This is a genomic window from Bartonella rhinolophi, assembly GCF_036576165.1.
Taxonomy (GTDB): Bacteria; Pseudomonadota; Alphaproteobacteria; order Rhizobiales; family Rhizobiaceae; genus Bartonella.
On the sequence record NZ_JBAFWY010000009.1, the window covers coordinates 1 to 44,276 of the forward strand.

At 38.8% G+C, this 44,276-nt stretch carries 47 protein-coding genes; 41 read left to right on the forward strand and 6 right to left on the reverse strand.

Features of this window, described 5'->3' with window-relative positions; genetic code table 11:
• The 32 genes from V5N67_RS05755 to alaS form a co-directional block, all read left to right on the forward strand.
• Positions 1 to 137 (forward strand): EF-Tu C-terminal domain-related protein (locus tag V5N67_RS05755; protein WP_455708587.1); only part of this gene is annotated, 137 nt, incomplete at its 5' end.
• A gap of 65 nt (positions 138 to 202) precedes the next feature.
• On the forward strand, positions 203 to 511 hold the full coding sequence (gene rpsJ, locus V5N67_RS05760; RefSeq protein WP_004855744.1) for a 30S ribosomal protein S10: 309 nt from the start codon (positions 203 to 205) through the stop codon (positions 509 to 511).
• A 27-nt stretch (positions 512 to 538) separates the two neighbouring features.
• A complete protein-coding gene (gene rplC / locus V5N67_RS05765) occupies positions 539 to 1,279 on the forward strand; it encodes a 50S ribosomal protein L3 (protein WP_332060945.1) in 741 nt (246 codons plus the stop codon).
• Positions 1,279 to 1,899, forward strand: coding sequence for a 50S ribosomal protein L4 (rplD, locus tag V5N67_RS05770; RefSeq protein WP_332060986.1), 621 nt, complete (start codon positions 1,279 to 1,281; stop codon positions 1,897 to 1,899). The genes rplC and rplD overlap by 1 nt, the downstream gene beginning before the upstream one ends.
• Positions 1,896 to 2,189 (forward strand): 50S ribosomal protein L23, encoded by a 294-nt coding sequence (locus V5N67_RS05775; protein ID WP_332060946.1) that lies wholly within the window; start codon positions 1,896 to 1,898, stop codon positions 2,187 to 2,189. Before rplD ends, V5N67_RS05775 begins: the two co-directional genes overlap by 4 nt.
• Positions 2,190 to 2,209: 20 nt before the next feature.
• Positions 2,210 to 3,043: a 50S ribosomal protein L2 gene (gene rplB / locus V5N67_RS05780; protein ID WP_332060947.1), complete on the forward strand. Its 834-nt coding sequence runs from the start codon at positions 2,210 to 2,212 to the stop codon at positions 3,041 to 3,043.
• Positions 3,044 to 3,058: 15 nt separating this feature from the next.
• Positions 3,059 to 3,337: a 30S ribosomal protein S19 gene (gene rpsS, locus V5N67_RS05785; protein ID WP_004855734.1), complete on the forward strand. Its 279-nt coding sequence runs from the start codon at positions 3,059 to 3,061 to the stop codon at positions 3,335 to 3,337.
• Positions 3,338 to 3,339: 2 nt separating this feature from the next.
• Positions 3,340 to 3,729: a 50S ribosomal protein L22 gene (gene rplV / locus V5N67_RS05790; RefSeq protein WP_332060948.1), complete on the forward strand. Its 390-nt coding sequence runs from the start codon at positions 3,340 to 3,342 to the stop codon at positions 3,727 to 3,729.
• Positions 3,729 to 4,439 carry a 30S ribosomal protein S3 gene (gene rpsC / locus V5N67_RS05795; RefSeq protein WP_332060949.1) on the forward strand — a complete coding sequence of 237 codons (711 nt, stop codon included), beginning with the start codon at positions 3,729 to 3,731 and terminating at the stop codon, positions 4,437 to 4,439. Before rplV ends, rpsC begins: the two co-directional genes overlap by 1 nt.
• Positions 4,440 to 4,475: 36 nt before the next feature.
• On the forward strand, positions 4,476 to 4,889 hold the full coding sequence (gene rplP, locus V5N67_RS05800) for a 50S ribosomal protein L16 (protein WP_332060950.1): 414 nt from the start codon (positions 4,476 to 4,478) through the stop codon (positions 4,887 to 4,889).
• A 12-nt stretch (positions 4,890 to 4,901) separates the two neighbouring features.
• The gene (gene rpmC / locus V5N67_RS05805) at positions 4,902 to 5,102 is read left to right on the forward strand and encodes a 50S ribosomal protein L29 (RefSeq protein WP_332060951.1); all 201 of its coding nucleotides are present in this window, start codon (positions 4,902 to 4,904) and stop codon (positions 5,100 to 5,102) included.
• A gap of 11 nt (positions 5,103 to 5,113) precedes the next feature.
• On the forward strand, positions 5,114 to 5,338 hold the full coding sequence (gene rpsQ / locus V5N67_RS05810) for a 30S ribosomal protein S17 (RefSeq protein WP_332060952.1): 225 nt from the start codon (positions 5,114 to 5,116) through the stop codon (positions 5,336 to 5,338).
• Between the two features lie 160 nt (positions 5,339 to 5,498).
• Positions 5,499 to 5,867 (forward strand): 50S ribosomal protein L14, encoded by a 369-nt coding sequence (gene rplN, locus V5N67_RS05815; protein WP_332060953.1) that lies wholly within the window; start codon positions 5,499 to 5,501, stop codon positions 5,865 to 5,867.
• 11 nt (positions 5,868 to 5,878) lie between these two features.
• Complete coding sequence (gene rplX, locus V5N67_RS05820) at positions 5,879 to 6,193, forward strand: 50S ribosomal protein L24 (protein WP_332060954.1); 315 nt, start codon at positions 5,879 to 5,881, stop codon at positions 6,191 to 6,193.
• Positions 6,186 to 6,743, forward strand: coding sequence for a 50S ribosomal protein L5 (gene rplE / locus V5N67_RS05825; protein WP_332060955.1), 558 nt, complete (start codon positions 6,186 to 6,188; stop codon positions 6,741 to 6,743). The genes rplX and rplE overlap by 8 nt, the downstream gene beginning before the upstream one ends.
• A 24-nt stretch (positions 6,744 to 6,767) precedes the next feature.
• Positions 6,768 to 7,073, forward strand: coding sequence for a 30S ribosomal protein S14 (gene rpsN, locus V5N67_RS05830; RefSeq protein WP_332060956.1), 306 nt, complete (start codon positions 6,768 to 6,770; stop codon positions 7,071 to 7,073).
• 14 nt (positions 7,074 to 7,087) lie between these two features.
• Positions 7,088 to 7,486 (forward strand): 30S ribosomal protein S8, encoded by a 399-nt coding sequence (gene rpsH, locus V5N67_RS05835; protein WP_332060957.1) that lies wholly within the window; start codon positions 7,088 to 7,090, stop codon positions 7,484 to 7,486.
• A 38-nt stretch (positions 7,487 to 7,524) separates the two neighbouring features.
• A complete protein-coding gene (gene rplF / locus V5N67_RS05840) occupies positions 7,525 to 8,058 on the forward strand; it encodes a 50S ribosomal protein L6 (RefSeq protein WP_332060958.1) in 534 nt (177 codons plus the stop codon).
• A gap of 12 nt (positions 8,059 to 8,070) precedes the next feature.
• Positions 8,071 to 8,433: a 50S ribosomal protein L18 gene (rplR, locus tag V5N67_RS05845; RefSeq protein ID WP_332060959.1), complete on the forward strand. Its 363-nt coding sequence runs from the start codon at positions 8,071 to 8,073 to the stop codon at positions 8,431 to 8,433.
• Positions 8,434 to 8,547: 114 nt separating this feature from the next.
• Complete coding sequence (gene rpsE / locus V5N67_RS05850; RefSeq protein ID WP_332060960.1) at positions 8,548 to 9,096, forward strand: 30S ribosomal protein S5; 549 nt, start codon at positions 8,548 to 8,550, stop codon at positions 9,094 to 9,096.
• 31 nt (positions 9,097 to 9,127) lie between these two features.
• The gene (gene rpmD / locus V5N67_RS05855) at positions 9,128 to 9,334 is read left to right on the forward strand and encodes a 50S ribosomal protein L30 (RefSeq protein WP_332060961.1); all 207 of its coding nucleotides are present in this window, start codon (positions 9,128 to 9,130) and stop codon (positions 9,332 to 9,334) included.
• 20 nt (positions 9,335 to 9,354) lie between these two features.
• Positions 9,355 to 9,822: a 50S ribosomal protein L15 gene (gene rplO / locus V5N67_RS05860; protein WP_332060962.1), complete on the forward strand. Its 468-nt coding sequence runs from the start codon at positions 9,355 to 9,357 to the stop codon at positions 9,820 to 9,822.
• Positions 9,823 to 9,989: 167 nt separating this feature from the next.
• Complete coding sequence (secY, locus tag V5N67_RS05865) at positions 9,990 to 11,336, forward strand: preprotein translocase subunit SecY (protein ID WP_332060963.1); 1,347 nt, start codon at positions 9,990 to 9,992, stop codon at positions 11,334 to 11,336.
• Complete coding sequence (locus V5N67_RS05870; protein ID WP_332060964.1) at positions 11,333 to 11,911, forward strand: adenylate kinase; 579 nt, start codon at positions 11,333 to 11,335, stop codon at positions 11,909 to 11,911. The genes secY and V5N67_RS05870 overlap by 4 nt, the downstream gene beginning before the upstream one ends.
• A 182-nt stretch (positions 11,912 to 12,093) precedes the next feature.
• Positions 12,094 to 12,462 carry a 30S ribosomal protein S13 gene (gene rpsM, locus V5N67_RS05875; RefSeq protein WP_332060965.1) on the forward strand — a complete coding sequence of 123 codons (369 nt, stop codon included), beginning with the start codon at positions 12,094 to 12,096 and terminating at the stop codon, positions 12,460 to 12,462.
• 120 nt (positions 12,463 to 12,582) lie between these two features.
• Entirely contained in the window at positions 12,583 to 12,972 is a 390-nt protein-coding gene (rpsK, locus tag V5N67_RS05880; protein ID WP_332060966.1) for a 30S ribosomal protein S11, read from the forward strand.
• A gap of 95 nt (positions 12,973 to 13,067) precedes the next feature.
• Positions 13,068 to 14,081, forward strand: a complete 1,014-nt coding sequence (locus tag V5N67_RS05885; RefSeq protein WP_332060967.1) for a DNA-directed RNA polymerase subunit alpha — start codon at positions 13,068 to 13,070, stop codon at positions 14,079 to 14,081.
• A 25-nt stretch (positions 14,082 to 14,106) separates the two neighbouring features.
• Positions 14,107 to 14,535: a 50S ribosomal protein L17 gene (rplQ, locus tag V5N67_RS05890; RefSeq protein WP_332060968.1), complete on the forward strand. Its 429-nt coding sequence runs from the start codon at positions 14,107 to 14,109 to the stop codon at positions 14,533 to 14,535.
• 258 nt (positions 14,536 to 14,793) lie between these two features.
• Positions 14,794 to 16,188: a DegQ family serine endoprotease gene (locus V5N67_RS05895; protein WP_332060969.1), complete on the forward strand. Its 1,395-nt coding sequence runs from the start codon at positions 14,794 to 14,796 to the stop codon at positions 16,186 to 16,188.
• A 9-nt stretch (positions 16,189 to 16,197) separates the two neighbouring features.
• On the forward strand, positions 16,198 to 17,511 hold the full coding sequence (locus tag V5N67_RS05900) for a replication-associated recombination protein A (RefSeq protein ID WP_332060970.1): 1,314 nt from the start codon (positions 16,198 to 16,200) through the stop codon (positions 17,509 to 17,511).
• Between the two features lie 569 nt (positions 17,512 to 18,080).
• A complete protein-coding gene (gene recA, locus V5N67_RS05905; RefSeq protein ID WP_332060971.1) occupies positions 18,081 to 19,124 on the forward strand; it encodes a recombinase RecA in 1,044 nt (347 codons plus the stop codon).
• A 215-nt stretch (positions 19,125 to 19,339) separates the two neighbouring features.
• Positions 19,340 to 22,003: an alanine--tRNA ligase gene (gene alaS / locus V5N67_RS05910; protein ID WP_332060972.1), complete on the forward strand. Its 2,664-nt coding sequence runs from the start codon at positions 19,340 to 19,342 to the stop codon at positions 22,001 to 22,003.
• Positions 22,004 to 22,100: 97 nt separating this feature from the next.
• Here alaS and V5N67_RS05915 read toward each other — a convergent pair whose 3' ends face one another.
• Positions 22,101 to 23,876 carry a glucan ABC transporter ATP-binding protein/ permease gene (locus tag V5N67_RS05915; protein WP_332060973.1) on the reverse strand — a complete coding sequence of 592 codons (1,776 nt, stop codon included), beginning with the start codon at positions 23,874 to 23,876 and terminating at the stop codon, positions 22,101 to 22,103.
• Positions 23,877 to 24,086: 210 nt separating this feature from the next.
• Between V5N67_RS05915 and V5N67_RS05920 the strand changes: the two genes are divergently transcribed.
• Together V5N67_RS05920 and V5N67_RS05925 are read left to right on the forward strand one after the other, a co-directional pair.
• A complete protein-coding gene (locus V5N67_RS05920; protein WP_332060974.1) occupies positions 24,087 to 25,070 on the forward strand; it encodes an RluA family pseudouridine synthase in 984 nt (327 codons plus the stop codon).
• Positions 25,071 to 25,274: 204 nt separating this feature from the next.
• Positions 25,275 to 26,057 (forward strand): ATP12 family chaperone protein, encoded by a 783-nt coding sequence (locus V5N67_RS05925; protein WP_332060975.1) that lies wholly within the window; start codon positions 25,275 to 25,277, stop codon positions 26,055 to 26,057.
• Between the two features lie 649 nt (positions 26,058 to 26,706).
• Here V5N67_RS05925 and glnA read toward each other — a convergent pair.
• From glnA to uvrA, 3 genes are all read right to left on the reverse strand, one after another.
• Positions 26,707 to 28,116, reverse strand: coding sequence for a type I glutamate--ammonia ligase (glnA, locus tag V5N67_RS05930; RefSeq protein WP_332060976.1), 1,410 nt, complete (start codon positions 28,114 to 28,116; stop codon positions 26,707 to 26,709).
• A 54-nt stretch (positions 28,117 to 28,170) separates the two neighbouring features.
• Positions 28,171 to 28,509: a P-II family nitrogen regulator gene (locus V5N67_RS05935; RefSeq protein ID WP_332060977.1), complete on the reverse strand. Its 339-nt coding sequence runs from the start codon at positions 28,507 to 28,509 to the stop codon at positions 28,171 to 28,173.
• Between the two features lie 281 nt (positions 28,510 to 28,790).
• Entirely contained in the window at positions 28,791 to 31,706 is a 2,916-nt protein-coding gene (gene uvrA / locus V5N67_RS05940) for an excinuclease ABC subunit UvrA (protein WP_332060978.1), read from the reverse strand.
• 224 nt (positions 31,707 to 31,930) lie between these two features.
• On the opposite strand from uvrA, the gene V5N67_RS05945 reads away from it, so the two are divergent.
• The 7 genes from V5N67_RS05945 to V5N67_RS05975 all read left to right on the forward strand — a co-directional run bounded on the left by V5N67_RS05945 (position 31,931) and on the right by V5N67_RS05975 (position 41,144).
• Entirely contained in the window at positions 31,931 to 32,449 is a 519-nt protein-coding gene (locus V5N67_RS05945) for a single-stranded DNA-binding protein (RefSeq protein WP_332060979.1), read from the forward strand.
• Positions 32,450 to 32,683: 234 nt separating this feature from the next.
• Positions 32,684 to 35,464, forward strand: a complete 2,781-nt coding sequence (gyrA, locus tag V5N67_RS05950) for a DNA gyrase subunit A (protein ID WP_332060980.1) — start codon at positions 32,684 to 32,686, stop codon at positions 35,462 to 35,464.
• A 24-nt stretch (positions 35,465 to 35,488) separates the two neighbouring features.
• Complete coding sequence (gene coaD, locus V5N67_RS05955; RefSeq protein ID WP_332060981.1) at positions 35,489 to 36,007, forward strand: pantetheine-phosphate adenylyltransferase; 519 nt, start codon at positions 35,489 to 35,491, stop codon at positions 36,005 to 36,007.
• On the forward strand, positions 35,997 to 36,572 hold the full coding sequence (locus tag V5N67_RS05960) for a peptidylprolyl isomerase (protein WP_332060982.1): 576 nt from the start codon (positions 35,997 to 35,999) through the stop codon (positions 36,570 to 36,572). The genes coaD and V5N67_RS05960 overlap by 11 nt, the downstream gene beginning before the upstream one ends.
• An 18-nt stretch (positions 36,573 to 36,590) precedes the next feature.
• Complete coding sequence (locus tag V5N67_RS05965; RefSeq protein ID WP_332060983.1) at positions 36,591 to 37,103, forward strand: peptidylprolyl isomerase; 513 nt, start codon at positions 36,591 to 36,593, stop codon at positions 37,101 to 37,103.
• Positions 37,104 to 38,007: 904 nt separating this feature from the next.
• Positions 38,008 to 39,126, forward strand: a complete 1,119-nt coding sequence (tgt, locus tag V5N67_RS05970) for a tRNA guanosine(34) transglycosylase Tgt (RefSeq protein ID WP_332060987.1) — start codon at positions 38,008 to 38,010, stop codon at positions 39,124 to 39,126.
• 803 nt (positions 39,127 to 39,929) lie between these two features.
• Positions 39,930 to 41,144, forward strand: coding sequence for an MFS transporter (locus tag V5N67_RS05975; RefSeq protein WP_442879249.1), 1,215 nt, complete (start codon positions 39,930 to 39,932; stop codon positions 41,142 to 41,144).
• 30 nt (positions 41,145 to 41,174) lie between these two features.
• Here the strand turns inward: V5N67_RS05975 and V5N67_RS05980 are convergent, their stop codons facing one another.
• Complete coding sequence (locus V5N67_RS05980; RefSeq protein ID WP_332060984.1) at positions 41,175 to 42,602, reverse strand: MFS transporter; 1,428 nt, start codon at positions 42,600 to 42,602, stop codon at positions 41,175 to 41,177.
• Between the two features lie 126 nt (positions 42,603 to 42,728).
• Positions 42,729 to 43,943, reverse strand: coding sequence for an NADP-dependent isocitrate dehydrogenase (locus V5N67_RS05985; RefSeq protein WP_332060985.1), 1,215 nt, complete (start codon positions 43,941 to 43,943; stop codon positions 42,729 to 42,731).
• Positions 43,944 to 44,276: the final 333 nt, after the last annotated feature.

Sequence of the window (44,276 nt, forward strand, 5' to 3'; positions counted from 1 at the left end):
TGGTTATGCCTGGTGATAACGTTGCTATGGATGTTTCTTTGATTGTTCCAATTGCAATGGAAGAAAAACTTCGTTTCGCTATTCGTGAGGGTGGTCGTACTGTTGGTGCAGGTATCGTTTCTAAGATCATTGAGTAAATAATGGTTACTAAAAAGCCGTCTTTTTTATTAAAGGCGTTTTGCGTAACAGGGAAATAAAGAGCATGAACAGTCAAAATATCCGCATTCGCTTGAAAGCATTTGATCATCGTATTCTTGATGCATCGACTCGTGAGATTGTGTCGACCGCTAAGCGTACTGGTGCTAATGTCCGTGGTCCCATTCCGCTTCCAACGCGGATTGAAAAATTTACGGTTAATCGTGGTCCGCACATCGATAAGAAGAGTCGTGAGCAATTTGAAATGCGTACACATAAGCGTCTTCTTGATATTGTTGATCCAACACCGCAAACAGTTGATGCGCTAATGAAGCTCGATCTTTCTGCTGGTGTAGATGTTGAGATTAAGCTCTGAGGTTTGAGGATAGAAGGAACAGATCCTATGCGTTCAGGTGTAATAGCACAGAAACTGGGCATGACCCGTATTTATAATGATGCTGGTGAGCATGTACCAGTCACAGTACTTCGTTTGGAAAATTGTCAAGTTATTGCTCAACGGACAATTGAAAAAAATGGTTATACTGCTGTTCAATTAGGCGTGGGCTTTGTTAAGGTTAAAAATACTTCGAAAGCTCTTCGTGGACATTTTGCTAAAGCTTCAGTTGAGCCGAAAGCTAAGATAGTAGAATTTCGTGTTAGTCCCGATAATCTTCTTGATGTTGGTACTGAAATTACTGCAGAGCATTTTATTCCAGGACAAAAGGTTGATGTGACAGGTACGAGTATTGGTAAAGGTTTTGCTGGTGTTATGAAGCGGCACAACTTTGGTGGGCATCGTGCTTCACATGGTAATTCAATTACACATCGTGCTCATGGTTCGACAGGTCAATGTCAAGATCCAGGCAAAGTGTTTAAAGGTAAAAAGATGGCTGGTCATATGGGGCAGGTACGTGTAACGACGCAAAATATTGAGGTTGTTTCTACGGATGTTGAACGTGGCTTAATTTTAGTGCGTGGTTCTGTTTCTGGCTCTAAAGGATCTTGGATTTTGGTGCGAGATGCTATAAAAAAGCGTCTCCCTGATAATGTGCCAAAACCTGCTGGTATTCGTCATCTTATAAAGGAGAAAGTGGAGATGGTTTCTCCAGTGAAGGGAAATTCTGAAACTGAGGGAGCCGAATGATGGATCTTATAGTTAAAGATTTTGATGGTAATGAATTTGGCAAAATAGAAATTTCTGAAGCTATTTTTGGTCTTATTCCGCGTGAAGATATTTTGCAGCGTGTTGTTCGTTGGCAGCTTTCTCGTCGCCAACAAGGAACGCATCAATCTCAAGGTCGATCTGATGTGTCTCGGACAGGAGCAAAGATGTTTAAGCAAAAAGGGACTGGGCGTGCTCGGCACTCATCTGCTCGTGCACCACAGTTTCGAGGTGGTGGTAAGGCGCATGGTCCGGTGGTCCGTAGCCATGCGCATGATCTTCCTAAAAAAGTTCGTGCGCTTGGATTGCGTTTTGCTTTATCAGCAAAATTAAAGGCAAATAATTTGATTGTGGTTGATGAGCTAAGTATTAAGGATTCTAAAACTAAAGCGCTTGCTTCTAATTTTTCTAAGCTTGGATTTAATAATGCTTTGATGATTGGTGGTAAAGAGATTGATGTTAATTTTTCTCGTGCGGCATCTAATATTCCTAATATTGATGTTTTACCGATTCAAGGAATTAATGTTTATGATATTTTGCGTCGCAAAAAACTTGTTTTGTCAAAAGCGGCTGTCGAAGTTCTTGAGGAGCGATTTAAATGACAGATCTTCGCTATTATGATGTAATTGTTAGTCCAGTTATTACTGAAAAGTCGACTATGATTTCTGAATATAATCAGGTTGCTTTTAATGTCGCATTAAAAGCGACAAAGCCTGAAATTAAGGCTGCTGTTGAAGCGCTTTTTAGCGTTAAGGTTAAGGCAGTCAACACTATTGTCCGTAAAGGTAAAGTGAAACGTTTCAAAGGTGTTATTGGTCAACAGAGTAATGTTAAGAAAGCGATCGTGACATTGGCTCATGGTCAGTCTATTGATGTGTCGACAGGTCTTTAAGAAGCTCGGAGATAAAAATAATGGCACTTAAGCACTTTAATCCGACTAGCTCAGGACGACGTCAGCTTGTTATTGTAGATCGTTCTTGTCTTTACAAGGGAAAGTCTGTAAAAACACTGACTGAGGGTTTGTCATCGAAGGGTGGGCGGAACAATCGTGGTCGAGTTACTGCTCGTTTCCAAGGTGGTGGTCATAAACGTAGTTATCGGTTTGTTGATTTTAAACGTCTTAAACGTGATATTCCTGCAAAAGTGGAGCGTTTAGAATATGATCCGAATCGTACTGCCTTTATTGCGTTAATTCGTTATGAGGATGGGCAATTAAATTATATTCTTGCACCGCAGCGTCTTGATGTTGGTGATTCTGTTATTGCTGGTTTGAATGTTGATGTTAAATCAGGTAATGCGATGCCGCTTGCTAATATGCCGGTGGGTACGATTATTCATAATGTTGAAATGAAACCAGGAAAGGGTGGTCAAATTGCGCGTTCGGCGGGAACTTATGCGCAGTTAGTTGGACGAGATCAGGGAATGGCCATTCTTCGTCTTAACTCTGGTGAGCAGCGTTTAGTACCTAGTAATTGTTTTGCAACTATTGGTGCAGTTTCAAATCCCGATCATGGGAATATTAATGATGGCAAAGCGGGTCGATCGCGTTGGCGTGGTAAGCGTCCACATGTTCGTGGTGTTGCTATGAATCCCGTTGATCATCCACATGGTGGTGGTGAGGGTCGTACATCAGGGGGGCGTCATCCAGTGTCTCCTTGGGGTAAGCCTACAAAAGGTAAGCGTACGCGCTCTAATAAAGCCACTGATAAGTTTATTATGCGTACGCGTCATCAGCGCAAGAAGTGAGAGAGGTAGTCTGAAGTGGTTCGTTCAGTTTGGAAAGGTCCGTTTGTTGACGGCTATCTTCTTGGAAAGGCAGAGAAGGTACGTGCAAGTGGGCGCAATGAAGTTATTAAAATATGGAGTCGTCGCTCTACTATTTTACCACAATTTGTTGGTTTAACTTTCGGTGTTTACAACGGAAATAAGCATATTCCTGTTTCTGTTTCTGAAGAGATGGTTGGGCATAAATTTGGTGAGTTTGCTCCCACCAGAACATATTATGGGCATGGTGCAGATAAAAAAGCGAAGAGGAAATAGGAATGGGAAAAGCTAAGGTTCTGCGCCGGCTTAAGGATAATGAGGCGAAGGCTGTTGCTCGGACAATTCGTGTTAGTCCGCAAAAACTTAATTTGCTTGCTGCAATGATTCGTGGTAAAAAAGTCAATACGGCGTTGGCTGATTTAACATTTTCACGTAAGCGTGTTGCTGAAACGGTTAAGAAAACTCTTGAATCAGCGATCGCAAATGCAGAAAATAATCATGATCTTGATATTGATTCGCTAATTGTTGCAGAAGCTTATGTTGGTAAGTCGATAGTGATGAAGCGTTTTCATGTTCGTGGTCGGGGTCGTACGAGTCGGATTGAACGTCCGTTTTCGCATCTTACTGTTATTGTTCGTGAAGTTACCGAAAAAGTGGAGGCCGCATAATGGGTCAGAAGATCAATCCAATAGGGCTTCGTCTCGGAGTTAATCGAACTTGGGATTCGCGTTGGTATGCCGATAGTGGTGAGTATGGGCAGCTTCTTCATGAAGATTTGAAAATTCGTTTGTATGTTCTTGAAGAATTGAAGCAGGCGGCTATTTCTAAAGTTGTTATTGAACGCCCTCATAAGAAGTGTCGTGTGACAATTCATTCAGCGCGTCCGGGTCTTATTATTGGTAAAAAAGGTGCTGATATTGAAAAACTTCGTCGTAAGCTTTCAGAGATGACGAATGCTGAGACTTCATTGAATATTGTGGAGATTCGTAAGCCAGAAGTTGATGCAACAATTATTGCGCAGTCAATTGCTCAGCAACTTGAACGTCGTGTTGCTTTTCGGCGTGCGATGAAGCGCGCAGTTCAGTCGGCTATGCGTCTTGGCGCGGAAGGTATTCGTATTAATTGTTCTGGTCGTCTTGGTGGTGCTGAAATTGCTCGTATGGAATGGTATCGTGAAGGTCGTGTTCCGCTTCATACTTTGCGTGCTGATGTTGATTATGGTACAGCGGAAGCTAAGACTGCTTATGGTATTTGTGGTATTAAAGTTTGGGTCTTTAAGGGTGAGATTCTTGAACATGATCCGATGGCTTCGGAGCGTCGTGCTATGGAAACTGATCACTCTGGTTCTTCGTCGAATCGTCGCCGCGAGAATGCTTAATTTTTGTGGTTGAATTAAAATTTGGAGTAGAGAGCAATGTTGCAGCCAAAGCGCACAAAGTTCCGTAAACAATTTAAAGGTCGTATTCGTGGCGCTTCGAAAGGTGGTACGGATTTGAATTTCGGTGCTTATGGTTTAAAAGCTGTTGAGCCAGAGCGTATTACTGCTCGTCAAATTGAAGCAGCGCGCCGTGCAATTACACGTTATATGAGGCGCTCTGGTCGTGTTTGGATTCGTATTTTTCCAGATCTTCCAGTTACATCTAAACCGACTGAAGTTCGTATGGGTAAAGGTAAGGGAAGTGTTGATTATTGGGCAGCTCGTGTTGCTCCTGGGCGTGTTATGTTTGAGCTTGATGGGGTTCCTGAAGATGTAGCACGTGAAGCATTGAGGTTAGGTGCTGCGAAGTTGCCTATTAAGACGCGATTCATTCAGCGTATTGCTGAGTAAAGAGGTTAAGCGATGAGAGCTACAGAATTACGGGTACAAACGCTCGATCAAATGAGAGATGAGTTGGCGAAGTTGAAGAAAGAACAATTTAATTTACGTTTTCAAAAAGCGACAGGTCAATTAGAAAAGACGGCGCGTGTTAAGCAGGTTCGTCGTGATATTGCGCGTGTTAAAACTTTTCTTCATCAAAAAATAAATGAAAATAAGGCTTAAGGAAATAAAATATGCCTAAACGCATTTTGCAGGGTGTTGTCGTTAGCGACAAAAATGATAAGACTGTAGTTGTGAGGGTGGAGCGTTATTATTCTCATCCACTTCTTAAAAAGACCGTTCGACAGTCTAAAAAATATAAGGCGCATGACGAAAATAATCAGTTCAAAATTGGTGATCAAATTTCTATTCAGGAATCTAGACCGATTTCGAAAGATAAATGCTGGATTGTTGTTTAAAGATAATTTAGTGTAATTAGTTAGGTTTATTGTTTCAAAATTTAGCAGTGTTTTTTTGTTGCTGAATTTGGGAGCATTAGCTTTTTCATTGTTTGGTGGGCGAGTCCGAATGTCTAAAAAGGCGTGATCGGGCGTAAATATTAAGAAAAGGTGGCCAGTCATGATTCAGATGCAAACAAACCTCGACGTGGCGGATAATTCTGGTGCTCGTCGTGTCATGTGCATCAAGGTGTTAGGTGGCTCAAAGCGGAAATATGCTTCGGTCGGTGACATTATTGTTGTTTCGGTTAAGGATGCTATTCCTCGTGGCCGTGTTAAAAAGGGTGATGTGATGAAAGCTGTAGTAGTTCGTGCTGCTAAAGATATTCGTCGCGCAGATGGTAGTGTAATTCGTTTTGATAGTAATGCTGCTGTTTTGGTAGATAATAAGAAAGAGCCAATTGGTACACGTATCTTTGGACCTGTTCCCCGTGAGCTTCGTGGTAAGAATCATATGAAGATCATTTCTCTCGCTCCTGAAGTGTTATAAGGAGTAGTGTTATGCAGAAGATTCGAAAAGGTGATAAAGTTGTCGTTTTATCTGGTAAAGATAAAGGGATTAGTGGTGAAGTAATGAAGGTAAATCCAAAGGAGAATAATGCTTTTGTTCGTGGAGTTAATATGATTAAGCGTCATCAGCGTCAAACGCAAAAGCAAGAAGCTGGGATTATTTCTAAGGAAGCTCCAATTCATTTATCTAATTTGGCGGTTGCTGATCCTAAAGATGGTAAGCCTACACGTGTAGGTTTTCGTATGAATGCGGATGGTAATAAGGTTCGTTTTGCCAAGCGTTCGGGAGAGTTGATTAATGGCTGAAGAAAAACAAAAGCCGCGTATGAAGACGCATTATTTTGAGGTGGTTCGTAAGACACTTCAAGATAAATTCAATTATAAAAATGAGATGCAGATTCCGCGGATTGATAAAATTGTAATTAATATGGGGGTTGGTGAAGCGACTGCTGATTCCAAGAAACCGTCTATTGCAGCTGAAGATTTGGCTTTGATAACAGGTCAAAAAGCTGTTGTTACCCGTGCGCGTAATTCTATCGCAACTTTTAAGGTTCGTGAAGGTATGCCGCTTGGAGCTAAAGTTACGTTGCGTAAAGATCGTATGTTTGAGTTTTTGGATCGTCTTGTTACGATTGCACTTCCGCGGGTTCGTGATTTTCGTAGTCTGAATCCAAAAAGTTTTGATGGTCGTGGCAATTTTGCTATGGGAATCAAAGAGCACATTGTGTTCCCAGAAATTAACTATGATAAAGTTGATCAAATTTGGGGCATGGATATTATCGTTTGTACGACAGCAAGGACGGATGATGAGGCGCGTGAATTATTGCGTGCTTTTAATTTTCCGTTTCGTTCGTAACGGCAAACGTAGTGAGGTAATGTTATGGCTAAAGTGAGTGCCGTTGAAAAAAATAAGCATCGTGAAGTAATGGTGAAGCGTTTTGCAGCACGTCGTGCACGTTTAAAAGCGATAACTATGGATCAGAAGATCTCTCTTGAAGAGCGTTTTAAAGCTTCTATTCAATTGGCGGAATTGCCGCGTAATTCCGCAAAGGTTCGTGTTCGTAATCGTTGTGAAGTTTCTGGACGTCCGCGGGCTTATTATCGTAAATTAAAGATGTCGCGGATTGCATTGCGAGAGCTTGGTTCTTTGGGTTATATCCCTGGTATTGTTAAGTCTAGTTGGTAAGAGGAGATTATTTAATGTCTATGTCGGATCCTCTTGGTGATATGTTAACGCGTATTCGTAATGCACTTTGTCGTAAAAAAGGAAAAGTTTTTACACCTACTTCGAAGCTTCGTGCGCGTGTTCTTGATGTTCTTCAGTCGGAAGGTTATATTCGTGGATATAATCAGGTTGATTTAGGTGATGGAAAATCTGAAATTGAAATTGAATTGAAGTATTTCGAAGGGTTAGCTGCTATTCGTGAAATTTCACGCGTTTCCAAACCTGGTCGTCGTGTGTATGTTTCTGCTAATTCTATTCCTCAGGTAGCAAATGGTCTTGGTATTTCAATTTTATCGACTCCTAAAGGGGTGATGGCAGATCATGAGGCACGTAAACAAAATGTTGGTGGAGAGCTTCTTTGTCGTGTTTTCTGAGTGATTATAAGAAAACAGAAGAAAGATAGGTGAAGAGAATGTCTCGTATTGGAAAAAAACCCATTTCAATTCCTTCTGGCGTTACTGCTACTGTTGAAGGTCAGTTAGTTAAGGCAAAAGGTCCCAAAGGTGAGCTAAGTTACGTTGTAAATGATGAAGTTTTAGTCAAATTCGAAGAAAACGCTATATCAGTTGCACCACGTGATCAATCGAAAGATGCTCGCTCTAAATGGGGAATGTCACGCTCAATGATTGAAAATATTTTTTGTGGTGTGAAGGATGGTTTTGAAAAAAAGCTTGAAATTAGTGGTGTTGGTTATCGTGCTGCTTTGCAGGGACGGGATGTTCAGCTGTCGTTAGGTTTTTCGCACGATGTTATTTATAAAGTGCCATTGGGTGTTACTGTAACAGTTCCTAAGCCAACAGAAATTATTGTTTCTGGGATTGATAAGCAGCAAGTTGGGCAAGTTGCGGCAGAAATTCGTGAATATCGTAGACCTGAGCCTTATAAAGGTAAAGGTGTTAAGCATGCAGATGAACGTATTTTCCGTAAAGAAGGTAAAAAGAAGTAAGGATTTTGCATCATGGTTTCGTCTAAGGACATTATTCAACGTCGCGCACGACGTGTTCGTCGTCGGATTAAAATAGTTTCTAATGATCGTCCACGGCTCAGCGTTTATCGCTCAAATCAGAATATTTATGCTCAAATTATTGATGATTCGCGTGGACATACGCTTGTTTCTGCATCTACCCTTGAAGGTGATTTAAAGAAATCTTTAAAAAGTGGTTCTGATAAAGAAGCAGCTTTTGCTGTTGGAAAATTAATTGCTGAGCGCGCAAAAAAGGCTGGTGTTAATAAAGTGGTTTTTGATCGCGGTGCGTATGTTTATCATGGTAGAGTGAAGGCATTGGCTGAAGCTGCTCGTGAAAGTGGTTTGAGCTTTTAAAGTGTTTTATTTGGAGATTTTGATAAAGAAATTTTAGGGTGTTTCGTATAAATTTCTTCAGTTTTGTGTTGAAATTTTATTGGCGTGCTTCCGGAAAAGAAAAAGGAATGAGGAATGGCACAGAAAGAACGTAGTGAGCGGGATGAGCGTGACGGTGAGCTTGTTGACAGGCTTGTTCACATTAATCGTGTTGCTAAAGTTGTTAAAGGTGGTCGACGTTTTGGTTTTGCTGCTCTTGTTGTTGTTGGAGATCAAAAGGGGCGTGTCGGTTTTGGTCATGGTAAGGCGCGAGAAGTGCCAGAGGCAGTTCGGAAAGCTACAGAATCTGCGAAGCGTGGGATGATTTATGTTCCACTTCGGTCTGGGCGTACCTTGCATCACGATCTTGAGGGGCGTCATGGGGCTGGTCGTGTTTTGTTGCGTTCGGCTTCTGCTGGTACTGGTATTATTGCTGGGGGTCCAATGCGTGCTATTTTTGAAACTCTTGGTATGCAGGATGTTGTTGCAAAATCGCTTGGGTCATCAAACCCTTATAATATGGTGCGTGCAACTTTTGATGCGTTAAAGCATCAGATGCATCCTAAAGATATTGCTGCTCAACGTGGTATCAAATATTCGATTTTGCAGGCGCGTCGTCAAGGTTTTGTTGATGCGGAAGGGTAATTTCTGAGGTTATCAGAAAAGGAATTAGGAAATGGTTCAGAAAAAATCTCAGAACGGTAAAACTGTGACGGTAGAACAGATTGGAAGTCCAATTCGGAAGCCGCAGTTTCAGCGTGCAACGTTGAAGGGGCTTGGGTTGAATAAAATGCGGCGGCGGAGTGTTTTAAATGATACTCTTTGTGTGCGGGGTATGATTGCTAAGGTTCAGCATCTCGTTCGAGTTATAGATGAAGATTAAAGGTTGCGGGAGTATAGAATATGAAACTCAATGAACTGCGTGATTGTGAAGGCGCAACAAAGAGTTGTAAGCGTGTAGGGCGTGGTATTGGTTCTGGTACTGGTAAAACTGGTGGCCGTGGTGTTAAAGGGCAAAGATCTCGTTCTGGTGTTTCGCTAAATGGTTTTGAAGGCGGGCAGATGCCTATTTATCGTCGTTTGCCAAAGCGTGGGTTTAGAAATTTTTTTGCTAAGAACTATAATGAAGTTTCTCTAGGACGTGTCCAATTGGCAGTTGATTCGGGAAGATTGAATATTGAGAAACCAGTTGATGCTGTTGCATTAAAAGAAGCAGGAATTATTCGTCGTGTGAAAGATGGAGTTCGTCTTCTTTCTGATGGTGAGTTGAAAGCTAAGATTACGTTTAATATTTCTGGTGCTTCTGAGGCTGCTCGTATCAAGATTGAAAAAGTTGGTGGTCAGGTTATTTCTCCTGCAGTTATTCGATAAATTTTTTTGATATGAATAGTGGTTAAGGAAAGGGGTGTTAGCATCTCTTTACAGGGTGTTTTTGTAAAAAAGTATTTCAGTTTTATATTCATTTATGTGTAACGATATGAATTTTAAAGTTGCGCTTTTGTGATTTAAAGAACTGAAGTGTGGATTGGAGACGTTTTATGGCATCAGCGGCAGAGCAATTTGCTTCCAATATAAGCTTTGGTACTTTTTCACGTGCAACAGAACTGAAAAAGCGTATTTGGTTTACCTTAGCTGCGCTTCTTGTGTATCGTTTTGGTACTTATATTTCTCTTCCTGGTATTAATATTGATGCTTTACGGCAAACATTTGAGCACCATGCATCAGGTGTGTTAGGATTATTTAATATGTTTGCTGGAGGTGCTGTTGGACGCATGGCAATTTTTGCGCTGGGAATTATGCCTTATATATCAGCGTCAATTATTGTGCAATTGTTAACTTCAGTTATTCCTTCATTAGAGTCTCTTAAAAAAGAGGGAGAGTTAGGGCGTAAGGTTATTAATCAGTATACCCGTTATGTGACCGTAATATTAGCGATTTTGCAGGCTTTTGGTATTGCTGTTGCACTTGAAACTGGTATAGGGACAGGGCTTCAGGTTGTCTTAGAGCCAGGTCTTATGTTCCGTATTTCTTCTGTTATTACGCTTGTTGGCGGGACAATGTTTTTAATGTGGCTTGGTGAGCAGATCACGTCACGTGGTATTGGGAATGGGGTTTCCCTTATTATTTTTACAGGAATTGTGGCTAATTTTCCTTCTACTTTTGCTCAGCTTTTAACTGCTCATAGTCAGGCTGATTTATCAACTTTTTTACTAATAGGAATTGTTTTTATTGCTGTTTTTGTTATCGGAGTTATTGTTTTTGTAGAACGTGCGCAACGGCGAATTCTTATTCAGTATCCGAAGCGTCAGGTTGGTAATCAAATGTTTCAGGGTGATATGTCGCATCTTCCTTTAAAATTGAATACTGCTGGTGTTATTCCACCAATTTTTGCTTCGTCTTTGTTGTTGTTACCTGCAACTGTTAATAACTTCTCTGATAATATGCCACATTGGGTTCAAGCAATTTCTTATTCTCTTGCTCATGGGCAGCCACTTTATATGATTGTTTATGCTGGTTTAATGGCGTTTTTTTGCTTTTTTTATACAGCTATTGTATTTAATCCGAGCGATACAGCAGATCAATTGAAAAAGCATTCTGGTTTTATTCCAGGGATTCGTCCTGGGGAACGTACAGCCGAATATATTGATTATGTTTTGACACGTATTACTGTTGTGGGTGCAGTTTATATTATTTTGGTTTGTTTATTACCTGAGTTTATGATATCTGCGCTAGGAGTTCCTTTTTATCTTGGGGGAACGTCTTTATTGATTGTTGTTACTGTTACGCTTGACACAGTTGCTCAAATTCAGGGGCATCTTGTTGCGCATCAATATGAAGGGTTGATTAAAAAATCAAAGCTTCGTGGGGGTAGAAAGAATCGATGAAAATTATTCTTTTAGGTCCTCCTGGAGCTGGAAAAGGTACGCAGGCTAAAATGTTAGCTGAAGAGTATAATATTCCTCAATTATCGACAGGTGATATGCTGCGTGAGGCTATTGTTAGAGAAACAGAGATTGGTAAAAAAGCTAAAACTATTGTGGATTCGGGTATTTTAGTACCTGATAGTATCGTTAATCAAATTGTATCAGACCGTATTGAAGAAAGCGATTGTGCGAGTGGTTTTGTATTGGATGGGTACCCGCGCACTGTTGCGCAGGCGGAGGCTTTACAACAGATATTGCAGTCAAAAAATATGCAACTTGATGCTGTTATCGAGTTGACTGTTGATGAAGATGCATTAATTGAGCGAATGAAAAAACGTGCTCAGGAAACAGTAGCTGTTGGTGGAAAGGTTCGTTCAGATGATACTCCTGTTATTTTTGCAAAGCGATTAGTGGAATATCGTGAAAAAACTGCTCCCTTATCAAAATTTTATTTAGAGAGGGGATTATTAAAAGTAGTTGATGGAATGGTTAGTGTTACAGAGGTGTCGCGCGTGATTAAAAACTTCTTTTTATAAGGAATTTTTTCTAGAAATAAATGAAAAGAGTTGACTTTTATGGCGAAATCTATCAAAAGCAGACTTAGTTTACTTCAGTGAAATGATGGGCTTTAGGGCATTTTTATGCAAAGTCTTTATTTTCTGTAAGATACATCAAATATTTTAATGATTGACTGTCAACATCATCAAGGAGAATAGGCGTGGCTCGTATTGCTGGCGTCAATATCCCGACAAATAAGCGTGTAGTTGTTGCGCTTCAGTATATTTACGGGATTGGACAAAAATTTGCTCAAGAAATTACCAAAAAAGTTGGCATTCCTGCGGAACGTCGTGTGCATGAGCTTTCGGATGCGGAAGTGTTGCAGATTCGTGAAGCGATAGATCAGGGCTATCAAGTTGAAGGGGATCTTCGCCGTGAGGTTGCGATGAATGTTAAACGTTTAATGGATCTTGGTTGTTATCGTGGGTTACGGCACCGCCGCTCTTTGCCCGTTCGTGGGCAGCGTACACATACAAATGCGCGTACGCGTAAAGGTCCTGCAAAGGCGATCGCTGGTAAGAAAAAGTGATGATGTCTTTAATAAAGGTTTTTTTTTAGATATTTTGTTTCTTATTGAAATTTTCAAAAGGACAAAAGAAGGTGGAGCTGCTGGTATTACGGCGGTGAAGAGATCGTTGGAAGGAAAGTTATGGCAAAGGAAGCCACACGTGTTCGTCGTCGCGAACGTAAAAATATTTCGTCAGGTGTTGTGCATATTAACTCAACATTTAACAACACGATGATTACAATTACTGATGCTCAAGGAAATACAATTGCGTGGTCTTCTGCTGGTGCTCAGGGGTTTAAAGGTTCGCGTAAATCTACACCTTTTGCAGCTCAGGTTGCAGCAGAGGATTGTGCTAAAAAAGCACAAGAGCATGGTATGCGTTCATTAGAGGTTGAGGTTTGTGGTCCTGGGGCAGGTCGCGAATCAGCTCTGCGTGCATTGCAGTCTGTTGGTTTTACAATTGTTTCCATTCGCGATGTAACGCCGATTCCTCATAACGGGTGCCGTCCGCGAAAAAGGCGGCGTGTTTAATTGGGTATTGTTTTTCGTTGTCAGAGTCTTCTCTGATGTTCACATTGTCCGTTACGATTGAATGGTAGCGGAAGTAAAAGAACGGGAATAAAAGTATGATCCAGAAAAACTGGCAAGAATTGATAAAACCCAATAAGGTTGAGTTTTATGCGCATGATAATCCAAATGTTTCAAGTGTGATTGCGGAGCCTCTTGAGCGGGGTTTTGGTTTAACGTTAGGGAATGCGCTTCGTCGTGTCTTATTGTCATCGCTTCGTGGTGCTGCGATTACCGCTGTACAAATTGATGGTGTATTGCATGAGTTTTCATCGATTTCGGGTGTTCGTGAGGATGTTACGGATATTATTTTGAATATTAAAGAGATCGCTATTCGTATGGAGGAAGAGGGTCCCAAGCGTATTGTCCTTTGTAAAGAAGGTCCTGGTATTGTTAAAGCTGGAGATATCAAGACTGTTGGAGATATGGAAATTCTGAATCCTGAGCATGTTATTTGTACTCTTGATGAAGGTGCTGAGATTCGTATGGAGTTTATTGTCAATTCAGGGAAGGGTTATGTTCCATCTGACCGTAACTGTGTTGATGATGCGCCAATAGGTCTTATTCCAGTTGATAGTCTTTATTCGCCTATTCGTAAAGTATCTTATAAAGTGGAGAATACGCGTGAAGGTCAAGTTCTGGATTACGATAAATTGACGCTAACTATTGAAACAAATGGTGCGGTTAATGGAGAGGATGCGGTTGCTTTCGCTGCACGGATCCTTCAGGATCAATTATCACTGTTTGTCAATTTTGAAGAGCCGCAGAAAGAGATTGTCGAAGAGTCCGCCTCTGAGCTTGCTTTTAATCCTGCACTTCTTAAGAAAGTAGATGAGTTAGAACTTTCAGTCCGTTCGGCAAATTGTCTTAAGAATGATAATATTGTCTATATTGGTGATCTTATTCAAAAAACGGAATCTGAAATGCTTAGGACGCCGAACTTTGGACGAAAGTCATTAAATGAGATTAAGGAAGTGTTGGCTTGCATGGGGCTTCATCTCGGTATGGAAGTTCCTACATGGCCACCTGAAAACATTGACGATCTTGCTAAACGTTATGAAGATCAGTATTGAAATTTGAGATTTAAGGAGAGAGCTTATGCGCCATAGTAAGTCAGGTCGTAAGTTGAACCGGACTGCCAGTCACCGTAAAGCAATGTTTGCAAATATGGCGATTTCGCTGATCGAGCATGAGCAGGTCGTGACAACACTTCCAAAGGCGAAAGAAATTCGCCCTATTGTTGAAAAATTAATTACGCTTGGTAAGCGTGGGGATTTACATGCACGTCGGCAAGCAATTTCAACTATTCGTGATGTTGGGAAGGTTGCGAAGTTATTTGATACACTTGCACCACGTTATGTGTCGCGTAATGGTGGATATTTGCGCATTATGAAAGCAGGTTTTCGTACTGGTGATAATGCTCCTATGGCTGTTATAGAGTTTGTGGATCGTGATGTTGATGCGAAGGGTGCTGTAGATCGCGTACGCATGGAAAGTGTAGAAAAAGAGAAAAAAGTTTCTTCATAAGACATTTTCTTTTTTCTAAATTCTTAAAAGCCGTCTTTTAAAGGCGGTTTTTTATTAGCATTTTAGAGTGATGTTTTATTCATGAAGTGAATGCAAAAATAAGGTTATGCAATATTGCATTATTTTGTTTTTATAATATTTGTTATTCAGGTGAGCTTTTGTTATTTTGAATTATAAATATCAATAATAATCTTTAGCTTATGGGGAAGAGAAGTTTATTGTCTTGTTGAAGGATAGGTTATTTAGTAGGAGCGAATAATGAGGCGTTCTCTTTTTTTGTGTGTTTTTTTAGCGATTGTGGCGCAGGCATTATTCCGTTGTGCGTATGCTCAAATTCCGCAAACAAAATCAGAAATTACTCTTTCGTTTGCTCCTTTAGTTAAAAAGACTATTCCTTCTGTTGTAAATATTTATGCAGCTCGAAAAATTAGAGCACGCTCTCCTTTTGAAGGTGATCCGTTTTTTGAGCAGTTTTTTGGTCGTTTCCAAAATAATCGTCCCTTACGTACGCAGTCATCATTGGGTTCTGGAGTGATTGTTGATGCGCGTGGTTTGATTGTTACCAATTACCATGTTATTAAAGATGCGAGTGAAATTAAGGTTGCTCTTTCTGATGGACGGGAGTTTGCCAGTAAGATCATGCTAAAAGATGAGGCAACTGATATTGCGGTGCTTGAAATTGATACGCAAGGTGCTCAATTTCCCGTTCTTTCTTTGGGAGATTCTGATGTAGTTGAAGTAGGCGATCTTGTTCTTGCAATTGGGAACCCTTTTGGTGTTGGTCAAACGGTTACAAGTGGTATTGTTTCAGCACAAGCGCGTACGCGTGTTGGCATTTCTGATTTTGACTTTTTTATTCAAACAGATGCTGCCATTAATCCAGGGAATTCTGGGGGCGCTTTAATTGATATGAAGGGGCAACTCATCGGGATTAATACAGCTATTTATTCTCGCTCTGGTGGTTCTGTCGGAATTGGTTTTGCTATTCCAGCAAATCTTGTGAAGGTAATGCTTGATACTGTTCGACGCGGAGAAAAATATTTTATACCACCTTATATTGGTGCATCTTTTCAAAATATTACGCCTGATATCGCAGTTGCTTTAAGTTTAGAACGTCCTTATGGCGTTCTTGTTGTTGAGGTTATTAAAGATAGTCCTGCTGCAAAAGCTGGTTTAAAAATAGGTGATATTATTTTGAGTGCGCAAGGGATGCGAGTTGATAGTTCTGATGGTCTTGGATATCGTTTGATGACTGCTGGTATTGGGAGCAATTTTGTTTTAGAGTATCTGCGAAATGGGAAAACGTTTAAAACAAGTATAACTGTTTCACCAATATCAGAATCTGTACTTTCAAAATCTGAAAAAATTATGAATGAAGGTCCACTTTTTGGTGCTGAAGTATTGGATTTAACATCGCAAAATAGTTGGCGTTTTCATCTTCCTAGGACTGCGAAAGGTGTTGTGATTACTAATCTTGATGAAATGAGCAATGCTTCAGAAATTTTTCGCTCTGGAGATATTTTGCGTGTTGTGAATGGTCATAAAATTCATACAGTCAGTCAGCTAAAAAATGTTCTTATGCAAGGTCGTCCACGTGTTTGGCAATTAGAATATGAACGTGATGGTATGTATATTCGCCAATTTGTTCGCTGAGGTTTTTTTTTGAGTAAAGATTTTTTTACTTCGTCTTTTGATTTTCAAGTTGATAAAAATCGACCGCTTGCAGAAAGGATGCGTCCTCGCTCTCTTAATGATGTAACGGGACAAAATCATCTGATTGGAGAAAATGGCTTACTTTCGCGCATGGTGGCATCTGGTTCGTTTGGTTCAATGATTTTTTGGGGACCTCCAGGGACAGGAAAAACAACGATTGCACGCTTATTAGCACTTGAAACAAATTTCGCTTTTGAGCAAGTTTCTGCTATTTTTACTGGAGTTGCTGAGCTTAAGAAGATTTTTGAAGTCGCTCAGAGTCGCTTTATGTCTGGGTGTAAAACGCTTTTGTTTGTTGATGAAATTCATCGGTTTAACCGTGCTCAGCAGGATAGTTTTCTTTCCGTTATGGAAGATGGGACTGTGACTCTCATAGGTGCAACAACTGAAAATCCATCATTTGAACTTAATGCTGCTCTTCTTTCTCGTGCACGTGTTTTGACTTTTTTTCCTCATGATAATGAAAGTTTAAATGTACTTTTGAAGCGTGCTGAGGAAGTGGAAGGGAAGAGACTTCCCTTGGATGGTGATGCTAGAGATGTTTTGGTAAGGATGTCTGATGGTGATGCGCGGGCAGCATTAACATTGGCAGAGGAAATTTGGTGTGCTGCACAACCAGGAGAGCTTTTCGATTCTGTAGCTCTACAAGAAATTATTCAACGTCGCGCTCCAATTTATGATAAGGGACGGGATGGTCATTATAATCTCATTTCAGCATTGCATAAATCAGTTCGTGGCTCTGATCCTGATGCTTCCCTTTATTATTTGGCGCGTATGTTTGATGCGGGTGAAGATCCTTTATATATCGGACGAAGATTAGTTCGTATGGCTGTCGAAGATGTTGGTTTGGCGGATCCGCAAGCTCTTGTCATTTGTAATGCAGCGAAGGATGCTTACGATTATTTAGGATCTCCTGAGGGGGAGTTGGCTTTGGCGCAAGCATGTCTTTATATTGCGACTGCACCAAAATCAAATGCAACATATCTTGCTTATAAGGCGGCTATGAATTGCGCGCGCAAATATGGTTCTTTGCCTCCTCCTAGACATATTCTTAATGCGCCTACAAAATTTATGGAAAAGGAAGGGTATGGGCGTGGTTATCGCTATGACCATGATGAACCAGATGCTTTTTCAGGACAGGAATATTTTCCTGAAAAACTTGGGCACCAAATTTATTATCAGCCGCAAAAACGTGGTTTTGAGCGTGAGATTGTTAAGCGTCTTGAGTGGTGGAAAAAATTACGACAAGAACGGGGCAATTAAAAGTAAAATTTTAGTTGAGGTGAAATTTTTTTATTGTTTTCGGACTCGTTTTATTCCGATTATATAACTCTAATTACAGTTTAGATTCATGCTTAAAGCGCTTATTATTTTCTATAGAGTGAAATATTTTCCTTTTTGTATAATCAGAAGATTCATATATCTTTACGCCTTAAAATGAGGTTTTAAGGAATGGTTTGTGCAGTTGTAATTATAGGCTGCTCTGTAATTTAAAAGTTTGCATTGAATGCAGTATTGCATAGTTTTGATTGGTGATAATATCAATAATGAGGTAATTATTAAGGGGAGCTTATCTTTAAATTTCTTACAAGGAAATGTTAAAGAGATGTGTATTAAAGTGTTGTGGCGAAATTTAAATTGTTTCTTTTGGGGAGGAGAGCTATAAATGTGCCAAGCTTCTCTCTTTTTTATGCGGTAGTGAGATGTTGTGGACACAATACGGTAATAAAAATGGAAATAGTCTGTGAAAATCTAAACTCAAGGCTTTAGTTAAGTTAAAAGAACAGTATACACTGAAGACTGGATTGTTGTGATTTGGTAAGGATATAATCGTGGATAAAACAAAAGCTCTAGATGCAGCTCTATCACAAATTGAACGTTCTTTTGGTAAAGGCTCAATTATGCGTCTTGGGCAAAAAGAGCAAGTTGTTGAAATTGAAACAGTTCCAACAGGTTCATTATCTCTCGATATTGCTTTAGGTGTAGGTGGATTACCGAAAGGACGCATTGTTGAGATTTATGGACCAGAAAGCTCTGGGAAGACTACACTGGCTCTTCATGCTATTGCTGAGGCACAGAAAACTGGTGGGGTTTGCGCTTTTATAGATGCAGAACATGCTCTTGATCCTATTTATGCACGTAAGCTTGGTGTTGACTTAGAAAATTTGTTTATTTCTCAGCCGGATACTGGTGAACAAGCATTAGAAATTACTGAGACACTTGTTCGCTCTGGTGCAGTTGATGTGCTCGTTGTTGATTCAGTGGCGGCTTTGACACCGCGTGCAGAAATTGATGGTGAGATGGGTGACGCTTTACCTGGATTACAAGCTCGGTTAATGAGTAAAGCTTTGCGAAAACTTACAGCATCAATTTTTCGTTCTAACTGCATGGTTATCTTTATTAATCAAATTCGTATGAAAATTGGGGTAATGTTTGGTTCTCCTGAAACGACAACAGGTGGAAATGCTCTAAAATTTTATGCTTCTGTTCGTTTGGATATTCGCCGCATTGGGGCAATTAAAGATCGGGATATGGTTGTTGGCAATCAGACGCGCGTTAAAGTGGTAAAGAATAAATTGGCACCTCCATTTAAACAGGTTGAGTTTGATATTATTTACGGTGAGGGCATTTCCAAATTAGGTGAGTTGATTGATTTGGGAGTCAAAGTTGGCATTGTAGAAAAGTCTGGCTCGTGGTTTTCTTATAATTCTCAACGTTTAGGGCAGGGGCGTGAAAATGTGAAGCAGTTTTTACGTGAACATACAGAAATAGCTACGGAAATCGAAAAGGCTTTGCGTCAAAATGCTGGTTTGATTGCGATTGAATTGTTAGAAAATGCAGGGTCAGAGAATATAGAAAGTGATGAAACAATTTGATGGAGTGTTTGTTTAAATACAATTACATCATTTAATACGTCATTTAAAATTTTTTCTATTTTTATTTTTTAAAACTTTTAAATATAAGATCGTTTACTTTTCAATTTTTTTAAAAAATATTTCTGTCTTTGATTAAATCGATTCTACGAGTGAAAAAGAAGGTATTTAATAAAAGGTGGTGTTTTTCTTTTATTCTGTACTCTGCAGGTGTCAATATGAATAGCGTTAATAGCATTCGGTCAACTTTTCTGGATTATTTTCATCTTAATGGACATAAAGTTCTTTCTTCCAGTCCACTTGTTCCACGTAATGATCCTACACTCATGTTTACAAATGCAGGAATGGTGCAGTTTAAAAGTGTTTTTACTGGGCTTGAACAGCTTTCTTATAAACAAGCTACAACAGCACAAAAATGTGTACGTGCGGGTGGAAAGCATAATGATCTTGACAATGTTGGTTATACAGCGCGCCATCATACTTTTTTTGAAATGTTGGGTAATTTTTCTTTTGGAGATTATTTTAAAGAAGAGGCAATTTTTTTTGCATGGCATCTTTTAACAAAGGAATTTTGCCTTCCAAAAGAGAGATTATTGGTGACTGTTTATCATAGTGATGATGTTGCTGCTGAATTATGGCGTAAAATTTCAGGTCTTCCAGATGAAAAAATTGTCCGTATTGCGACAGCTGATAATTTTTGGGCGATGGGAGATATAGGTCCTTGTGGCCCTTGTTCAGAAATTTTTTATGATCATGGTGATAAAATTTGGGGAGGTCCTCCTGGAAGCGCTGATGAAAATGGTGATCGCTTTATTGAGATTTGGAATCTTGTCTTTATGCAGTATGAGCAAGTGAGTAAAGAAGAACGTGTTGAATTGCCTCGTCCTTCTATAGATACAGGCATGGGATTAGAACGTATTGCTGCTGTTTTACAGGGTGTTCATGATAACTATGATATTGATCTTTTTCGTGCATTAATTGGTGCGTCACAAGAGTTAACAGGGGTTGAGGCAATTGGTGATTTTGTTGCGAGCCACCGTGTGATTGCTGATCATCTTCGTTCATCTGCATTTTTAATTGCGGATGGTGTTCTTCCTTCCAATGAAGGCAGGGGATATGTTTTACGTCGTATTATGCGTCGTGCTATGCGTCATGCTCATCTTCTTGGTGCTAAAGAACCGTTGATGTGGCGTCTTTTGCCTGCTTTAATTCGCGAAATGGGTCAAGCTTATCCTGAGTTAGTGCGTGCTGAATCTTTGATTTCAGAAATTTTGAAATTAGAAGAAATACGTTTTCGTAAAACTCTTGAACGAGGACTTGGTTTATTGAATGAGGCGAGTGTCAATTTGATAGAAGGGGATCACTTTAACGGTGAAATTGCTTTTAAACTTTATGATACATATGGCTTTCCACTTGATTTGACGCAAGATGTTCTTCGACGTCGTGGGATATCTGTTGATGTTGATGCTTTTGATAAAGCGATGGAACGTCAAAAAGAGGAAGCGCGCGCCAATTGGTCTGGTTCTGGTGAATCTGTAACAGAGACTATTTGGTTTTCTGTTCGTGATCAAGTGGGGACTACAGAGTTTTTAGGTTACGAAACAGAAAAGGCTGCAGGCATTATTACAGCTCTTGTATGTGATGGTAAAGTTGTTGACCATATCTTTTCAGGACAAAAAGCTGCTCTTGTTGTTAATCAAACCCCTTTTTATGGCGAATCTGGTGGGCAGATTGGTGATAGCGGGATCATTGCTGGCGAATGCTTTATTTTTGAGGTACATGATACTCAAAGAAAGGGTGATGGTGTTTTTGTTCATATTGGAGAAGTTAAATCTGGTCAAGTAAAGACATCTGATTGTGTAGAATTAACTGTTGATATTGCTCGTCGTAAAAAAATCTGTGCGAATCATTCTGCTACCCATTTATTGCACGAAGCCTTACGTCAAATATTAGGACCTCATGTTACACAGAAGGGCTCTCTTGTATCGCCGGATCGGTTGCGTTTTGATTTTTCCCATCCAAAATCAGTTTCTTTAGAAGAGTTGAAAAAAATAGAAAATTTAGCAAATGATATTGTTTTACAAAATAGTGAAGTAACAACACGCCTCATGGCAGTGGATGACGCAATTTCTGAAGGAGCGATGGCGTTATTTGGTGAAAAATATGGTGATGAAGTTCGCGTTGTTTCTATGGGGAAGCAGTTTGGACAAGAGGAATTTAAAAAATGTTGGTCAGTTGAGCTTTGTGGAGGCATGCATGTGGAGAGGACAGGGGATATTGGTTTGATTCATATTGTTTCTGAAAGCTCTGTTGCCGCTGGAGTTCGCCGTATTGAAGCTTTAACTGGTACAGCTGCGCGTCTCTATCTTAATCTCCAAGAAGAAAGAATCCGTGAAGTTGCGAATATTTTAAAAACTTCTTCTGTTGATGTGGAGGAACGTGTTCAAGCTTTGCTTGATGATCGCCGTAAACTTGAAAAAGAGTTAAATGATGCACGAAAGAAAATTGTGCTGAATGCTGAGACTATAAAAAGTGATCAAAAAGATATTACTATCGTCAACGGTATTTCTTTTATGGGGCGTGTTGTTAAAAATATTTCACCACGGGATCTTAAGGCATTGGTAGATTCTGGAAAAAAGCAAATTGGGTCTGGAGTGATCGCTTTTATTAATGTGTCAGAAGATAACAAGGGAAGCGCTGTTGTTGGTGTTACTGATGATTTAACTGATAGGCTAAATGCTGTTGATTTGGTTCGTGTTGTTGCAGATGTTCTTGGTGGTCAAGGTGGTGGTGGTCGTCCTGATATGGCACAGGCTGGTGGTTCTAAAGGAGAAAAAGCTGGTGAGGCTCTTGCAACGTTGAAAGCTTCTCTTGAAGGATAATTTCTGATTAATTCGGTGTGTTTGTTAAGCTTTTGGGTTTGTCAGCGACTTTTGTGGCAAAACAGGGAATGGAATTTTTTTGTAGTTACCCAAACCTTTATGACGCAATGGCTTCACGCAATTGCGTTACATTTTCGTTCATTGGTTGATCAATTGTTAAACCACCAGCTTTTAATAATTTGTAGAATCGGCCACCTTTATTGATTAATTCTTGGAAACTGCCTTTTTCAATTAAGTGTCCATGATCCAAAAATAACACAAGATCAGCGTGGCGAACTGTAGAAAGACGATGCGCTATAATTAAAGTGGTGCGGTTTTGGCTTATACAATCAAGAGCGTCTTTAACTTTGGCTTCTGTTTCAATATCAAGAGCACTGGTTGCTTCATCCAGAATGAGAATGGGAGCATCTTTTAAAACTGCACGTGCAATCGCTAATCGTTGCCTTTCTCCACCTGACAATTGAGAACCTCGTTCACCAACTAATGTATTGTAACGATCAGTTTTTTTCAGAATAAAATCATGGGCAGCTGCTATTTTTGCGGCCTCATGAAGCTCCTCATCCGTTGCGGTAGCTTTTCCTATCGCAATGTTATCGCGAATACTACGATCAAAAAGACCAGCGTCTTGAAATACTGTTGCTAAAGATTTACGTAAGGATTCGCGATTAACGGAACGTATATTTATTCCGTCAATAGAGATATGTCCAAATGTTGGGTCATACACGCGCTGCAATAAATTGATTAATGTTGTTTTTCCAGCGCCTGTTGGTCCGACAATAGCGACAGTTTGTCCTGTTTCAACCTCAAAGGAAATGTCAAAAATACCTTGAGAAGAATTTGGAAACTTATAAGTAACGTGATGAAATTGTATTGCACCCTTAATATTTGAGAGACAGGGTAAATTTTCAGGTTTATTGATATGAAAAGTTGAGTCTTCCATTTCAAAAAACTCTTGTAATTTTGCTTGTGAGGATACTGCTACATTGATGAAATTGCTAATTTGATCTAGACGACTAATCATTAATTGCGCAAAGCCGACAAAAGCGACAACTTCACCCACACGTAATTGACCTTTTGTTACAAAAAAAGCTCCAAGGAGAAAAATACACACTATTGAAATGGTTGAGGCCATTCGGTTTAATCCACTTGCAAGAGCCCACCAATTTAAAACAGGGTTTTGTGCTTTAAGAAGATTGTTTGTATGCTTATGCAGTGCTGAAGTTTCTTCCTTTACTCGATTGTAGCTTTGTACAATAGAAACGTTGGAGATTGAATCACTGACATGCTTAAAAAGGTTATGATGATAGCATTCTACAGCGGCTTGTCCGTCTTTTGTTTTTCGCATCACTAAACGTGCAATCAATACATAGATAACGGCAAGGACAACCAAGACTACTGAAAGACGCCAATTCATGTTAAAGGCAATAGGTATAAGAACGAATAGCGCAACAAGAGTTGAGAGATGTTGACGCATAAAATCAAGCCATATGGTTGACATAGAATCTATGGCGCGCAATAGTATATGGAGGGCGTTAGAAGTCCCGCGCTGTTGATGCCACATGAGTGGCATAGCGATAATACGTTCAAAAGATTCAATTAAAACAGTTAAACGGCGTCTATGTGCCAAACGATCAGCGCTACGAGCAACAAGAACATAAGCAACAATATTAAAAATACCAAAACATACCCAAGTTGTGAGGGTGAAAACAATGTCTGATTTATCTGTAATAGCATCAATGACGCGCCCAAACAAAATGGGTTCTGCAATGGTAATAACAGCTAATATAACATTAGCAATACAGATTAAAAGAGATGTATTTTTTTCTTTGTTTAAATAAGTAAGGACACGAGCATAAGTTTTGAATAAGGACACAGATGGTATCTCCAATAGCTATTGTAAGCATAAAGATTATTGCAAGCCATCCTTTGAGCTAATAAAATTTTAACTGTAAGAAAATGCAATTTTTGATACGAACTGTAATGTGGTGTGATAAATTCAATTTTATCAGATGTTGATTATCTTGTGTTGATAAAATTATATCGCAAAAATAGGTCAACAAAATTATATGGCAAGAGGACTGTCATGGTGGGTGTAGAAATAAAAAAGGTTGAGGCAGACGAGAGCGGAATGCGTTTAGATCGCTGGTTTAAAGCGCGTTATCCAGGACTTGGGTTTGGATCTTTGCAAAAATTGTTACGTTCTGGTCAGATACGGGTTAACGGTGGGCGTGTTAAAGCCGATACACGTATTTTGATGGGGCAATCCGTCCGTGTTCCACCCTTACCTATTGATAGTAAAGAGAATCTTCTTATTACGGATAAAGTTATTCGTGGACAGGATGACGAAACCGTTTTGAAAAAAATGCTGCTTTATGAAGATCCAAAAATTTTCGTTTTTAATAAACCGGCAGGTTTAGCTGTACAAGGCGGTTCTGGTTTGACGCGCCATATAGATAGTATGCTTGAAGTATGGCGCAATAAAAAAGGTGAAAAACCGCGTTTGGTTCATCGTCTTGATCGTGAGACATCAGGTGTACTCATTGTTGCTCGGTCAAGGGGAGCTGCACAGGCTTTGACTGCTGCTTTTAGAGCACGGGAAACGAAAAAGACTTATTGGGCATTGGTTCGGGGAGTTCCTAGAAAGAAGCAGGATAAAATTTCAACATGGATGGTCAAAGATATAGCTGCGCAGGGGGATAAAATGCGTGTTTGTGAACATGGGGAGCCAGATTCTAGTCATGCGGTTTCTTATTATCGCGTTTTAGATACTCGAGGACAAACTCTTTCGTGGCTTGAAATGGAGCCTTATACTGGCAGAACACATCAGTTACGTGTGCACGCTGCTCATATGGATCATCCTATTATCGGTGATGCAAAATATTTTTTTTCTGATAGCAATTGGAAATTTCCAGGGGGCATTCAAAATCGACTTCACCTTCACGCACGTCGTATTAGCATTCCTCATCCTTCAGGAGGAATATTGGATATCGTAGCACCTTTACCACCTCATATGCTACAAAGTTTTAATCTTTTAGCTTTTAGTGAGACTGATGGAGACACAGAATAATAAATAGAAAATTTTGCAGCTTATTTTGTTTGATTATGTGCAAAAATATTGATGTAATTTTTACTACACAGGTGTAAAAGTGGTTAGTGTAACTACAATTGATGTTTTTTAAATTATTACACTGTACCTATTGTACAAAAAGTTAGTACAGATTTTTCCCCAACAAACCAATAGATTTATTAAAAATAATATAGGTATAACGATATGCGTGAAATTTTTGATCACTTTGATATGTCTTTGAATAAAAATCATTCTGTTCATGAGACTCAAAAACTTTCATATCAGTCACTACCTAAACGATTTTATAAAAAAGTGAGAGTTACGTGTGAAGAGAGAGGCTTTGCTATATTATTGGATGAATATCCAGTTAAAACACCAGCAAAACGTTATTTTTTCGTACCAACAGAAAGATTTGCTACATTAGTGGCACAGGAATTTGAGAATCAGAAAGAGGTTATTGATCCTGCAAAAATGCCGATTACGCGTCTTGTTAACACCGTTATTGATGGTATAGCTGATAATATGCAGGTTGTTTTTGAAGATTTATTGCGTTTTGTTGCGTGCGATATGCTATTTTATCGTGCACCAGCACCAAAAGAGTTGATACAACTGCAATGTGAGAAATGGGATCCTGTGCTGGATTGGGCAGAAGAAAAACTTGGTTCACGTTTTAATTTGGTAGAAGGACTTATGCATGTTGAGCAATCACGAGAAGCTATTCAAGCAGCGAGCAATTATTTACGCAAAGTAAAATCTCCTTATATGCTTGCAGCATTGCATACGATAACAACTTTAACAGGATCAGCCCTCATTGCTTTTGCGGTTGCTGCAGGGGAAATCGATTCAGATCATGCTTGGGATATTGCGCATTTAGATGAAAATTGGATGATGGAACAATGGGGAACTGACGAGGAAGCAATAGCACGTCGTGTTTATAAGAAAGCTGAATTTAATGCAGCAGCTACAGTCATTAAAGTTTGTTTGTAAAGTTAAATTTACTTCTGTTTATCAATGTGCATCTGTTTTAAAAATCACGATTTTTATGATTTTTGGTAGATTCGTTTTTATATTGCCAGTCTAAGAGATATTTTTCTGATTATGTTGAAGATTGCTGCGCTTATTGCCACGGATAAAATATCTTATGCGGCTCTTGTAAAGAAGGGCAATAACCTCAGTTAAAGATAAAGAACTTTCCCAGTATTGGTTGTGGTGCAGTTATAAATAAAATAGGGAGGTACCATTATAACTTTATCTTCATGTTTTCTCTTTTATCGATTAGGCATTTTTAATCTTATAATTTTTTGCCAATGTTCTATTTGGTTTTTCATGATTTTTTTTACAATTAGACTATTCGGTGATTGAGGAAGGATGGTATTTAATATGTCTATAAGTAAGTGCTGCTTTCTCAGGAGGTCAAATTTTTAATTGTTGATTATAGAGACTTGAGTAGCTGGCATAAAAAGTAATGCGCAAAAGGATAATATGAAGAAGAATATGCATTCGCGGCATGAAAAGTCTTGATAATTGATCAAGGAAAGTACATTTGCAAAAATTTCATTGCGCTTTCTGAAAAAAATACCGCGAAAAATGGAGACTTAAAATCTCCATTTCTAAATTGAAAAGAATAGTCTATTTTTTAGACAGAATAATACATATCAAATTCAATGGGGTGAGGAGTTGTTTCATAACGTAAAACTTCTTGCATTTTTAATTCAATGAAAGAATTAATTTGATCATCATCAAAAACGTCGCCAGCTTTAAGAAAGCTACGGTCTTTATCAAGTGCTTCAAGCGCTTCGCGTAGACTTCCCGAGACCGTCGGGATCTCTTTGAGTTCTTTTGGAGGAAGATCATAAAGATCTTTGTCCATGGCGTGTCCAGGATGAATTTTATTTTTGATTCCATCAAGACCAGCCATTAAGAGTGCGGAAAACGCCAAATATGGGTTTGCTGTTGGATCTGGAAAACGAACTTCTACGCGTTTTGAATTTGGTGAAGAACTTGTTGGAATACGACAAGATGCAGAGCGATTGCGTGCAGAATAGGCAAGAAGAACAGGGGCTTCATAACCAGGAACTAGACGCTTGTAGGAATTGGTTGATGGATTTGTGAAGGCATTGATTGCTTTTGCATGCTTAATAATACCACCGATAAAGAATAAACAGGTTTCTGATAGTCCTGCATATTCATTTCCTGCAAAGATCGGTTTACCGTCTTTCCAAATGGATATATGTACATGCATACCTGATCCATTATCACCAAAAACTGGTTTTGGCATAAAAGTTGCTGTTTTTCCGTAGCTATTTGCTATTTGATGCACGACATATTTAAAGATTTGCATCTTATCAGCTTCACGAACTAAAGTGTCAAAACGAATACCTAATTCATGCTGGGCTGCAGCTACTTCGTGATGGTGTTTTTCGACGCGAACGCCCATATCTTTTAGTGTTGTGAGCATTTCAGAGCGCATATCTTGGCAAGAGTCGATTGGAGGAACTGGGAAATAACCGCCCTTCATTCGTGGACGGTGACCGAGATTTCCCATTTCATATTCAGTGTCATCATTTGATGGAAGCTCATTTGAATCAAGCTTAAATCCTGTGTTGTAAGGGTCAGTCTTATAGCGCACGTCATCAAAAATAAAAAATTCTGCCTCTGGACCTACATTGATTATATCTCCGATTCCTAAGGATTTCATATAAACTTCAGCTCTTTTGGCAATAGAACGAGGATCTCTACGATAAAATGCTCCAGAAACAGGATCGAGTACGTCACAAAATATGACTAAAGTAGATTGAGCAAAAAAAGGATCAATATGTGCTGTTTCTGGGTCTGGCATCAGTGCCATATCGGATTCATTAATTGTTTTCCATCCAGAAACTGACGAGCCGTCAAACATAACACCGTCATTAAATGTATCTTCGTTGATTTCTGCAATATCCATTGTGACGTGATGCAACTTTCCTCGTGGGTCGGTAAAGCGTAAATCGACAAAACGTATGTCATTGTCTGCAATCTGTTTAAGAATATCTGATGCGGTTGTCATATTCCATTTCCTTATTGGATTGAGGTGGATAAAAAAGGTGAAAAATTTTGGGGATTAAAGGGCATCAGTTCCAGATTCGCCAGTGCTAATACGAATGGCATTATCAATAGAAGAAATGAATATTTTTCCATCTCCGATATGTCTTGTTTGAGCTGCTTTACGTATTGCGTCAATAGTTTTCTCCAGCATTTCATCGGCAATAACAATTTCAATTTTTACTTTAGGTAAAAAATCAACAACATATTTAGCGCCACGATAAAGTTCTGTATGTCCTTTTTGACGCCCAAAACCCTTTGCTTCTGTTACGGTAATAGCATGTAATCCAATTTTTTGAAGCGCTTCTTTCACTTCGTCAAGTTTGAAAGGTTTTATAATGGCTTCAATTTTCTTCATGCTGAAATTATCTCCAACGTTATTTTGTCTTTTTAGACTGCATTGCATTATATTGGCAACCGTGAGATGTGCAAACAGATACTTTCTACACGGAAAAGTCAAAAATCATATAACTATGTGTTTTTTTTGAAAGATTCTCTTACAGCATAGAAAATAAAGAGCTGTTATTTTGTGGAAAAAAAGCTACAAAAGTTTGTAAAAAAAATCAAAATGATACAATAAGAAACATGTCGCTTTCTTTTTTTATAGTGCTATTGGTGTTCTATAATGTGGCAACTTTTTTAAGAGTTGGGATCATATAAAGGCCGGCGCAGCAAAATTTCTTTCAGAAATTTTCCAGTATAGGAAGTGGGAACATTAATAATATCTTCAGGACGTCCAACTGCAACGATTTCACCGCCACGATCCCCCCCTTCTGGCCCTAAGTCAATAATCCAGTCGGCGGTCTTGATGACTTCAAGATTATGCTCAATTACTGCAACTGTGTTGCCTTGTTCGACAAGTTCATGCAGTACTTCAAGAAGTTTAGAAATATCGTGGAAATGTAGCCCTGTTGTTGGCTCGTCCAAAATATAAAGTGTACGCCCTGTTGTTTTGCGTGAAAGTTCTTTGGCAAGCTTTACGCGTTGCGCTTCACCGCCAGAAAGTGTTGTGGCTTGCTGCCCTACTTTAAGATAACCGAGACCGACTTTTATGAGAGTTTTCATTTTGTTGTGAATAGTAGGAACAGCTTGAAAAAAATTCTCTGCCTTTTCGATTGTCATATCTAGGATATCTGCAATAGACTTTCCTTTAAATTTTACTTCCAGCGTTTCTCGATTATAGCGTTTTCCTTGGCATACATCGCAAGTAACATAGACATCGGGTAAAAAATGCATTTCAATTTTGATAACTCCATCACCTTGACATGCTTCACACCGTCCTCCCTTAACATTAAATGAAAAACGTCCAGCTTTATAACCGCGAGCTTTTGATTCTGGCAATTCGGCAAACCATTCACGGATTGGAGTAAACGCACCTGTATAGGTTGCTGGATTAGAACGCGGGGTGCGTCCAATGGGTGCTTGGTTGATATCGATGACCTTATCAAGAAATTCTAAACCTTCAATTTTGTCATAGCTTGCTGGGCTATGATGACTTCCCATAATGTGACGTGATGCAGCTTTGAAAAGGGTTTCAATGAGGAATGTTGATTTTCCTCCACCTGAAATGCCAGTTATGCATGTGAAGGTTCCAAGAGGGATGTTAGCATTAATATTTTTGAGGTTATTACCTCGAGCGCCGATGACTTTGAGTGTTCTTGATTTTGATATTTGGCGTCGTTGAGTAGGCACTGTAATGGCCATTTTTCCTGAAAGATATTGACCTGTGAGGGAAGATGGATTTTCTATAATCTCCTGTGGTGTTCCCTGCGCTATGATTTCTCCACCATGAACACCTGCGGCAGGACCAATATCAACGATATGATCTGCAGTAAGAATGGCATCTTCATCATGTTCGACAACAATAACTGTATTGCCGAGATCGCGCAGATGGCGCAGCATTTTTAAGAGACGTTCATTATCGCGTTGGTGTAAACCAATAGATGGTTCATCTAAAATATAAAGAACGCCTGTAAGACCAGATCCAATCTGGGATGCTAACCGAATACGTTGGCTTTCTCCTCCTGAAAGTGTGCCTGAATTTCGAGATAAGGTAAGATATTCAAGTCCGACATCATTTAAAAAAGCCAAACGTTCACGAATTTCTTTTAAAATACGTACTGCAATATGACGCTGCTTTTCAGTCAAATATTGGTGAATGTCAGTAAACCAATCATTTGCTTTTAAGATAGAAAGTTCTGATATTTGCCCAATATGCATCCCGTGGATTTTTACAGCTAATGCTTCTGGTTTTAAACGATAACCATGACAAGTTGGGCAAGGTGAGGAAGACATATAACGCTCAATTTCTTCACGTGACCATGCCGAATCTGGTTTTTCCCACCGTCGTTTCATATTCGGAATAACACCTTCAAAATATTGAGTTATTTTATCCTCATCTAAATCATTTTTATGGTTAGAAAAAATTTCTTTGCTTTTTGTGCCATATAAAATAACGTTTTGTGCCTCATCGGAAAGTGCGCACCATTTATCCGTGAGTTTGAATTTATAAATTTTTCCCAATATTTCTAAGGTTTTGTTATGAAAACATGAAGATGATTTAGACCAAGGGACAATTGCTCCAGCTTTTAAGGTGAGGTTTTTATTGGGTACGATTTTTTCTGGATCGATTATCTTTTTTATGCCTAGTCCATCACAAATAGGGCAGGCTCCGAAAGGATTATTAAATGAAAAGAGTCGTGGTTCAATCTCAGGGATAGAAAAACCAGATATAGGACAGGAAAATTTTTCCGAAAAAATAAACCGCTTATGTGTTTCATTTTTCGATTTATTGACAGATTCTTTTGTATTTTCTTTTTGTGACAAAGGTTGATCTGCCATTTCAGCAACCGCAATTCCATTTGCTAGCTTTAAACATGTTTCTATACTGTCAGCTAAGCGAGACATAATATCGTCACGCACAACAATGCGGTCAACGACTACATCTATGTCGTGTTTATATTTTTTATCAAGGGGAGGAACATCAGGAATTTCATAAAATTTTCCATCAACTTTAACGCGTTGGAAGCCTTTCTTTAAAAGTTCTGTTAGCTCTTTTTTATATTCTCCCTTTCGTCCTCGCACTAAGGGTGCCATAATAAAAATCCGCGTACCTTCTGGTAAGTCCATAATTTGATCGACCATTTGACTTACGGTCTGGCTTTCAATGGGAAGTCCCGTAGCAGGGGAATGAGGGACACCAATACGTGCAAAAAGAAGGCGCATATAGTCATGGATTTCGGTGACAGTTCCCACCGTTGAGCGAGGATTGCGGCTGGTCGTTTTTTGTTCAATGGAGATGGCTGGAGAAAGACCATCTATTCGGTCGACATCTGGTTTTTGCATCACTTCTAAAAATTGGCGTGCATAAGCTGAAAGGCTTTCAACGTAGCGGCGCTGGCCTTCAGCATAAATTGTATCAAAAGCTAAGGATGATTTTCCTGAGCCAGAAAGCCCTGTTATGATAATTAATTTATCACGGGGGAGGTCTAGATCAATATTTTTAAGGTTATGTTCACGTGCGCCGCGAATGGAGATGTATTTTTGATGAGTCATGTCTATCCTTGGCATATGTAACAAAAATTGAACATTTGAAATGAAATAAAACTGTTTTTTGGGAATTACAATGTGTTTAATTACTTTAACGTGGAAAGAAATTGCAAATTTTGTGAAAAAAGAGACAAAGATAGAAAGCTTTTTATTCTGAAAGACGGAATAAACTATACGTTGTTGTCATTTTTTGTTATAATTGCTTTGTTTATGATTTTGGAGTTTATGCGATGGCTGGTAGCCTTAATAAAGTTATTTTGATTGGTAATCTTGGTGCGGATCCTGAAATTCGCCGTTTAAATTCTGGTGATCAAGTAGCAAATCTGCGTATTGCTACTTCAGAAAGTTGGCGTGATCGCAATACAAATGAGCGCAAAGAGCGCACAGAGTGGCATAGTATCGTTATTTTTAATGAAAACCTTATAAAAATTGTGGAGCAATATTTAAAAAAAGGTAGCAAAATTTACATTGAAGGTCAGTTGCAGACGCGCAAATGGCAAGATCAAAATGGTAACGACCGTTATACAACAGAGGTTGTTTTGCAAAAATACCGCGGTGAATTACAAATGCTTGATGGGCGTGGAGTAGCGGGTGGGGAGCAAATGCAAGGAGCAAATCAATCGAGTGGCAGTTATGGTAGCAGTGGTTTTGGTGACAGTAGCTCAAATCCGAGAGATGTTTTTGGTCAAAGTAATAGTACGTCGGGAGAAAGTTTTTCACATAAATTAGATGACGACGTACCTTTTTGATGACTTTAAAGGTAACAATATTGTTTTTTGTATCTTTGTGGTTATTTGTTTTAACTTCTTAAAATGCAGAGTAGTAAATACGGGTCGTTTTGTTTACGATTATTAGTACAAGTAAATAACATATTGAAAATTATTGTTAAACTTCTTCCTTGTTGCAGGAGGGAAGTTAGCTTTTTGACATATTTTTCGATATACAAAGAGTAAAGTGATTCTTTTTTTGAAAGTCTTGAAACTGTGACCGATCTTACTCCACTACCAGAGCGTGATGTGCTTACTGGTATTGAACCAATCAATATTGTTGATGAAATGCAACGCTCCTATCTCGATTATGCGATGAGCGTGATTGTTTCGCGAGCACTTCCTGACGTTCGTGATGGTCTTAAACCTGTTCATCGGCGTATTCTTCATGCTATGAATGAGATGGGACTCTCTTTTAATAAGCCTTATCGTAAGTCTGCGGGTGTTGTTGGTGAAGTTATGGGAAAGTTTCATCCCCATGGCGATGCTTCAATTTATGACGCGTTGGTACGTATGGCACAGGATTTTTCTTTACGAAATCCGTTGATTGATGGTCAAGGAAATTTTGGTTCTGTTGATGGTGATCCGCCTGCGGCGATGCGTTATACAGAATGTCGTTTAGAAAGAATTTCAGAAGAGCTTTTAGCTGATATTGATAAAGATACTATTGACTTTCAGGATAATTATGATGGGCGCGAGTGTGAACCTGTAGTTTTGCCAGCGCGTTTTCCTAATCTTTTAGTCAATGGATCAGGTGGTATCGCTGTGGGAATGGCAACCAATATTCCTCCCCATAATCTTGGTGAAGTCGTTGATGGTTGTATCGCCTTGATTGACAATCCCGATATAGCACTTGATAAAATGATTGAAATCATTCCTGGTCCTGATTTTCCCACTGGTGGTATTATCCTTGGTCACTCTGGTATCCGTTCAGCTTATGAAACTGGGCGCGGTTCAATTATTATGCGTGCTAAGGTTGATATTGAGGAAATTCGCAATGGTCGACAGGCAATTATTGTAAGTGAAATACCTTATCAAGTTAACAAAGCAACAATGATTGAAAAAATGGCTGAACTGGTGCGTGATAAGCGCATCGAAGGAATTTCTGATTTGCGTGACGAATCTGATCGTGATGGGTATCGTGTCGTTATTGAGCTTAAAAGAGATGTTGTTGCGGATGTTGTTTTGAATCAATTGTATCGTTATACGCCACTGCAAACTTCCTTTGGTTGCAATATGGTTGCGTTAAACGGGGGAAAGCCTGAACAAATGACGTTGCTTGATATACTTCGTGCATTTGTTTCTTTCCGAGAAGAAGTTGTAAGTCGGCGAACAAAATATCTTTTGCGCAAAGCGCGTGAGCGTGCGCATGTTTTGGTTGGTCTTGCTATTGCTGTTGCCAATATTGATGAAATTATAACGTTAATTCGCAGAGCGCCTGATCCGCAGACAGCACGTGTACAGTTAATGGAGCGGCGTTGGTTAGCGGCTGATGTAGCGCCTTTAATAAAACTTATTGATGATCCGCGTCATATTATCCATGAGGATAATACTTATAATTTATCTGAAGAACAGGCGCGTGCTATTTTGGAATTGCGCTTGCAACGATTGACGGCGCTGGGGCGTGATGAAATTGCTGATGAGTTAAATAAAATTGGAGTGGATATCGCCGATTATCTTCATATTTTGGCATCGCGTTCGCGTATTATGGATATCGTGAAAGATGAACTAAATGCTCTTCGTGAAGCATTTGCAACTCCTCGGCGTACCGTATTTGGTTTTGGTAATGCTGAAATGGATCATGAAGATCTGATCGCACCAGAAGATATGGTGGTAACGGTTAGTCATAGTGGCTATATTAAGCGTGTTCCTCTCAATACATATCGTGCGCAGCGACGTGGTGGTAAGGGACGTTCTGGTATGTCCACGAAAGATGAGGATTTTGTAACGCGTTTGTTTGTGGTTAATACACATACACCAGTTCTTTTCTTTTCATCACGTGGGATTGTTTATAAGGAAAAAGTTTGGCGTTTACCTCTTGGTACACCACAATCGCGCGGGCGTGCTTTAATTAATATGCTTCCCTTGCAGCAAGGTGAACGCATAACGACTATTATGCCTTTGCCAGAAGATGAAGCGAGTTGGAGCGCATTGGATGTTATGTTCGCAACTACGCGTGGAACTGTGCGTCGCAATAAATTATCAGATTTCGTTCAGGTTAATCGTAATGGTAAAATTGCAATGAAACTTGATGAAGAGGGAGATGAGATTCTTTCTGTAGAAACTTGTACAGAATCTGATGATGTTGTTCTGACAACAGCTAATGGACAATGTATTCGTTTTCCAGTTGTTGAAGTTCGTGTATTTGCGGGTCGTAATTCAGTTGGGGTGCGTGGTATAAATTTGGCCACAGGGGATAAAGTTATTTCAATGACTATCTTAGAGCACGTTGAGGCAACATCAGTTGAGCGTTCTGCTTATGTTAAACGTGTGATTAATGAACGGCGTGCAGCTGGTGCAGATGCTGAAGATGTTTTAACTCTGGATGAAGGTGATGGGGAAGCCGAAACAGAATTGACGGATGAACGTTATACAGAACTTCATGCTCGCGAACAAATGCTTTTAACAGTAAGTGAATTTGGTTATGGAAAACGATCTTCCTCATATGAGTTTCGTATTTCTGGGCGTGGTGGAAAAGGGATTCGCGCAACAGACCCATCTAAGACAGCTGAAATTGGTAAATTAGTGGCGGCTTTTCCAGTGAAGGTACAAGATCAAATTATGTTAGTATCGAATGGAGGGCAACTTATTCGTGTTCCTGTTGATGGTATTCGTATAGCTGGTCGTTCGACTAAGGGAGTAACGATTTTCAACACAGCTGAGGGGGAAAAAGTCGTATCAGTTGAGCGCATTTCTGAATCTGAAGATGATGTTAGCCAATTAGATGATGAAGGTGAAAATCATTCTGATATGGTTAATATTAGCGAAGAAAAATAGCTCTGAAGGTAGCGGAGTAAAATAATGAAAATTGCTCTTTATGCGGGTTCCTTCGATCCTTTTACAAACGGTCATCTAGATGTTTTGCAAGGTGGTTTAGTTTTGGCTGACAGGGTGGTTGTGGCTATAGGTATACAAGCTAAAAAAACACCACTCTTTAGCATTGAAGAGCGTGTTGACTTAATTGCGCAAGCGGGACGAGATTTTTTAAACGTGGGTTCTGACCGATTACAGGTTATTTCGTTTGATACTCTTTTGATTCATAAGGCGCGTGAAATTGGTGCTTCATTTCTGATTCGTGGTTTACGTGATGGCACTGATCTTGATTATGAAATGCAAATGGCAGGAGTCAATGGTATCATGGCTCCTGAGTTGCAGACTGTTTTTTTGCCAGCAAGTGTTTCTGGACGCGCGATAACTTCTACATTGGTGCGTCAGATTGCTTCTATGGGAGGTGATGTTACGCCTTTTGTGCCTTCAAATGTTGCACGAGCTTTGCGCTTGAAATTTCAATCTTCAGGAGAAAATAATTGTGTATCTTAGAATTTTTGCTGTTTTGACATGTGTTTTTTGCTTTTTTTCATTGGGTGCTGCTGCAGATGATTCTAACACCCTTATTTTATCCCTTAAAAATGGTGATGTAATTATTCGTTTGCGTCCTGACCTTGCTCCAAAGCATGTGGCACAAATTAAGAAATTAACAGAGGAAGGTGCTTACAACAATGTTGTATTTCACCGTGTGATTCCTGGCTTTATGGCGCAGACTGGTGATATAAAGTTTGGAAAAAAGGGTAGTGCAGATTTTGATCTTAAGCGCGTTGGTATGGGTGGCTCAAATTATCCCAATATACCAGCAGAATTTTCAAAGCAGCCATTTGTGCGTGGCACTGTTGGCATGGCACGTTCACAAGATCCTCATTCTGCAAATTCTCAATTTTTCATTTGTTTTAGTGATGCTGCTTTTTTAAATGGTCAATATACTGTTGTCGGGGAGGTCATAGAGGGAATGGATGTTGTTGATAAAATAAAAAAGGGCACCACAAGTAATAATGGATCTGTAAGAAATCCTGATGTTATTAATGCTGCCTATTTACAAGATGATAAATGAGTCAAAGGAGTTAGCCATATGGCTGAGATTAAAGATATAGAAAATACCTTAATTCTTGAAACAACGAAGGGCAGAGTCGTTATTGAGCTTCTTGTTGATTTAGCTCCTTATCATGTTGCACGTATTAAAGAACTTGTGCGTGAGGGTGCTTATGACAATGTTGTTTTTCATCGCGTTATTGATGGTTTTATGGCTCAAACTGGTGATGTGCAATTTGGAAAAAAAGACGGTGAGAAATTTAATTTATCACGTGCTGGTATGGGAGGATCAGATAAGCCCGATTTGAAAGCAGAATTTTCGAATCTTTCTCATAAGCGTGGTACCGTTTCTATGGCACGCAGTCAGAATCCGAATTCTGCTAATTCGCAATTTTTTATCTGCTTTGAGGATGCTCCTTGGCTTAACCGTCAATATTCTATCTGGGGACAGGTTATTGAAGGCATGGAAAATGTCGATCAAATTAAGCGCGGTGAGCCTGTTGTAGATCCTGATTCCATTATCAAAGCCACAATTGCTGCGGATGTAAAATAGTATAAATAATTAATATAGGATAGTTACTACTCATGAGCTGTTTTAAGATTCATTAAAGTAGGTTTAAATTTTATATTTTTATGCAATTAGAGTTTTTCTGTTTTAATGTTTCAGTGCAATAAATTGCATTGAGATGAGCTTTTTTTGATAAAAATATTATTTTATTTTGTATTTATCAAAAGAAGATGTGATGAAGCTTTTTCGTTTGTGCTTTTTGGAAGAGTTTTGGATGAAGGGAAGACATCAGTTTGAATATTATGAGGGTTATTTTAAGTGTAGTAGCAGAATAATATTTTATAGGCATAGTATTGGCTGTTATGACAGCTCTGAGCATATGTATTTTCAGTTTATCATATTGTGTCAAAATATTGTCAGAAATTTAAAAAAAATGTGGTTCAGATCGAGTTATCGGTTTTCATTTTACTGAGGTATTTTGAGTCATCTTTGGGAACTGTTTACATTGCACACAGATACGCTTTTTATATGTAAAAATGAAGGATATTTGTCATTTTTAATGTATTTAGAAACTTTTTTATCAATGTTAAGTCTGTCAAAAGCATTATTTGTAGTAAAAGCTAGTGGAAGTAAGGTCATTTTTATTGAAGAAACAATAGCCTTGTAATATTAAACGCTGCTGCGAGTAAGTGCTAAGCACCTTAAGGAGTTATGTTGTCAGGTACTATTGATATTTTATGAATTTAGATATTCTCTTTACTGTGGTGACCGTTTAACAACAAATATTCCATTTATCTCGTTGAATTTTTTTATGTTGATTACAATATTGAGCGAATCGAAAAACAATTCTTAAAGCTTATGAAGTGTTATTCAATGCTATTAAGAGAGAAGGTATTCCCTTTCTTTTTTTATGGCGATGTGAGTTTATGGCTTCAAAGAGATGAAAGTGATGGTAAAAACATTTCACTATAGAAAGATTGCTCAAGATGGGTATGCGCGTCGGGGTGAAATTATAACGGGACGCGGGTGTATTCGTACACCTGCATTTATGCCAGTTGGAACGGCAGGAACCGTTAAAGCTATGTATATGGATCAGCTTCATGCTCTTGGGGCAGATATCATTTTGGGCAATACTTACCATTTAATGTTGCGACCTGGAGCTGAGCGTGTTGCGCGTTTAGGGGGATTACATGACTTTATACGCTGGTCTAAACCGATTTTAACGGATTCTGGTGGATTTCAAGTTATGTCTCTTGCGGGAATCCGTAAAATTACAGAGCAAGGTGTGATTTTTCGCTCCTATATTAATGGAGCGTACTATGAAATGAGTCCAGAGCGTTCTATCGAAATTCAAGGACTTCTTAATTCTGATATTCAGATGCAATTAGATCAATGTATTGCATTGCCTGCAAGTGAAAAGGAAATGGAAGCTGCTATGGAGCTTTCATTACGCTGGGCGCAACGTTGTAAAATAGCGTTTGGTGATCAGTCAGACAAGGCTATGTTTGGTATTGTTCAGGGCGGTGATAATATGAAACTGCGTGAACGCTCTGCTCAAGCATTAAAAGATATGGATTTAAAAGGCTATGCTATTGGAGGACTGGCTGTTGGTGAACCGCAAAATGTTATGACAGCCGTATTGGATGTTACTTGTCCAATTTTGCCAGAAGATAAGCCACGCTATCTTATGGGGGTGGGAACACCTGATGATATTTTGAAAAGTGTTGCGCGTGGTATTGATATGTTTGACTGTGTTATGCCGACGCGTGCGGGGCGCCACGGTTTAGCTTTTACGCGCTTTGGTAAAATTAATTTACGTAATGCGCGTTATGCAGAAGATCCACATCCTCTTGATCCACAGTCGCTTTGTCCTGCTGCATATGATTATAGCTGTGCTTATTTACACCATTTAATTAAATCTGGTGAATCTCTTGGTGGTATGTTGCTAACTTGGAATAATCTTTTTTATTATCAACAGCTTATGCAAGGTATTCGTGATTCCATTGAAGCAGGGTGTTATGCTGATTTTTGTGCTGAAACAAGTGCTTTATGGATGCAAGGACGATAAGGTAGTAATAGGGCGGTTAAACTATAATATATGGTATTTACTTTTTCTTCTGTTGCTCAATTATTTTTGCACAAAGTAAAAGTACAAATTTTGTAATAATGCTTCTCAAAAGCGTAAAACTGCGCTGCCCTAATAAAAGATGGATGCGCAGTTTTATCGATACATATTTTCCCTGCAACACTGAGATTAAGCAGGAGTTATTACTCCGGTACGCGTTACCTGATCCGGAGAAAAACAGTTTGTTGCTGTTTCTGATAATTGTTTAGATCAACAATGTTAATGAGGAGTTAGTGAACTCTTAAAGAAGTATAAAAATTGTATTTTTATGAGGAATTGTGTGTTTTTTATCATTAAATGGTGAAGTCTCAACACAGGATGTCGGTACGGTTTATTCACGCAAAGAATGTTTTTTTGTTATCCATTGTTTCATAAAATCGCATAAAATTTTGTGTAAAGATGGAAGATGTTTTACTTATGGTGATGTGAAGGTGATTAGGTTTGAGATTAAGGTTTAAAAAGTTAACACTATAAAATGCTGGAATTGTTTTCACAGGAAGTAACATTTTAATAATTGATTTTTCATTTAGCTTACAGAGCATTACAGCTTCAGTGCGTTCTAAAAAATGGACTCTATTATAAATATACATTCTATTATATTGCTATGAAAAAATTAAAAATATTGCTCTTTTTGTTCTGGACGATATTTTTTAGTTTTTGTTTGGCAAAATTTAAAAATATTGTGAATTTATTTGCGTATGTTACAGATATTAACGGTAAAACATCTCTAAACAAAAATAATGATAATGAAGAATTTTCGTAAAAAAAATTTTCTTACATCTTGTGAGGTTGATTCTAGAACGCGATGTTTAGCAATTTTGGCTCTTGCAGTGGGAAGTTTTGCTATTGGTACTGCTGAGTTTGTTGCGATGGGTTTACAGCCAGAGATGGCACGCAGTTCACATATTGATATTCCTACAGCTGGTCAATATATTTCTGCTTATGCACTGGGAGTTGTGATTGGGGCGCCTCTTTTAGCTGTTGCAACAGCTAAGTTATTACGCAAGACTGTTTTGATAGGGTTGATGTTTTTTTATGCGCTGGCAAATATTGCGAGTGCTTTTTTTTCCGATTTTAGCGTACTGGTGACGTTACGGTTTATCAGTGGTCTTCCTCACGGCATCTATTTCGGACTTGCAACTATGGTTGCATCCTCAATGGTGGAAATAAATAAACGTCCAAAAGCTGTTGGAAATGTTATGCTTGGTTTAACAATTGCAACAGTTTTGGGTGCACCAAGTGCAACGTGGATTGGACAGCTTGTTGGTTGGCAGATTGCTTTTATTCTTGTAGGTATTATTGCTTTATTGTGTTGTTTACTTATTGGGAAGTTCTTACCTTCTGTTCCGAATACTTCTAAAACAAGTCCTCTGCGCGAATTGAGTGCATTAAAGCAAAAGCAGGTGTGGATTCTCTTGGCGATGGTTTCGGTTGGTGCATCGGGATTATTTTCTGTTTTTACTTATATCAAGTCAACATTAATGCATATTTCTGGTGTTTTACTTGATTGGGTTCCATTTATTATGCCATTGATTGGATTGGGGATGGTTGTGGGCAATCTTTTGGGTCCTAAACTTGCAGTTAAGATTGGCATTTCGCCGATGATATTTTTTGCTATGCTTTGGAGTGCATTTGTTTTTTTTCTTTTTTTCTTTTTATCCTATACCCCACTAACAGCAGCATTAGGATGTTTTCTTGTTGGTACTTCTTTTGCATCTATGCCTTCTATACAAACAAAAATCATGAATGTCTCTGTGCATGGACAAATTTTGGCAGGAGCTTTAATGCAATCTGCTTTTAATATTGCTAATGCTCTTGGAGCAGAATCTGGGGCGTGGGTTTTAAAATTAGGTTATAGTTATGAATATACTGCTGTTTTAGGAGGTATTTTAACTCTGTGTGGGTTGTTGATTTTTTGTTTTTCATGGTATGTGGAAAAGCGTGATAAAAATTTTTTTTAATTATGAATGTTTTTAAAAAAGAGTATTTTTTTAATCATTTGATTGCCCAGTTGGATTTTTTAATATGCTGTAGGAAACGCGTAAGGCAAACGGAATACCAAGGAAAAATAAAAGACCAATGAGTGTTGCAAGAAGAGCTTTTGCTGCAAGAATCATTCCAGCAATTCCTCCAGGGTTGAATAAACCAGCAAGATTTGTGGTTGCTCCTGCAAGTGTTGCGCTTAATGCTGCTGAAAATAGCTGTACAGAGGTTAGAGATTCGCTGGCGCGTAAAGCATCTTTATCATTTGCACATTGTAAAATTCTTGTTAACAAATGTGGCCATGCTATACCAGCGCTAATTCCGATAGCAAACAATGCTAAGCAAATGATAAAAGTATATTTAGGTGTAGAAACTTCTGTTGGAACAAGCCATAAAAGTACGCTTATACCTAAAAGACTTAATATGGGAGAATATACAATAATATTGCGAATATTTTTTGTCGAAACGCCAGCACTTGAGAGAGAACCACATGTCCAACCAAGGCTTATAAGTGCTGCCATGTAACCCGCAATAAGTGGGTCTTGTCCGTGAAGTTCTTGAAGAAAAAGTGGAAAATAAAGCTCTATACTATATGCCACTATCGTTATAACGAGTATTAATGAGTAAACAGGAAAAAGTTCAGAAAAGAAAGAGAAGCTTTTACGTGGCAACATAGGATGAAGTGCAGATAATTCGATCTTTGCTAAAACGAAAAGGAGACTAAATCCGATAACCAGTCCGCAGATTTGTGCAACTGCAGTATCCATAGTTCCACCAACGGAAATGATAAAAATCAATAAAATGAGTGTAAAAAGCTGTGGGAAGGGGAGTGGAGATGTTGGAACGTAATTTTTATTTTTTTTTGGTAAAACTTTAAATGCTATAAGTGAGAAGATTATTGCCAATACTCCAACTACCCAAAAGGAGGTTCTCCATACACTATATTGTACAGAAATGCCGCCGATAGCTGGTCCTAATAAGGTTGAAATTCCCCATATTCCAGAGATAATACTGAATGCATGTGACCATAAAGGTGGGCTAAAAACGATACGTACCATGGAATAAGATAAGGATAACAAAGCACCGCTTCCAAATCCTTGAACAAAGCGTCCTATTAAAAATAATGGCATAGTTGGTGCTACGCTGCACATGAAGGTACCAATAGTAAAAATAAATCCAGAAACAACATAAGCTTGGCGGGGACCTATTTTTTCTAATATTTTTGTTGCAAGCGAAGTACCAAGGAGTGAGGCTGTAATAAAAACAGTAGCTACCCAAGAATAATATAGCTCACCGCCAATATCATCCATAAGAGAAGGCAAAATAGTGATAACAATGTAAACGTTGATAGCGTGCAACGCCACACCGCCCATAAATGTTAAAGAGCGAATACCATTTTTACCCCATAAAAGCGCGAACCAGTTCTGTTTTTTCACTATTTTTGCTATTTAATAGAGAATTGACCTTTTTTATTTATAAGGCAGTTATTTAAATTTTCCAAGAGGGGAGGGATTCAAAGCTCTCTTTTCATAGAGCTTTGAAATTTAAATTAAATCTATAATTTAATTGACCATTATTTTTTTTAGGTTCTCATCAATTTTATCGAGGAATCCTGTTGTAGAAAGCCATCTTTGCTTAGGTCCAATTAACAATGCAAGATCTTTGGTCATAAAACCCTCTTCAACGGTTTTAATACAAACTTCTTCCAATGTTGTGGCAAAGTTTTTTAATTTCTCATTACCATCCAATTTGGCACGGTGCGCCAATCCGCGTGTCCATGCAAAAATAGAAGCAATAGAATTTGTTGATGTTTCTTCATTTTTTTGATGCTGACGGTAATGACGTGTTACTGTACCATGTGCGGCTTCTGCTTCAACAATTTTACCGTCTGGTGTCATGAGTACAGAAGTCATAAGACCAAGAGAACCAAAACCTTGAGCAACGATATCTGACTGGACATCACCATCATAATTTTTACATGCCCAGACATAACCTCCTGACCATTTAAGCGCAGAAGCAACCATATCATCAATCAGGCGATGCTCATAATATAATTTACGATTTTCAAATTCAGCTTTAAATTCTGCATCAAATATTTCCTGAAAGATATCTTTAAAACGTCCGTCATAAGCTTTCAGAATGGTGTTTTTTGTTGAAAGATAGACAGGGACATTTCGCTGTAGCCCATAATTAAAAGATGCGCGAGCAAAATCACGAATTGATTCATCGAGATTATACATAGCCATGGCAACTCCTGCACTTGGAGCGTCAAAAACATCATGTTCTATAACTTGATTGTCATCACCAACAAATTTAATAGTTAGTTTTCCCTTACTAGGAAATTTAAAATCAGTTGCTTTGTACTGATCACCAAAAGCATGACGTCCGATAATAATTGGTTTTGTCCAATTAGAAACAAGACGTGGGATGTTTTTACAGATAATAGGTTCACGGAAAATGGTTCCCCCTAAAATATTGCGGATTGTGCCATTAGGTGATTTCCACATCTTTTTTAGGTTAAATTCTTTTACACGTGATTCATCAGGAGTGATGGTTGCGCATTTTATACCAACTCCGTATTTTTTGATAGCGTTAGCAGAATCGATCGTTACTTGATCATTTGTTGCATCTCGATTTTCGACAGAAAGATCATAATATTTAAGATTAATGTCGAGATAGGGATGAATTAGCTTGTCTTTGATATATTTCCAGATGATGCGGGTCATTTCATCCCCATCGATTTCAACAACGGGATTTTCTACTTTGATCTTTGTCATTAGAAGTCCTTTTTCATTTAAGTGATATTATCTTCTATAATACTTTCAGGATTAGAATGAAAAGCTAAAACAAGGAAGGCAGAGAAGCATCTAAACGATATCGCATATTATAGAGAGGATGTAAAACTTTATTAAAAACGGACGCATTGAAAAGAAAGTCATATATCTGCAATTTTTGACCATTATATAATTGATAAAAAATCAACTCTATTAAGGGGAATGGTAAGCAGATATTGCTGGAAGTATTTTTGTGTTGTCATTTTACTTCTAAAATCGTGTTTCGCTAGTTTAAATAAAAATCCAATTTAATAAAAGAGAATTATTATTATAAAT

What these genes read in the sequence shown, in the direction of transcription:
- rpsJ (WP_004855744.1), top strand. Translation starts at nt 203, where the DNA reads ATGAACAGTCAAAATATCCGCATTCGCTTGAAAGCATTTGATCATCGT.
- rplC (WP_332060945.1), top strand. Translation starts at nt 539, where the DNA reads ATGCGTTCAGGTGTAATAGCACAGAAACTGGGCATGACCCGTATTTAT.
- rplD (WP_332060986.1), top strand. Translation starts at nt 1,279, where the DNA reads ATGGATCTTATAGTTAAAGATTTTGATGGTAATGAATTTGGCAAAATA.
- V5N67_RS05775 (WP_332060946.1), top strand. Translation starts at nt 1,896, where the DNA reads ATGACAGATCTTCGCTATTATGATGTAATTGTTAGTCCAGTTATTACT.
- rplB (WP_332060947.1), top strand. Translation starts at nt 2,210, where the DNA reads ATGGCACTTAAGCACTTTAATCCGACTAGCTCAGGACGACGTCAGCTT.
- rplV (WP_332060948.1), top strand. Translation starts at nt 3,340, where the DNA reads ATGGGAAAAGCTAAGGTTCTGCGCCGGCTTAAGGATAATGAGGCGAAG.
- rpsC (WP_332060949.1), top strand. Translation starts at nt 3,729, where the DNA reads ATGGGTCAGAAGATCAATCCAATAGGGCTTCGTCTCGGAGTTAATCGA.
- rplP (WP_332060950.1), top strand. Translation starts at nt 4,476, where the DNA reads ATGTTGCAGCCAAAGCGCACAAAGTTCCGTAAACAATTTAAAGGTCGT.
- rpmC (WP_332060951.1), top strand. Translation starts at nt 4,902, where the DNA reads ATGAGAGCTACAGAATTACGGGTACAAACGCTCGATCAAATGAGAGAT.
- rpsQ (WP_332060952.1), top strand. Translation starts at nt 5,114, where the DNA reads ATGCCTAAACGCATTTTGCAGGGTGTTGTCGTTAGCGACAAAAATGAT.
- rplN (WP_332060953.1), top strand. Translation starts at nt 5,499, where the DNA reads ATGATTCAGATGCAAACAAACCTCGACGTGGCGGATAATTCTGGTGCT.
- rplX (WP_332060954.1), top strand. Translation starts at nt 5,879, where the DNA reads ATGCAGAAGATTCGAAAAGGTGATAAAGTTGTCGTTTTATCTGGTAAA.
- rplE (WP_332060955.1), top strand. Translation starts at nt 6,186, where the DNA reads ATGGCTGAAGAAAAACAAAAGCCGCGTATGAAGACGCATTATTTTGAG.
- rpsN (WP_332060956.1), top strand. Translation starts at nt 6,768, where the DNA reads ATGGCTAAAGTGAGTGCCGTTGAAAAAAATAAGCATCGTGAAGTAATG.
- rpsH (WP_332060957.1), top strand. Translation starts at nt 7,088, where the DNA reads ATGTCTATGTCGGATCCTCTTGGTGATATGTTAACGCGTATTCGTAAT.
- rplF (WP_332060958.1), top strand. Translation starts at nt 7,525, where the DNA reads ATGTCTCGTATTGGAAAAAAACCCATTTCAATTCCTTCTGGCGTTACT.
- rplR (WP_332060959.1), top strand. Translation starts at nt 8,071, where the DNA reads ATGGTTTCGTCTAAGGACATTATTCAACGTCGCGCACGACGTGTTCGT.
- rpsE (WP_332060960.1), top strand. Translation starts at nt 8,548, where the DNA reads ATGGCACAGAAAGAACGTAGTGAGCGGGATGAGCGTGACGGTGAGCTT.
- rpmD (WP_332060961.1), top strand. Translation starts at nt 9,128, where the DNA reads ATGGTTCAGAAAAAATCTCAGAACGGTAAAACTGTGACGGTAGAACAG.
- rplO (WP_332060962.1), top strand. Translation starts at nt 9,355, where the DNA reads ATGAAACTCAATGAACTGCGTGATTGTGAAGGCGCAACAAAGAGTTGT.
- secY (WP_332060963.1), top strand. Translation starts at nt 9,990, where the DNA reads ATGGCATCAGCGGCAGAGCAATTTGCTTCCAATATAAGCTTTGGTACT.
- V5N67_RS05870 (WP_332060964.1), top strand. Translation starts at nt 11,333, where the DNA reads ATGAAAATTATTCTTTTAGGTCCTCCTGGAGCTGGAAAAGGTACGCAG.
- rpsK (WP_332060966.1), top strand. Translation starts at nt 12,583, where the DNA reads ATGGCAAAGGAAGCCACACGTGTTCGTCGTCGCGAACGTAAAAATATT.
- V5N67_RS05885 (WP_332060967.1), top strand. Translation starts at nt 13,068, where the DNA reads ATGATCCAGAAAAACTGGCAAGAATTGATAAAACCCAATAAGGTTGAG.
- rplQ (WP_332060968.1), top strand. Translation starts at nt 14,107, where the DNA reads ATGCGCCATAGTAAGTCAGGTCGTAAGTTGAACCGGACTGCCAGTCAC.
- V5N67_RS05895 (WP_332060969.1), top strand. Translation starts at nt 14,794, where the DNA reads ATGAGGCGTTCTCTTTTTTTGTGTGTTTTTTTAGCGATTGTGGCGCAG.
- alaS (WP_332060972.1), top strand. Translation starts at nt 19,340, where the DNA reads ATGAATAGCGTTAATAGCATTCGGTCAACTTTTCTGGATTATTTTCAT.
- V5N67_RS05920 (WP_332060974.1), top strand. Translation starts at nt 24,087, where the DNA reads ATGGTGGGTGTAGAAATAAAAAAGGTTGAGGCAGACGAGAGCGGAATG.
- V5N67_RS05925 (WP_332060975.1), top strand. Translation starts at nt 25,275, where the DNA reads ATGCGTGAAATTTTTGATCACTTTGATATGTCTTTGAATAAAAATCAT.
- glnA (WP_332060976.1), bottom strand. Translation starts at nt 28,116, where the DNA reads ATGACAACCGCATCAGATATTCTTAAACAGATTGCAGACAATGACATA.
- V5N67_RS05935 (WP_332060977.1), bottom strand. Translation starts at nt 28,509, where the DNA reads ATGAAGAAAATTGAAGCCATTATAAAACCTTTCAAACTTGACGAAGTG.
- uvrA (WP_332060978.1), bottom strand. Translation starts at nt 31,706, where the DNA reads ATGACTCATCAAAAATACATCTCCATTCGCGGCGCACGTGAACATAAC.
- V5N67_RS05945 (WP_332060979.1), top strand. Translation starts at nt 31,931, where the DNA reads ATGGCTGGTAGCCTTAATAAAGTTATTTTGATTGGTAATCTTGGTGCG.
- coaD (WP_332060981.1), top strand. Translation starts at nt 35,489, where the DNA reads ATGAAAATTGCTCTTTATGCGGGTTCCTTCGATCCTTTTACAAACGGT.
- V5N67_RS05965 (WP_332060983.1), top strand. Translation starts at nt 36,591, where the DNA reads ATGGCTGAGATTAAAGATATAGAAAATACCTTAATTCTTGAAACAACG.
- tgt (WP_332060987.1), top strand. Translation starts at nt 38,008, where the DNA reads ATGGTAAAAACATTTCACTATAGAAAGATTGCTCAAGATGGGTATGCG.
- V5N67_RS05975 (WP_442879249.1), top strand. Translation starts at nt 39,930, where the DNA reads ATGAAGAATTTTCGTAAAAAAAATTTTCTTACATCTTGTGAGGTTGAT.
- V5N67_RS05985 (WP_332060985.1), bottom strand. Translation starts at nt 43,943, where the DNA reads ATGACAAAGATCAAAGTAGAAAATCCCGTTGTTGAAATCGATGGGGAT.